At 63.0% G+C, this 57671-nt stretch carries 47 protein-coding genes (1 of these 47 only partly in view); 25 read left to right on the forward strand and 22 right to left on the reverse strand.

Annotation, left to right across the window (positions count from 1 at the left end):
* Positions 1–1234 carry the 5' portion of a cell envelope integrity protein CreD gene (gene creD, locus H3221_RS12550; protein WP_196474753.1) on the reverse strand. 110 nt of this gene lie to the left of the window's left edge, so 1234 of the gene's 1344 nt are visible here — the first part of the coding sequence; its start codon is at positions 1232–1234; its stop codon lies off the left edge, out of view.
* A 179-nt stretch (positions 1235–1413) separates the two neighbouring features.
* Positions 1414–1992, reverse strand: coding sequence for a phage infection protein (locus tag H3221_RS12555; protein WP_224490584.1), 579 nt, complete (start codon positions 1990–1992; stop codon positions 1414–1416).
* A 246-nt stretch (positions 1993–2238) separates the two neighbouring features.
* On the opposite strand from H3221_RS12555, the gene H3221_RS12560 reads away from it, so the two are divergent.
* Positions 2239–3870, forward strand: a complete 1632-nt coding sequence (locus tag H3221_RS12560; protein WP_196474755.1) for a VRR-NUC domain-containing protein — start codon at positions 2239–2241, stop codon at positions 3868–3870.
* Positions 3867–6155, forward strand: coding sequence for an ATP-dependent DNA helicase (locus tag H3221_RS12565; protein ID WP_196474756.1), 2289 nt, complete (start codon positions 3867–3869; stop codon positions 6153–6155). The genes H3221_RS12560 and H3221_RS12565 overlap by 4 nt, the downstream gene beginning before the upstream one ends.
* Before the next feature lie 286 nt (positions 6156–6441).
* Here H3221_RS12565 and creC read toward each other — a convergent pair whose 3' ends face one another.
* The 6 genes from creC to H3221_RS12595 all read right to left on the reverse strand — a co-directional run bounded on the left by creC (position 6442) and on the right by H3221_RS12595 (position 13498).
* Positions 6442–7863, reverse strand: coding sequence for a two-component system sensor histidine kinase CreC (gene creC / locus H3221_RS12570; RefSeq protein WP_196474757.1), 1422 nt, complete (start codon positions 7861–7863; stop codon positions 6442–6444).
* Positions 7864–7866: 3 nt separating this feature from the next.
* Positions 7867–8547, reverse strand: coding sequence for a two-component system response regulator CreB (gene creB, locus H3221_RS12575; protein WP_196474758.1), 681 nt, complete (start codon positions 8545–8547; stop codon positions 7867–7869).
* Between the two features lie 283 nt (positions 8548–8830).
* Positions 8831–9271, reverse strand: coding sequence for a CBS domain-containing protein (locus tag H3221_RS12580; protein WP_196474759.1), 441 nt, complete (start codon positions 9269–9271; stop codon positions 8831–8833).
* Between the two features lie 58 nt (positions 9272–9329).
* Positions 9330–11360 (reverse strand): methyl-accepting chemotaxis protein, encoded by a 2031-nt coding sequence (locus H3221_RS12585; RefSeq protein ID WP_196474760.1) that lies wholly within the window; start codon positions 11358–11360, stop codon positions 9330–9332.
* Positions 11361–11665: 305 nt separating this feature from the next.
* Positions 11666–12175, reverse strand: coding sequence for a retropepsin-like aspartic peptidase RloA2 (gene rloA2 / locus H3221_RS12590; protein WP_196474761.1), 510 nt, complete (start codon positions 12173–12175; stop codon positions 11666–11668).
* Between the two features lie 81 nt (positions 12176–12256).
* Complete coding sequence (locus tag H3221_RS12595) at positions 12257–13498, reverse strand: HD-GYP domain-containing protein (protein ID WP_196474762.1); 1242 nt, start codon at positions 13496–13498, stop codon at positions 12257–12259.
* Between the two features lie 185 nt (positions 13499–13683).
* Between H3221_RS12595 and H3221_RS12600 the strand changes: the two genes are divergently transcribed.
* The 7 genes from H3221_RS12600 to H3221_RS12630 all read left to right on the forward strand — a co-directional run bounded on the left by H3221_RS12600 (position 13684) and on the right by H3221_RS12630 (position 21433).
* On the forward strand, positions 13684–14577 hold the full coding sequence (locus tag H3221_RS12600; RefSeq protein WP_196474763.1) for an acyltransferase: 894 nt from the start codon (positions 13684–13686) through the stop codon (positions 14575–14577).
* Between the two features lie 283 nt (positions 14578–14860).
* A complete protein-coding gene (locus H3221_RS12605) occupies positions 14861–15769 on the forward strand; it encodes a glutamate/aspartate ABC transporter substrate-binding protein (RefSeq protein WP_196474764.1) in 909 nt (302 codons plus the stop codon).
* A gap of 241 nt (positions 15770–16010) precedes the next feature.
* Positions 16011–16757, forward strand: coding sequence for an amino acid ABC transporter permease (locus H3221_RS12610; RefSeq protein ID WP_196474765.1), 747 nt, complete (start codon positions 16011–16013; stop codon positions 16755–16757).
* Complete coding sequence (locus H3221_RS12615; protein ID WP_192982646.1) at positions 16754–17422, forward strand: amino acid ABC transporter permease; 669 nt, start codon at positions 16754–16756, stop codon at positions 17420–17422. Before H3221_RS12610 ends, H3221_RS12615 begins: the two co-directional genes overlap by 4 nt.
* Positions 17419–18153 (forward strand): amino acid ABC transporter ATP-binding protein, encoded by a 735-nt coding sequence (locus H3221_RS12620; protein WP_143511333.1) that lies wholly within the window; start codon positions 17419–17421, stop codon positions 18151–18153. The genes H3221_RS12615 and H3221_RS12620 overlap by 4 nt, the downstream gene beginning before the upstream one ends.
* Before the next feature lie 95 nt (positions 18154–18248).
* Positions 18249–20117 (forward strand): sensor histidine kinase, encoded by a 1869-nt coding sequence (locus H3221_RS12625; protein WP_397428037.1) that lies wholly within the window; start codon positions 18249–18251, stop codon positions 20115–20117.
* On the forward strand, positions 20114–21433 hold the full coding sequence (locus tag H3221_RS12630; RefSeq protein ID WP_196474767.1) for a two-component response regulator AauR: 1320 nt from the start codon (positions 20114–20116) through the stop codon (positions 21431–21433). The genes H3221_RS12625 and H3221_RS12630 overlap by 4 nt, the downstream gene beginning before the upstream one ends.
* A gap of 163 nt (positions 21434–21596) precedes the next feature.
* Here H3221_RS12630 and fdhA read toward each other — a convergent pair whose 3' ends face one another.
* From fdhA to H3221_RS12670, 8 genes are all read right to left on the reverse strand, one after another.
* Complete coding sequence (gene fdhA / locus H3221_RS12635; RefSeq protein WP_074679877.1) at positions 21597–22796, reverse strand: formaldehyde dehydrogenase, glutathione-independent; 1200 nt, start codon at positions 22794–22796, stop codon at positions 21597–21599.
* A 262-nt stretch (positions 22797–23058) separates the two neighbouring features.
* Positions 23059–23922, reverse strand: a complete 864-nt coding sequence (gene purU / locus H3221_RS12640; protein WP_196474768.1) for a formyltetrahydrofolate deformylase — start codon at positions 23920–23922, stop codon at positions 23059–23061.
* Positions 23923–24231: 309 nt separating this feature from the next.
* A complete protein-coding gene (locus H3221_RS12645) occupies positions 24232–24861 on the reverse strand; it encodes a sarcosine oxidase subunit gamma (protein WP_196474769.1) in 630 nt (209 codons plus the stop codon).
* Entirely contained in the window at positions 24854–27877 is a 3024-nt protein-coding gene (locus H3221_RS12650; RefSeq protein ID WP_196474770.1) for a sarcosine oxidase subunit alpha, read from the reverse strand. Before H3221_RS12650 ends, H3221_RS12645 begins: the two co-directional genes overlap by 8 nt.
* A complete protein-coding gene (locus H3221_RS12655; RefSeq protein ID WP_160020022.1) occupies positions 27874–28200 on the reverse strand; it encodes a sarcosine oxidase subunit delta in 327 nt (108 codons plus the stop codon). The genes H3221_RS12650 and H3221_RS12655 overlap by 4 nt, the downstream gene beginning before the upstream one ends.
* A 317-nt stretch (positions 28201–28517) precedes the next feature.
* Positions 28518–29768, reverse strand: coding sequence for a sarcosine oxidase subunit beta family protein (locus tag H3221_RS12660; RefSeq protein ID WP_021490391.1), 1251 nt, complete (start codon positions 29766–29768; stop codon positions 28518–28520).
* Positions 29769–29834: 66 nt separating this feature from the next.
* A complete protein-coding gene (glyA, locus tag H3221_RS12665; RefSeq protein WP_108233424.1) occupies positions 29835–31088 on the reverse strand; it encodes a serine hydroxymethyltransferase in 1254 nt (417 codons plus the stop codon).
* A 683-nt stretch (positions 31089–31771) separates the two neighbouring features.
* Entirely contained in the window at positions 31772–32071 is a 300-nt protein-coding gene (locus tag H3221_RS12670) for a hypothetical protein (protein WP_196474771.1), read from the reverse strand.
* A gap of 236 nt (positions 32072–32307) precedes the next feature.
* On the opposite strand from H3221_RS12670, the gene H3221_RS12675 reads away from it, so the two are divergent.
* The gene (locus H3221_RS12675) at positions 32308–33348 is read left to right on the forward strand and encodes a threonine aldolase family protein (protein WP_196474772.1); all 1041 of its coding nucleotides are present in this window, start codon (positions 32308–32310) and stop codon (positions 33346–33348) included.
* A 153-nt stretch (positions 33349–33501) separates the two neighbouring features.
* On the opposite strand, the gene gbcB is transcribed toward H3221_RS12675, so the two are convergent.
* Positions 33502–34605, reverse strand: a complete 1104-nt coding sequence (gene gbcB / locus H3221_RS12680; protein WP_196474773.1) for a glycine-betaine demethylase subunit GbcB — start codon at positions 34603–34605, stop codon at positions 33502–33504.
* A 313-nt stretch (positions 34606–34918) separates the two neighbouring features.
* Here gbcB and gbcA point away from each other — a divergent pair, with 313 nt between their 5' ends.
* Positions 34919–36211: a glycine-betaine demethylase subunit GbcA gene (gene gbcA / locus H3221_RS12685; RefSeq protein ID WP_196474774.1), complete on the forward strand. Its 1293-nt coding sequence runs from the start codon at positions 34919–34921 to the stop codon at positions 36209–36211.
* 258 nt (positions 36212–36469) lie between these two features.
* Here the strand turns inward: gbcA and typA are convergent, their stop codons facing one another.
* Together typA and thiI are read right to left on the reverse strand one after the other, a co-directional pair.
* On the reverse strand, positions 36470–38293 hold the full coding sequence (typA, locus tag H3221_RS12690; protein ID WP_106733301.1) for a translational GTPase TypA: 1824 nt from the start codon (positions 38291–38293) through the stop codon (positions 36470–36472).
* A gap of 129 nt (positions 38294–38422) precedes the next feature.
* Positions 38423–39877 carry a tRNA uracil 4-sulfurtransferase ThiI gene (gene thiI / locus H3221_RS12695; protein WP_196474775.1) on the reverse strand — a complete coding sequence of 485 codons (1455 nt, stop codon included), beginning with the start codon at positions 39875–39877 and terminating at the stop codon, positions 38423–38425.
* A gap of 328 nt (positions 39878–40205) precedes the next feature.
* Between thiI and glnA the strand changes: the two genes are divergently transcribed.
* The 5 genes from glnA (at position 40206) to ntrC (ending at position 45864) form a co-directional block, all read left to right on the forward strand.
* Positions 40206–41612, forward strand: coding sequence for a glutamate--ammonia ligase (glnA, locus tag H3221_RS12700; protein WP_196474776.1), 1407 nt, complete (start codon positions 40206–40208; stop codon positions 41610–41612).
* A 281-nt stretch (positions 41613–41893) separates the two neighbouring features.
* Positions 41894–42460 (forward strand): DUF4124 domain-containing protein, encoded by a 567-nt coding sequence (locus H3221_RS12705; RefSeq protein ID WP_196474777.1) that lies wholly within the window; start codon positions 41894–41896, stop codon positions 42458–42460.
* A gap of 5 nt (positions 42461–42465) precedes the next feature.
* Entirely contained in the window at positions 42466–43083 is a 618-nt protein-coding gene (locus H3221_RS12710; RefSeq protein ID WP_196474786.1) for a DUF4124 domain-containing protein, read from the forward strand.
* Positions 43084–43345: 262 nt separating this feature from the next.
* On the forward strand, positions 43346–44434 hold the full coding sequence (gene glnL / locus H3221_RS12715; protein WP_017675830.1) for a nitrogen regulation protein NR(II): 1089 nt from the start codon (positions 43346–43348) through the stop codon (positions 44432–44434).
* Positions 44431–45864 carry a nitrogen regulation protein NR(I) gene (gene ntrC / locus H3221_RS12720; protein WP_196474778.1) on the forward strand — a complete coding sequence of 478 codons (1434 nt, stop codon included), beginning with the start codon at positions 44431–44433 and terminating at the stop codon, positions 45862–45864. The genes glnL and ntrC overlap by 4 nt, the downstream gene beginning before the upstream one ends.
* Before the next feature lie 152 nt (positions 45865–46016).
* On the opposite strand, the gene H3221_RS12725 is transcribed toward ntrC, so the two are convergent.
* Positions 46017–46415: an NINE protein gene (locus H3221_RS12725; RefSeq protein WP_021490398.1), complete on the reverse strand. Its 399-nt coding sequence runs from the start codon at positions 46413–46415 to the stop codon at positions 46017–46019.
* 147 nt (positions 46416–46562) lie between these two features.
* Here H3221_RS12725 and H3221_RS12730 point away from each other — a divergent pair, with 147 nt between their 5' ends.
* Complete coding sequence (locus tag H3221_RS12730; RefSeq protein ID WP_224490585.1) at positions 46563–47774, forward strand: putative DNA modification/repair radical SAM protein; 1212 nt, start codon at positions 46563–46565, stop codon at positions 47772–47774.
* Positions 47774–48661 carry a TIGR03915 family putative DNA repair protein gene (locus H3221_RS12735; protein ID WP_196477002.1) on the forward strand — a complete coding sequence of 296 codons (888 nt, stop codon included), beginning with the start codon at positions 47774–47776 and terminating at the stop codon, positions 48659–48661. The genes H3221_RS12730 and H3221_RS12735 overlap by 1 nt, the downstream gene beginning before the upstream one ends.
* Here the strand turns inward: H3221_RS12735 and H3221_RS12740 are convergent.
* Complete coding sequence (locus H3221_RS12740) at positions 48627–49772, reverse strand: PilT/PilU family type 4a pilus ATPase (protein WP_196477003.1); 1146 nt, start codon at positions 49770–49772, stop codon at positions 48627–48629. The two genes, H3221_RS12735 and H3221_RS12740, sit on opposite strands and share 35 nt — an antisense overlap.
* 115 nt (positions 49773–49887) lie before the next feature.
* Positions 49888–50922 (reverse strand): type IV pilus twitching motility protein PilT, encoded by a 1035-nt coding sequence (locus tag H3221_RS12745; RefSeq protein WP_045735678.1) that lies wholly within the window; start codon positions 50920–50922, stop codon positions 49888–49890.
* Between the two features lie 217 nt (positions 50923–51139).
* Here H3221_RS12745 and H3221_RS12750 point away from each other — a divergent pair, with 217 nt between their 5' ends.
* From H3221_RS12750 to metW, 7 genes are all read left to right on the forward strand, one after another.
* Positions 51140–51832, forward strand: a complete 693-nt coding sequence (locus H3221_RS12750; RefSeq protein WP_196477004.1) for a YggS family pyridoxal phosphate-dependent enzyme — start codon at positions 51140–51142, stop codon at positions 51830–51832.
* A 17-nt stretch (positions 51833–51849) separates the two neighbouring features.
* The gene (gene proC / locus H3221_RS12755; protein ID WP_196477005.1) at positions 51850–52668 is read left to right on the forward strand and encodes a pyrroline-5-carboxylate reductase; all 819 of its coding nucleotides are present in this window, start codon (positions 51850–51852) and stop codon (positions 52666–52668) included.
* An 11-nt stretch (positions 52669–52679) separates the two neighbouring features.
* Positions 52680–53273, forward strand: coding sequence for a YggT family protein (locus H3221_RS12760; protein WP_196477006.1), 594 nt, complete (start codon positions 52680–52682; stop codon positions 53271–53273).
* A gap of 80 nt (positions 53274–53353) precedes the next feature.
* A complete protein-coding gene (locus tag H3221_RS12765; RefSeq protein WP_224490587.1) occupies positions 53354–53659 on the forward strand; it encodes a DUF167 domain-containing protein in 306 nt (101 codons plus the stop codon).
* Between the two features lie 181 nt (positions 53660–53840).
* Positions 53841–55817, forward strand: a complete 1977-nt coding sequence (locus tag H3221_RS12770) for a dynamin-like GTPase family protein (RefSeq protein WP_196477008.1) — start codon at positions 53841–53843, stop codon at positions 55815–55817.
* A gap of 84 nt (positions 55818–55901) precedes the next feature.
* Positions 55902–57041: a homoserine O-succinyltransferase MetX gene (gene metX / locus H3221_RS12775; protein WP_196477009.1), complete on the forward strand. Its 1140-nt coding sequence runs from the start codon at positions 55902–55904 to the stop codon at positions 57039–57041.
* Between the two features lie 2 nt (positions 57042–57043).
* A complete protein-coding gene (gene metW, locus H3221_RS12780; RefSeq protein WP_196477010.1) occupies positions 57044–57664 on the forward strand; it encodes a methionine biosynthesis protein MetW in 621 nt (206 codons plus the stop codon).
* The last annotated feature ends 7 nt before the right edge of the window (positions 57665–57671 follow it).

The following is a 57671-nucleotide window of genomic DNA, read 5'->3' on the forward strand; positions in this document are numbered from 1 at the left end:
AGTCCTCGGCGTTGAGCAGGCCGTAGAGCATGGCGTACAGGGCTGCCAGCAAGGCGCCGAAACCCATGCCACGCCGCCAGCTGTGCAATACGAAGCTGACGTAGAAGCCGATCAGGCCGACGCAGGCGCTGGCGGACAGGCCGTAGGCCAGGGCGAACTCCAGATGCTCGGAGAGCGAGAGCAGCAGCAGGTAAAACAGCGCCAGCGACAGGCCGACCAGGGCGTACTGCACCGGGTGCACGGCCAGGCGCTTGAGTACCTCGAAGAGGAAGAAAGTGGCGAAGGTCAGGGCGATGAACAGCAGCGCATATTTGATCGCACGGTCGGTCTTCAGGTACTGATCCACCGGGTCGACGAAACTCACCCCGAAGTTGCGGCCGAAGAGCCCCTGGCAACGATCACCGCCTACGCAGTCGCGCAATGCTTCTTCCAGGTTGGTGGCGAAGAAACTGGTCTGCCACTCGGCGGTAAAGCCTGCTGCGCTGATCTCGCGGCTGCTCGGCAGATACTCACCGACGAAGCTCGGATGCGGCCAGTCGGAGCTCAGCTTGACCCGACTGTCGCGCCCGACCGGCACCACCGAGAGCTGCTCGGTGCCTTGCAGCTTGAGGTCGAAGGCGAACTCGAGGGTTTGCCCACCCTGCGCATCCAGCGCCGGGATCGGTGCATGCACGCCGGCACCGAAATTATCGTCAGCACTGCCCGGCGCGAAGCTCAGGGTCTGGCCATTGAGGCGCAGTTGCAGGTCGTTGCTGATGCCGCGGATATCGCTGATACCGACCGAGAGGAAGGGTTTCTCGAAACGGTAGAAGCCCAGGTCGTCGCCCAGCCCCATACGTGCCGGCAAGCGGAATTGGCCGCTGACCTGACTGTCGCTGCGGTACAGGCGCGCCTCGTAGATGCCACGGGCACGCAGTTCGGTGCCAACCGTGCCTTCGAGCACGAAGCGCTCCGGCAGGAAGTACAGGCGACCACGCCGCTGACGCTCTTCGCTGTAGCGTTCGCCAGTTTTCTCATTGGTCTTCCACTCGTGGGTGGTCTTGATATAGGGCAGCACCAGGATCGGCCCGGTGATCTGCTGGCGGTAGCTGGAACTGCGCGCGATATCCTGCAGCACCTCATGGCGCAGGCCTTGGCGCTCGTCGACCAGGCCATCGATCATCAGCAGGGGGATCATCAGCAGCAGAATCAGCAGGGCGATGGCGCCCAGCTTGAAGCCCAGGGAACGGCTCATGGTACGGCTCTCCGTAGCGAGTGAAGGTACGGCAGAGTCTGGTCAACGGCGGTGGGAGGCGTATGGGGCGAGCGTGGAGATTGTGTGGAGAATGGGTGAAAGAGAAAGGGCGCCGATTCAGGGCGCCCTTTCTAACTGCAATGCGGCATAAGACTGCTCCCGCGTGATGGATATCCGGATCAGCTGATACGGCTGGCACCTACGCGGTCGGCACCATCTTCGGCGACGCGGTTCAGGCCTACGCGGTCAGCACCACCTTCGGCTACGCGGTTCAGGCCTACGCGGTCGGCGCCACCTTCGGCTACGCGGTTCAGGCCTACGCGGTCGGCGCCACCTTCGGCTACACGGTTCAGGCCTACGCGGTCGGCGCCACCTTCGGCTACACGGTTCAGGCCTACGCGGTCGGCGCCACCTTCGGCTACACGGTTCAGGCCTACGCGGTCAGCACCACCTTCAGCTACGCGGTTCAGGCCTACGCGGTCAGCACCACCTTCGGCTACACGGTTCAGGCCCACGCGGTCAGCACCACCTTCGGCTACACGGTTCGGGCCAACACGATCAGCACCATCTTCGGCTACGCGGAAACGCTCCAGAGTGCGCTCTGCGCCGCCTTCGGCTACACGATTCACACCGACGCGATCTGCGCCATCTTCAGCGACTACAGGGGCTGCGGACTGTTGAGCGTTGATCTGCGGCAGGGCGAAAGCACTGGCGGACAGGGCGGCGATAACGAAGCTGGCGAGGATTTGCTTTTTCATGTTCGTTCTCCTGAGAGGGGGGATTAACTGGCTACGGTTGCCATGTTACGCACGCCCCAGAACGGCAAAAGGCACATCTCGGGATAGTGACAATCGACGCCATCGATACCTGAAAAAGCGCTTATCGATCAGACAGATAGTTGCCACGAACAGTAGCCCAGCGCCGTCCTCGTCTTCAGTCTATTCGGCACGGCAGCGGGTGAACGGCACTGGCATCTGTATAAAAAACCAGTAAAACTTCGCACCATGCTCAGCCTCGACGCTCCCGAACTCTATTACCTGGCCAACTTCCGCAAGGCCCTCGCCTGGCTCGATACCCATCACCGCGACCTGATGGATGACGCCGAGCGCGCCTTCGTAGCGGATTTCCCCCAGTTGTCATTGCCCGCCCAGGCGCTGCTGGTGCGCCTGGTGATGCGCAAAGGCGTGCACTTTCGCGTCAGCAAACTGCGTTATGCCGAGATCGGCGACATCCCCAGCGCTGCCGCTCCCCTGCTGGAACTGGGCTGGCTGATCGACTGCGCCGCGCTGAGCGTCGACGAGATGGGCGCCTTGCTGCTCAAGGACGAACTGGCCGCGCATTTCGCCAGCGATCTGCCGCGCGGCAACCTGAAGAAAAGCGAAGTGCTCGACCATCTGCGCGAGCTACACACAGAGCCGTGCAGCCTGGCCGACTGGTGCCCGCAGTTGGACGAGCGCCTGCTGAGCCTGGCCATCGGCCCACTGTGCGACCGCCTGCGCCTGATGTTCTTCGGCAACCTGGCGCAGGACTGGTCGGAATTCGTGCTCGCCGACCTGGGAATATTCCGTTACGAACAGGTGCCGATCACACCGGGGTCACGCGGTTTTCGCAGCCGCCAGGACGTGGACGACTACCTGCACCTGCGCGCCTGCCGCGAAGCCTTCGAAGCCGGCCTGACAGTCAACGAGGTGCTGCAGCTGCTCGGTGATTTCAGCAGCGACAGCGTCCACATCGGCGAACGCCATCAGCGCCTGCTGCTGCAACTGGCGCAGCATCTGGAGCGCGCGGGCGAACTGGAATCGGCGCTGGCGCTGTACCGTGACACCCATGCGATCGGTTCGCGGCAACGGCAGATCCGCGTGCTGGAACGCCTGGGCCAGGATGCCGAAGCGCTGACCCTGGCCGAACAGGTGATCGCAACGCCGCACAATGCCGAAGAAGCGCAGCTGGCAGAACGCGCACGCACGCGTCTGCGCAAACGCCTCAGCCTGCCGCCAGCGGCCAGGGCGGCGAAACTCCATGAAGATCGCCTCGACCTGCGTCTGCCACGCGCCGCCAGCGTCGAGCGGGCCGTGGCCATGCACCTGGCCGAGCCGGATGCGCCCGTGCATTACGTGGAAAACACGCTGATCTGCGGGCTGTTCGGCCTGCTGTGCTGGGAGGCGATCTTCGCCCCGCTGCCCGGCGCCTTCTTCCACCCCTTCCACACCGGCCCGGTGGATCTGCACCGCGCCGACTTCCACACGCGGCGCAGCGAGCTGTTCGCCGCCTGCCTGGCACGCCTGGACGATGGTAGCTACATAAAGGCCATACGCCGAACTCACACCGAGAAATTCGGCATCCAGTCGCCCTTCGTGTTCTGGGAACTGCTCGACGCCGAACGCCTGGAACAGGCGCTGGCCTGCCTGCCGCCTGCGCACCTGGGCGCCTGGTTCCGTCGCCTGTTGGCCGATATCCGCGAGAACCGCGCCGGCATGCCTGACCTGATCCAGTTCTGGCCCAGTGAGGGCCGCTACCGGATGATCGAGGTGAAAGGCCCTGGCGACCGCCTCCAAGACAATCAGAAACGCTGGCTGGCCTTCTGCGCCGAACACGGCATGCCGGTCAGCGTCTGCTACGTGGAGTGGAGCGATTGAGCCTGCGCATCGCCGTGCGCGAGCTGTGCGAGTTCACCGCCAAGGAAGGTGACCTCGACCTGCGCTTCACCCCCTCACCCACCGCCGCCGAAGGCATGGCCGGGCACGCCACGGTGGTGGCGAGGCGCGGTCCGGATTACGTGGCCGAGCTGCCGCTGATCGGCGAGTTCGAGGGGCTCACGGTCAGTGGCCGCGCCGACGGCTTCGACCCCGAGTTTCGCCTGCTGGAAGAGATCAAGACCCACCGCGGCGACATCTCGCGCATCCCGGCCAACCATCGCCTGTTGCACTGGGCGCAGGTCAAGGTCTACGGCTGGCTGCTGTGCCAGGAGCTGGGCTTCGAGGAGCTGGATCTGGCGGTGGTCTACTTCAACGTCATGACCCAGCAGGAAACGGTGTTCCGCGAGCGCCACAGCGCCGCATCGCTGGGCGAGTTCTTCGCCCTGCACTGCCGCCGCTACATCCACTGGGCGCGCCAGGAACAGGCCCACCAGCAGGCGCGTAACGAAGCCCTGGAGCGCTTGAACTTCCCCTACGGCGAATTTCGCCATGGCCAACGGCAACTGGCCGAAGCCGTGTACCGCGCCGCGCGCGACGGCCACTACCTGCTGGCGCAGGCCACCACCGGCATCGGCAAGACCCTCGGCACCCTGTTCCCGCAGCTCAAGGCCATGCCCGGCCAGCAGCTCGACCGCCTGTTCTTCCTCAGCGCCAAGACGCCCGGCCGGCGCCTGGCACTGGATGCCCTGCAACGCCTGCGCGAGCCGGACACACCCCTGCGCGTGCTGGAACATGTGGCCCGTGACAAGGCTTGCGAGCACCCGAGCAAGGCCTGCCATGGCGACTCCTGCCCACTGGCCAAGGGTTTCTATGACCGCCTGCCGGCAGCGCGCAGCGCGGCGCTGAAGGAACGCTGGCTGGACCAGCAGGCGGTGCGCAACATCGCCATCGCCCAGGGCGTATGCCCCTACTACCTGAGCCAGGAGCTGTGCCGCTGGAGCGACGTGGTGGTGTGCGACTACAACTACTACTTCGACCTCGGCGCCCTGCTGCACAGCCTCACCCTGATCAACCAATGGCGCGTCTGCCTGCTGGTGGACGAAGCGCATAACCTGGTGGAACGCGGGCGCGGCATGTACAGCGCCGAGCTGGATCAGGCGCGCTTCAAGGCCCTGTGCCGCGACGCGCCGAAGCGCCTGAAAAGCGTGCTCGAACGAGTCGACCGCCACTGGGATCAACTACACCGCGAGCAAGAAGTGCCCTATCAGGTCTACCCGCTGGCGCCGGACTTGCTGCTCGCTGCGCTGGGCAAGGCGGTCAGCGCTATCACCGACCTGCTCACCGACCAGCCGGAAGGCAATGCCGGCGAACTGCTCAGCTTCTATCTCGACGCCATGCTGTTCTGCCGCCTGGCGGAAAGCTTCGGCCCGCACTCGCTGTTCGACATCAACCGCATCGAGGCCGGAAACGGCCGCAGCTACTCCACACTGTGCATCCGCAACATCCTGCCGGCGCCCTTCCTCGGCCCGCGCTTCGAGGACGCCCACAGCGCCACACTGTTCTCCGCCACCCTCAGCCCCAGCCACTATTACCTCGACCTGCTCGGCCTGCCCGAAGAGACCCAGTGCCTGGACGTCGCCTCGCCGTTCAGCGCCGAGCAACTGCACGTGCAGGTGGTACGCAACCTGTCCACCCGCTACCAGCACCGCGACGCCTCGCTGGCACCGATCTGCCAATTGATGGCGCGCCAGTACGCCGAACGTCCCGGCAACTACCTGGCCTTCTTCAGCAGCTATCAGTACCTGGAGCAGGTGCTCCAGCAGCTGCGCCGCGATCACCCGCAGATCCCGCTATGGACACAATCGCGGCAGATGGATGAGGCGGCGCGCCAGGGCTTTATCGAACGCTTCCAGATCGGCGGGCGCGGCATCGGCTTCGCCGTGCTTGGCGGTGTGTTCGGCGAGGGCGTCGACCTGCCCGGCGAACGCCTGATCGGCGCCTTCGTCGCCACCCTCGGCCTGGCCCAACTCAACCCGATCAATGAAGAAATCCGCCAGCGCATGGACGCCCTGTTCGGCAATGGCTACGACTACACCTACCTCTACCCCGGCCTGCAGAAAGTGGTGCAGGCCGCTGGCCGGGTGATCCGCACGCCGGAAGACCGGGGCGTGCTCTACCTGATCGACGACCGCTTCGCCCGCCCCGAAGTGCGCCGCCTGCTACCGACCTGGTGGCAGGTGGAGCTGCTGCGCTTGCCCGTCACGCTGCCCTTGCTGGAAAGCTGAAAACGCGCGGTGCGCGCGGCGCACCCTACGGGAATGGCGGCGCTTTTGCAGCAAGTAGCCCGGACAACCACTCCCAACGGTGGATGAAAAAGCGCCATCCACCCTACGGGGGAATCATGGCGTAGGGTGGACAACGCGAAGCTTGTCCACCTAGCCTGGGTAGAGCACAGCGAAAGCCGGGAACTCACAGATGATGGGTTTCGCGTTGCTCTACCCATCCTACGCGAGCCCAATGCCCGTCGCGGCTGAGGCCTCTTCCACGAGGCGCCGGTGCGCGCGGCGCCCCCTACGCGGGCAATGTCAGGCTCACTTCCACACCGCCGTCGACATTGCCGATGTGCAACTCGCCGCCATGCAACTCGGCCACTTCCTGCACGAAGTTCAGGCCCAGGCCGGTGCTCTTGCGGCCGCCGTGGGGGCGCGGCAGGGAGTAGAAGCGTTCGGTCAGACGCGTCAGGGCGTAGCCGGGGATGGCTTCGCCCTGGTTGAACAGGCGCAGCACGATGCGCCCGCCCTGGCGTTCGGCAGCGATACGGATCAGCCCGCCGGACGGGGTGAAGTCCAGGGCGTTATCCAGAAGATTGGCCAGCGCCTGGCGCAGCAGGAAGCGCTCGCCGCGCAGGCTGAGGCCTGCTGGCACAACCTGTTCGATCTGTAGACGAGCAGCGGTGATGCGCGCCTGTTGAGCCTGCAGCAGTTCCTCCACCAATGGTGCCAAAGGCACCGGCACGCGCTCCTCCAGACCCTGGCGTTGCTCCACCTGCGCCAGGTGCAGCAGGCGTTCGATAAGGTTCTGCAGGCGCGCGCTTTCCTGCTGGATATTGGCCACGAAACGCTGGCGCTGCTCGGCCGGCATGTCGCCGTCGAGCAGTTCGGCGGCGCCACGGATGGCCGCCAGCGGGCTTTTCAGCTCGTGGGTCAGGGTGTGCACGTAGCGCTCGACGTAGGCCTTGCCCTCCAGCTCGGTGCGCATGCGCTCCACCGCCTTGGCCAACTGACCCAGTTCGCCGCCACGCACAGTGGGCATCTCGGCGCGTTGGCCCTCGCTGACGGCCTGGGCGTAGCGGGTGAGCTTGCCCAACGCGGCGCTGAGCCACCAGGAGAGCAATGCACCAATCAGCAGGCCGAGGGCGATCAACCCGGCACCGAGCCAACCCAGGCGCGTTTGCGAGCGCTCGATATAGGGCTGCAGGGTACGGTTGGGTTTGGCCACCGAGACCACGCCGATGATCTGCTCGCCATCCCTGATCGGCGCGGCGACGTACATCACCGAGGAGTCAGGATCGTCCGGGTCTTCACGGGTCGAGCGCGCGCCGTACTGGCCGCGCAGAGTCAGCAGCACATCGTTCCAGCGCGAATAATCCTGGCCGACCGCCAAGCCGGTGGAGTCGAGCAGGACGATGCCCTTGTCGTCGGTGACGTAAATACGGTGGTTGACCTCGGCCTTGGTCAGCCCCCAGATGCTGGCCTGCGGCTGGCGCCGGCCATAGGCTTCCAGCGCCTCGTGCAGAGGGCCCTGGCCGAGGGTGCCGGCCTTGACCTCGTCGCGCAATATCTCGGCCAGCAGGTTGGCGGTATCGACCAGCGTCTCCTCGGTACTCTGGCGTACGCCGGGGCGAATCTCGTCCATCACCGTGCTCAGCACGAACCAGCCAGCCAGGCCAACGAAGAGGAAGTAGACAAGGAAGATGCGCACGCCAAGTGGCATGACTCAGGCCTCCGGCTCGAAACTGTAGCCCAGACCGCGATGAGTCTGGATCGGCTCTTCGCTCGGGGCGACGGCGCGCAGTTTGGCGCGTACGCTCTTGATGTGGCTGTCGATGTTGCGCTCGTAGCCGGCCTCGCTGGCGACGCCAAGCCCATCGAGCAACTGCTCGCGCGAATAGACCCGGCGCGGCTGACCGAGCAGGGTGCGCAGCAGGCGAAATTCGTGACGGGTCAGGCTCAGGGCCTGGCCGTGGTAGTGAATGCGAAAGGCGGCATCATCGATCCGGAAAACGCTCGGCGCGCTGGCTGCTGGCGTTTCACGCGGTGCCACGCGTTTGAGGATGGCCTTGACCCTGGCAGCGACTTCGCGCGGGCTGAAAGGCTTGACCACGTAGTCGTCGGCGCCGATTTCCAGGCCGACCACACGGTCGATCTCCTCGCTGCGGGCAGTGAGGAAGATCACCGGCAGCTCGGAGAAACGGCGCAGGCGCTTGCACACCTCGAAGCCGCTGATATCGGGTAGGCCGACATCGAGAATGGCCAGGTCGAAGGCACCGCTTTCCAATAGCGTCAGCGCCTCGCCGCCCAGGCTCGACCACTGCGTGGCGAAACCTTCTGCCTGCAGGGCATAGACCAGCGTATCGGCAATCGCGGCTTCGTCTTCGACTATGAGTATCTGCGGCATCGGGCGTCCTGCACCTGTGGGGCGACGGCGGCAGACTGCCGGGGGTTGGATCATGCGTCAAGCGGGCGATCGTGTAGAACGAGGCTGCCCGTCAGGGGTGATTGGCGGGTTACACCCGCCCTACGCGACAGCGCCGCTGCGACTGCATGGATGCAGGAGGTAGAACGAAGCAGGATGCCAGAGTCGAAAGCGTCTCCCACGAGGCTTGACGCTCGCCCGTAGCCCGGATGCAATCCGGGGAACGGACGGCACGATTTCGCCGGATTGCATCCGGACTGCTCGCTTACGGAATTTCGCCGCGAATGTACTGCTCCAGCTGACGGATCAGGTCGGCCTGTTCGGCAATGGTTTCCTTGACCAGGTCACCGATGGACAGCAGGCCGATCAGTTCACCCTCGGCCAGCACCGGCAGGTGACGCAGGCGGCGCTCGGTCATCAGTTCCATGCAGTACTGCACGCTGTCACGCGGACCGACGCTGATGACGTCGCTGGTCATGATTTCACTGATCTTGGTGTTGAGCAGCGAACGCTCGGCCAGCGCTACCTTGCGCACGTAGTCACGCTCGCTGACTATGCCTACCAGGCGCCCGCCGGAGAGCACCACCAGTGCCCCGACACCCTTTTCGGCCAGCACCCGCAAACCGTCGAGCAGCGAATCCTCACGGTCGACGCTGTAAACGTAGGCATGGGCTTTACTGCGAAGAACTTCTGCGGCGGTTTTCATGCTGACGACTCCTTTTGTTGTTATCCGTTTTTAGCAGAGTTGGCCGCCGCGGTCAGCCTCACTGGAGGCTGAATCGTCCAGTATTCTGCGCCAGCCCTTCACTGCCTCTGCGCAGTTGCTCGGCGGCGCTGCTCACGGCCTGGGCGCCATCGAGCAGTTGTCCGGCGGCCTGATCGACCTGCTGGATATTGCCACTGACTTCATCGGCGGTGGCCGCCTGCTGCTCGGCAGCCGTGGCGATCTGCGCCAGACGGTCGCTGACGCGCTGCACCGAGTCGACGATGTTCTGCAGTTCATCGCCCATGGCCAGCACACTGCCGATATCGCCGTCGGCCTGGCTGCAGGCTTCTTCCATGAGGGTGACCGACTGACCAACCACGCGCTGCAGGTTGTCCACGGTCTGGGCGATTTCCTGGGTCGAGTCCTGGGTGCGTCTGGACAGCGAGCGCACTTCGTCGGCAACCACAGCGAAGCCTCGACCGGCCTCGCCCGCGCGCGCCGCCTCGATAGCGGCATTGAGCGCCAGCAGGTTGGTCTGCTCGGCAATGCCCTTGATCACCTCGACCACACGGTTGATCTGCTGGGTCTGATCGCGCAGTTGCTGCAACGCTGCGGCGCTGTCACCGAGACGGCTGCTGAGATGGCGCATGCTGGCGCTGGTGCGCTCACTGCGCTGGTTGCTGCTCAGCGCCACTTCACGGGTCTGCTGCGCTTCCACTGCGGCCTGCTCGCAGCTTTGCGCCACGCTCTGTGCGGTGGCGGCCATCTGCGTTGCCGCGGTGGCGATCTGACTCATCTGCGCCTGCTGCTGCTCGACGGCATCCAGTGCGTCACGCGCCTGGCCACCGAGCAGTTGCACCGTGCTGTCCAGTTGCTGGCTTTCGCGGTTGACGCCTTGCAGCGAGTCGCGCATCTGTTCGACTGCGGTATTCAGCGCCTGGGCGATGGCGGCCAGGTCGTCACGACCGTTGACCTCCATGCGCACGCGCAGGTCGCCATCACGCAGACTACGCGCGGCCTCGATGATGTTGCTGGTGCTGATGCGGATCGAGGCGTTCAGGCACATCAGCACGTACATCGCCAGCAGGGTCAGCACGCTGAAGGCGCCGATCACCTCGATCATCGATTGCAGCGCCTGCTGACGGTAATGACCGAGGCTGGCGGTGAACTGCTGATAGAGCGCTTGCTGCAAGCCCTGCAGCTGGGTCTCCAGCGTTTCGACACGCTGCACGAACTGCTCGGGCGTGAGCGCCATGGGGCTGGCCTCGAACATGTCGCGGTCAATCTGGGTGAGGAAGTCGTCGAACGCCTTGAGCGAGGCGCCAAAGGGCGCGCTCAGCTGGCGCATGGCCTGCGGCGCCTCGCGCGACAGGGTAATCTGCGCCTTGACCAGTTGCGCCCGTTGCTCGTCCAGGCTGCGGCGCAGATCGCGGATCAGCACCCGGCTCTGCAGGGTGAAATGCTGGGAGACCACAGCGCCATGGCCCTGAGCGGCAAAGGTGCCGAGCTGCTCGAGCAGACGCGGCATGATGTAGGTGATCTGCTCCATCATCAGGTAGGTGTCGAGGCGTGGATCGAGAATCAGGGTACTGTCCGTCGCCACCTGCTCACGCAAGGCGATCAGCGACAAAAGTGCCTTCTGGTAGCGTTCCAGCGCATCGGGCAGGGCAACCTTGGTCAGCCCTGCTGCTCGCAAACCATCGCGTTCGCCCTGTAGGGCCTGGAAATGCTGGCGCGCCTGATCGCTGATCAGGTCGCTCTGCAGCGGTTCGGCGGCCTGCTGCAAAGCTTCATCGAGCTTTGCCTCGCGCTGCTGCAGCAGACCCTGCGCGGCATTCTCGGTGCCCTTCCAACGCGCGAGCAGGGTGCGCTGGGCAATCAGCTCATGCTGCACCTGCGCCATGCGTTCCAATGCTTGCGCGCCTTCCACCTCGAAATCAATGGACTGCAGGCGTGACTGGTAGTCACTGCTGATGATCCACAGCGCGTAACCGAGCGGAAGCGCGAACAACAGGAACACCAGCTGAAACTTGTGGGCAAAACTGAAACGCTGCAGAAGCCGTACACCCGGCTTGAGTACTCCCGTCATAGCGACACCTCAACGACCTAAAGGGCCTACAGGCCTGGCAAAGAATTGCATGTAGCAAAAAGCAGGCCCGACGCTAACGCCGATCAGATGAGGTTCCCAACGTCACCGTTCGCAGGGGCCCGCCCCGGGGCGAAGCTTCACGAGTTCGCTCCGTCTGGGTTCGCGACGGGGCGCCGCTCATGCATGTGCGGTGCATCAAGGTTCAACCGAGTGGCGCTAGGTCCAACACGGAAGTCGTTACCGGGCACTCTCGACGAGTGTAATGGCCAATGACTATCAGCCTTTTCCGAAATGCGACAATTAACTCAGCATTGGGGACGATCGCGGGTGTAGCGCTCGGCCGGGTCCACGGCTGCACCAAGATCGCGCATGGCGCTGGCTCCGATCAGCAACGGATAGCTGAAGGTGCTGCGATCCGTCAGGTTGACCTCGATGGTGCGCTCTTCTTCGCCCAGGCAGATCGGCATCTCGATCACCGGGCGCTGCGAGTAGGCGACCTCCTTGATCTCGGCGTCACTCTCTTCGGCGCGCTTCTTGATCTCGGCGATGCGCACCAATGGGTGTTCGTAAATCGTATCTTCAGCGCCATCGACAGCCAGGCGGAAGCGTACCCAGTCTTCGCCATCGCGCTTGAAAGGTTCGATGTCCTTGGCCGACAGCGAGGCAGTCATCGCGCCGGTGTCCATCTTGGCCTTGAGGGTCTGGCCCAGAGCAGGGAGCTTGATCAGTTCGTAGCGACCATAAAGGTCGGGTTGCTGGCTGGCCATGGTCGGCAGGCTGACTGCAGCGGCCAGCAGAAACAGGGCGTATTTCAAGGTCGGCACTCCTGAGCAGGGAAATTCCCACTATCCGACTCGCTCACCCCCGCTGCGTTCCCGCAAGAGCATGACAAAGCATTACCGCCGAGCTCGCTGCTGAGGTATACCACTCCAGAGCTCGTCCAGATGCTCGAAGCCCCAGGCCGCCGCTGACTCGCGCCCGACGATGCGATCCTGAGCAGCCGGTTTGCTCAGGTCGATCACCACTGGCGGTATCTGAACTTTCGATTTGGCCAGGAAGAAGGCTTTGACCTTCGGCACCAGCAGCGATTTGGCATTCTGTTCCAACACGACTGCAAGCCGGCCGCTTTCCAGACGCACCAGCGAGCCGACGGGGTATATGCCTACGGTCTTGACGAAGGCCTGGAATACCACCTCATCGAAGTGGCCCTTCCACTCGGCCATCTTGCGGATCGACTCGGCCGGATCCCAGCCCGGTTTATAGGGTCGATTGGAGGTAATGGCGTCGTAGACGTCACAGACTGCCCCCATCCTGGCGAACAGGCTGATCTGGTCGCCTTGCAGGCCATGCGGATAGCCACTGCCGTCGACCTTTTCATGGTGATGAAGACAAACATCCAGCACCAGTGCGCTGACCTGCTTGCCTGCCCGAAGAATCTCGCCGCCGGCCTCGGGATGGCGACGCACCGCCGAAAACTCCACATCGCTGAGCTTACCGGGCTTATTCAACACATTCTGATCGACGGCCATCTTGCCCACATCATGCAGCAGTCCAGCCAAGCCGGCCTCGCGCACCGCCCCCTCCTTCAGGCCAAGTTGCCGCGCGAGGGCGATCATCAATGCACAGACCGCAACCGAGTGCATGTAGGTGTATTCATCCGCATGCTTGAGCCGCGCCAGGCTGATCAGTGCGCTGGGGTGACGCATCACCGAATCGGAAATTTCTTCTACCAGCGACTCGGCCTCTCCAAAATCAAGCGCCTTGCCCATGCGCGCATCACCGAACATGCTCAGCACTGCCTGCTTGGAGCGCGCGCAGAGCTTGGCGGCGCGCTCCAGCTCGGCATCCATGGAAACGGCGGTGGGATTACGCAGGCGCTCAACCGCCGCCATCAAGGTGGCCTCGACCTCCTCCTGGGCTTCGGCCACGCTACTGGCATGAGCGCCCGCTTCGACATCTACCCCCTTGCTGACATCGATCCACAGTTCACCGATGCTGCTGGCCCGGATGCGCTGCAAATCCTGCGGCGAACTGAGGACAAATTTCGACTTCCAGAACGGATGATCCATCCATGATCCGCAAAACTCCTGGATGTACATGCCGATACGTAGATCGGCTATCGCAATGCGTTTCAACATCGAAATAATCCAGAGCAAATTGGCGGGAGGGTTCGAGCAGGAGAGTGGCCGCGAACGATCCCTTACATTCCACATCGACCAGCATAAGGCCTCCACGCGGAATGGCCATAGGCCACTAGTCGTGATTTTGAGACAAATTCGCCAGGTGCTTATGATGGCCGCTTCGCGCCCGCCAAGGAGTTGATATGCGTCCCCTGCTGACCGGCCTACTCAATATAGCTCTGCTGCTCGCCAACACCCTGATCCTGATCGGCCCGTTGCTGCTGATCGCCCTGGCCAAGTTCGCCTTGCCCGGGCAAAGCGCCCGCGACACCTGTTCGCGCGGGGTGATGTGGGTGGCCGAATTCTGGGCGGAGAACTGCAAACGCATCTTCGCCCTGCTGACACCGACGCACTGGGACATTCGCGGCAATGCGCAGCTGCGCAGAGACCGCTCCTACCTGGTGATCAGCAATCACCAATCCTGGGTCGACATTCCCGCCCTGGTGCAGGCGTTCAACCGCAGAACGCCCTACTTCAAGTTCTTCCTCAAGCAGCAACTGATCTGGGTGCCCTTCCTCGGCCTGGCCTTCTGGGCGCTCGATTACCCCTTCATGAAGCGCTACTCCAAGGCATTTCTGGACAAGAACCCGCATATGAAGGGCAAGGATCTGGAGATCACCAAGGCCGCTTGCGAGAAGTTCAAGCGCCTGCCGGTGACCGTGGTCAACTACCTGGAAGGCACCCGCTTCACGCCGGCCAAGCAGGCCCAGCAGCAGTCGCCCTACCGCTACCTGCTCAAGCCCAAGGCAGGCGGCGTGGCGTTCGTCCTCGCCACCCTCGGCGAGCAGATCGATGCTGTGCTGGATGTGACGCTGGTGTATCCCGGCCCGCAGGTTCCGGGCTTCTGGGCCTTGCTCAGCGGCCAGGTGCCGAAGGTGATCATCGATATCCAGACCCTCGAACTGGACCCGGCGCTGTACCAGGGCGATTACGAGAACGACGCCGAATTCCGCCAGTACCTGCAGGAGTGGGTGAGCCAGCTGTGGCGGGACAAGGATGCCCGTATCGAGCGCCTGCGCGAGCACGTCACATCGTAGGGTGCGCCGTACGCACCGGTCTTCCAAAGCCATTGGTGCGCGCGATCTCAGCAGCCCCTCGACGCCCTGTTGTTCGGCTTTCCGAACGAGCCACCTCGACTTATTCGCCAAGCCGAACGCATTACCTCATCGAATAAAAATAAAAACCTTTAAATTCAAAGATTTACTTTATCAACAGGCACTGGCACATATCCTGCTCCGTCCTCCTCAGGAATGCGATAGACCTTCCCTGAGCAAAGTGGCGTACCGCGCCATCACAACAACAACATCGAGGACTCGATTCATGCGTACCTTCCACCGTGTACTGAGCGTGGCCATTGCCGCCGCCATCCTTTCCACCCCGGTGACCGCTGCGGAACTGACCGGCACCCTGAAGAAAATCAAGGACAGCGGCACCATCACCCTGGGCCACCGCGACTCGTCCATTCCCTTCTCCTACTTCGGCGACAACTCGCGCCAGCCGATCGGCTACTCCCATGACCTGCAACTGAAGGTGGTCGAGGCGATCAAGCAGGAACTGGGCATGCCGGACCTGAAGGTACGCTACAACCTGGTCACTTCGCAGACCCGCATCCCGCTGGTGCAGAACGGCACCGTCGACCTGGAGTGCGGCTCCACCACCAACAACATCGAACGTCAGCAGCAGGTCGACTTCTCCGTCGGCATCTTCGAGGTGGGCACCCGCCTGCTGGCCAAGAAGACCAGCGGCATCAACGATTTCGAAGACCTCAAGAGCAAGAACGTGGTGACCACCGCCGGTACCACGTCCGAGCGCCTGATCAAGTCGATGAATGCCGAGAAGAAGATGGGCATGAACGTGATTTCCGCCAAGGATCACGGCGAGTCCTTCCTGATGCTCGAATCCAACCGCGCCGTCGCCTTCATGATGGACGACGCCCTGCTCGCCGGCGAGATGGCCAAGGCCAAGAAGCCGGACGACTGGGCCGTGGTCGGCACCCCGCAATCGTTCGAGATCTACGGCTGCATGGTGCGTAAGGGTGACGCGGGCTTCAAGCAAGTGGTCGACAAGGCCATCAGCGCTACCTTCGCCTCCGGCGAGATCAACGACATCTACGCCAAATGGTTCCTCCAGCCGGTGCCGCCGAAAGGTCTGAACCTGAATTTCCCCATGAGCGACGAGCTGAAGAAGCTGATCGCCAACCCGACCGACAAGTCTGCAGAACAGATCTGACGGTGATGCGCCGCCATGCTCACAAGGCGTGACGGCGCGGGGACTCCGGGGAAGCCAGCGGCTTCCCCAACCTAATTCCTGACGAAGCCGAGACCGTCCGCCTGTGTGGATACGGGCAGCTGTTGTCCGCCCTCACGCTTCGTCGTCATGGCCGTACCCGGGATCTCGCACGCCAGAGCCTGCGTTCAACGCAGCAGGGCCGACGCGCAGCAGATCCTGTCCTCACAAGAGGGAACCCGTAATGAATTACAACTGGGACTGGGGCATCTACTTCAAGTCCACCGGCATCGGCAGCGAGACCTACCTGGACTGGTTCATCACCGGCCTGGGCTGGACCATCGCCATCGCCCTGGCTGGCTGGATCATCGCCCTGGCGCTGGGCTCGCTGCTCGGCGTGATGCGTACCCTGCCGAACCGCTGGCTGTCTGGCCTGGCCACCGCCTACGTGGAAATCTTCCGCAACGTGCCGCTGCTGGTGCAGCTGTTCCTCTGGTACTTCCTGGTGCCGGACCTGCTGCCCGAACCGCTGGAGCTGTGGTTCAAGCAGGATCTCAACCCGGCCACCTCGGCCTACCTCTCGGTGGTGGTGTGCCTCGGCCTGTTCACCGCCGCGCGGGTCTGCGAACAGGTACGCACCGGTATCGAGGCGCTGCCCAAGGGCCAGACCGCCGCAGCCTACGCCATGGGCTTTCGCCTGCCGCAGATCTACCGCAACGTGCTGCTGCCGCAGGCCTACCGCATCATCATTCCGCCGCTCACCAGCGAGTTTCTCAACATCTTCAAGAACTCCTCGGTGGCGTCGCTGATCGGCCTGATGGAGCTGTTGGCACAGACCAAGCAGACCGCCGAATTCAGCGCCAACCTGTTCGAAGCCTTCACCCTGGCCACGCTGATCTACTTCACCCTGAACATGAGTCTGATGATGATCATGCGCGTGATCGAGAAGAAAGTTGCCGTGCCTGGCCTGATCTCCGTAGGGGGTAAATGATGGATTTCAGCGAAATCATCCCCGCCCTGCCAGGCCTGTGGGATGGCATGGCGATGACCCTGCAGCTGATGGCTCTGGGCATCATTGGCGGGGTGGCACTGGGCACTCTGCTGGCCCTGATGCGCCTGTCGCACAACAAGCTGCTGGCTAATATCGCTGCCACCTACGTCAACTACTTCCGCTCGATCCCGCTGCTGCTGGTGATCACCTGGTTCTACTTCGCGGTGCCGTTCATCCTGCGCTGGATCACCGGCGAAGACACACCGATAGGTGCGTTCAGCTCGTGCCTGGTGGCCTTCGTGATGTTCGAGGCGGCCTACTTCTGCGAGATCGTGCGTGCCGGTATCCAGGCCATTCCCAAGGGCCAGATGGGTGCCTCCCAGGCGCTCGGCATGAGCTACGGCCAGAGCATGCGCCTGATCATCCTGCCGCAGGCCTTCCGCAAGATGACGCCGCTGCTGCTGCAGCAGAGCATCATCCTCTTTCAGGACACCTCGCTGGTGTACACCGTGGGCCTGATGGACTTCCTCAACGCCGCCCGCTCGCGTGGCGACATCATTGGCCAGCCCCATGAGTTCCTGATCTTCGCCGGCCTGGTCTACTTCACCATCAGCTTCGCCGCCTCGCGCCTGGTCAAGCTTCTGCAAAAAAGGTTAGCCGTATGATTTCCATCCAGAACGTCAACAAGTGGTACGGGGACTTCCAGGTGCTGACCGATTGCAGCACAGAGGTGAAGAAGGGCGAAGTGGTTGTGGTGTGCGGGCCGTCCGGCTCGGGCAAATCGACCCTGATCAAGTGCGTCAACGCGCTGGAGCCGTTCCAGAAGGGTGACATCAACGTCGACGGCACCTCCATCGCCGACAAGAAGACCAACCTGCCAAAGCTGCGCTCGCGCGTCGGCATGGTGTTCCAGCATTTCGAGCTGTTCCCGCACCTGACCATCACCGAGAACCTGACCATCGCGCAGATCAAGGTGCTCGGCCGCAGCAAGGAGGAAGCCACCAAGAAGGGGCTGGCCCTGCTCGATCGTGTCGGCCTGTCCGCCCATGCGCACAAGCATCCTGGTCAGCTCTCCGGTGGCCAGCAACAGCGCGTGGCCATTGCCCGTGCCCTGGCCATGGACCCGGTGGTGATGCTGTTCGACGAGCCGACCTCGGCGCTCGACCCCGAGATGGTCAACGAAGTGCTCGACGTGATGGTGCAGTTGGCTCAGGAAGGCATGACCATGATGTGCGTGACCCACGAAATGGGTTTCGCACGCAAGGTCGCCGACCGGGTGATCTTCATGGACGCCGGGCAGATCGTCGAGGATTGCCCCAAGGAGGAATTCTTCGGCGACATCAACGCCCGCTCCGAGCGCGCCCAGCAATTCCTGGCGAAAATCCTCCAGCATTGAGCCGTAGGGTGCGCCGTGCGCACCAATGCCCCCGTACCAAAGCCGGTGCGGGGGCCATACCTTACGCTTCGGTAGCTGGCCAGTCCGGGACGACTATGATGCAATGCCTGCCCGCCCCTCCTCGCGCCGATCTGATCGTGAAACCGCGCCTGCTCCGCCACCTGTCGCTGATTCTGCTGTTCCTGCTGCTGGTGCTCGGCTGCGGCTACGCCGCCTATCACATCAGCGACCGTGCCGGCATTCGCGCGCTGGCCGAAGACGGCGAGCGCCAGCTGGAACTCAACGCCCGCGCGGTGGAAAGCGAAATCACCAAATACACCTACCTGCCCAGCCTGCTGGAACTGGAAGGCAACGTCTCGCGCCTGCTGCTGGCACCCACGGCCTACCGCCGCCATCACGTCAATGTATACCTGCAGGGCCTCAATGAACGCAGCGGCAGCCTGGCCATCTACGTGCTCGACCCGGACGGCCGGGTGATCGCCACCAGTAACTGGGACGAGGCCGACAGCTACCTCGGTGAGGACCTGTCATTCCGTGCCTACTACCAGGACGCCATCAAGGGCCGCCCCGGCCGCTTCTACGGCATCGGCAGCACAACCGGTGAGCCTGGTTACTACCTGGCCCATGGCCTGCGCGAGGGCAATCGCATCATCGGCGTGGCGGTGGTCAAGGTGCGCCTCGACGCTCTCGAGGAGCGCTGGCAACGCGCGCTGCTGGAAGCCTACGTCAGCGACGAGAACGGCATCATCATCCTCGCCAGTGATCCGATGGTGCGCCTGAAGTCCGTACACCCGCTCGACGAAACCACCAAGGAGCGCCTGGCGCGCAGCCTGCAGTACCACTGGGCCGCGCTGGAAGAACTGCAGCTGTTCAACCGCTCGCCGCTGGACGAGGGCATCGAACAGGTCAGCTTCGCCACCGCCGGCACGCCCGCCAACTACCTGCTGCAGACGCGTCGCCTGGAAGATACGCCGTGGCACCTGACCCTGCTCAGCCCACTGCAGGAGCAACGCAGCGCGGCCATGAGCCATGGCATGCTGGCGGCCGTGGCGGCAGCCCTGCTGGCCTTTCTGCTGATCGCCTGGAACGAGCGGCGCAAGGTCATCGCCACGCGTCTGGCTGCTCGTGAGGCATTGCAGGCAGCCAACGACGAACTGGAACGCAAGATCACCGAACGCACCGCCGACCTGCAGGCCAGTAATGAACGCCTGCAAGCCGAGGTGCGTGAACGCCAGCAGGCCGAGACCACCCTGCGCCAGGCCCAGGACGAACTGGTGCAGGCCGGCAAGCTGGCGGTGATCGGGCAGATGTCCACCAGCATCGCCCACGAACTGAACCAGCCGCTGGCAGCGCTGCGCACCCTGTCCGCCAATGCGGTGCGCTTTCTCCAGCGCGGCGCGCTGGATGTCGCCAGCAGCAACCTGCAGAACATCGCCGAGCTGGTCGATCGCATGGGCAAGATCACCGGCAGCCTGCGCGCCTTTGCCCGTCGTACCGGCGACCAGGGCGAGGCTTCGCTGCAGCAGGCAGTGGACGCCGCGCTGCTGCTGTTGCACCCGCGCCTGCAGCGCACCCGTGTACAGATCCACCACGCGTTCACCGAGACGCGCCTGAACATCGAGCAGATTCGCCTGGAGCAGATTCTGGTCAACCTGATCAGCAACGCCCTCGATGCCCTGCAGCCACAGACCGACCGGCAGATCTGGCTGAGCGGCGCCAGCGAGGCCGGGCATTATCAGTTGGAAGTGCGCGACAATGGCCCCGGCATCACTCCGGAAGCCCGCGCGCACCTGTTCGAGCCCTTCTTCACCACCAAACCCGGCGAGCTGGGCCTGGGCCTCGGCTTGACTCTTTCCGCCAGCCTCGCCGCCGCTGCCGGCGGCAGCCTCAGCGTGCGCCACCCCGAAGAGGGCGGCACCGCCTTCGTCCTCAGCCTGCCCTACCCGCGAGAGTCACAAGCATGAGCGACCGCCTGACCGTCCTGATCGTCGAAGACGATCCCCATGTGCTGCTCGGCTGCCAGCAGGCTCTGGCGCTGGAGGACATCCCCAGCATCGGCGTCAGCAGCGCCGAAGAAGCGCTGGCGCAGGTCGACGCGGACTTCGCCGGCATCGTCGTCAGTGACATCCGCCTGCCCGGTATCGATGGCCTGGAACTGCTCACCCGCCTCAAGCAGCGTGACCCGAGCCTGCCGGTGGTGCTGATCACCGGCCACGGCGACATCGGTATGGCGGTCAGCGCGATGCGCGACGGCGCCTATGACTTCGTGGAAAAACCTTTCTCCCCCGAGCGCCTGGTAGACGTCGCCCGCCGCGCCCTGGAGCAGCGCAGCCTGGCCCGCGAGGTCAGCGCCCTGCGCCGCCAGTTGGCCGGGCGCCAGGCGCTGGAGCAACGCATCATCGGCCGCTCGCCAGCCATGCAGCAGTTGCGCGAACTGATCGCCAACGTCGCGGACACCAACGCCAACGTGCTGATCGAGGGCGAGACCGGCACCGGCAAGGAGCTGATCGCCCGCTGCCTGCACGACTTCAGCCGACGCCAGCACAAGCAGTTCGTCGCACTCAATTGCGGCGGGCTGCCGGAAAGCCTGTTCGAGAGCGAGATTTTCGGTCACGAGGCGCATGCCTTCACCGGCGCCGGCAAGCGCCGCATCGGCAAGATCGAGCACGCCGACGGCGGCAGCCTGTTCCTCGATGAGATCGAGAGCATGCCGATCAACCTGCAGATCAAGCTGCTGCGCGTGCTTCAGGAGCACAGCCTGGAGCGGCTTGGCTCGAACCAGTCGATCAGGGTCGACTGTCGGGTGATCGCCGCAACCAAGGCGGATCTCGGCGAGCTGGGCAAGCGCGGCGAGTTTCGCAGCGACCTGTATTACCGCCTCAACGTGGTGACCCTGGAGCTGCCACCGCTGCGTGAACGCCGCGAGGATATCGCCCTGCTGTTCGAACACTTCCTGCAACTGGCGGCGCTGCGCTTCGACCGCGGCGTGCCGGAGCTGGATCGACACACCCTGGCGGCGCTGACCGCCCACGACTGGCCCGGCAACGTGCGTGAACTGCGCAACGTTGCCGAGCGCTTCGCCCTCGGCCTGCCCGTGTTCAAGAAAAGCGGCCTGGCCGACAGCAACGCGCTGGGCTTCAACGAAGCCGTGGAAGCCTTCGAGCGCAACCTGCTGGCCGGCGCGCTGGAGCGCCACGCCGGCAACCTCAGCCAGGCGGCACAGGCACTCGGCCTGGCCAAGACCACGCTGTTCGACAAGGTGAAGAAGTACGGGCTGTAACCACCGCTGCCGCGGTAGGAGCGACTTCAGCCGCGAAAAAGGTGAACCCGGAACGGCCTCATGCAAAACAAAAAGGGAGCCCGCAGGCTCCCGAAAGAAGACGCCAACAACTGCGCCTTTGCCGTGAAAAGTAGCGGCCTGGGACTAAGCCCAGGTCAGGACGTCACGCCGCACTGAAGCTCTTGTGCGGATCGATGACGAATTTCTTCGGCACGCCGGCATCGAACTCGCCGTAGCCACGCGGCGCATCGTCCAGGCTGATGACCTGCACACCAACCACTTCGGCGATGTTGATGCGATCCCACATGATCGCCTGCATCAGCGCGCGGTTGTACTTCATCACCGGCGTTTGACCGGTGTGGAAGCTGTGCGACTTGGCCCAACCGAGACCGAAGCGGATGCTCAAGCTACCGATCTTCGCCGCGGCGTCCACCGCGCCCGGATCTTCGGTCACGTAGAGGCCGGGAATGCCGATCTTGCCAGCCACGCGCACGACCCCCATCAGCGAGTTGAGCACCGTGGCCGGCGCCTCCTGCTGAGCGCCCGCATGGCCATGGCCACGCGCTTCGAAGCCCACGGCATCGACCGCACAATCCACTTCAGGCTCGCCCAGCAGATCGGCGATCTGCTCATGCAACGGCGTGTCCTTGGACAGGTCGGCGATTTCGAAGCCCTGAGCCTTGGCATGGGCCAGGCGTGTTGGGTTGACGTCACCGACGATCACCACCGCAGCCCCCAGCAAGCGCGCCGAGGCGGCAGCGGCTAACCCGACGGGGCCGGCACCGGCGATGTACACCGTACTGCCCGGTCCGACACCGGCAGTGACCGCACCGTGATAGCCGGTGGGCAGGATGTCGGACAGGCAGGTCAGGTCGCGGATCTTCTCCATGGCCTTGTCGCGATCCGGCAACTTGAGCAGGTTGAAATCGGCGTAGGGCACCAGCACGTATTCGGCCTGGCCACCGGTCCAGTCGCCCATGTCGACGTAACCGTAGGCGCCGCCGGCACGCGCCGGGTTGACGGTCAGGCAGACGCCGGTGTGCTGCTCCTTGCAGGAGCGGCAACGACCGCAGGCGACGTTGAAGGGCACCGACACCAGATCACCGATCTGCAAACGCTCGACGTCGCGCCCCTTCTCGATCACCTCGCCGGTGATCTCGTGGCCCAGTACCAGGCCGACCTGCGCGGTGGTACGGCCACGCACCATGTGCTGGTCGGAGCCGCAGATATTGGTGGAAACGACTTTGAGGATGACCCCGTGCTCGATCTTCTTGCCGCGCGGGTCCTGCATTTTCGGGTAGTCGATCTTCTGTACTTCGACCTTGCCCGTACCGAGATAAACCACACCACGATTACCAGACATGCGTAACTCTCCTTTCTTGTTGTGGACACAAGGCGCGACCGACTGGCCGCGCGGCCTTGCACTGGAGCTTGTTGCATCTGTTGCCGGTCACCGCCGGTAAAGCCTGGCAGGGCGGTTCCCGCAGAGTGCGCTGTGCGACGATCCGCTTCAGCTCACCAATGGCGTTCTTCGTTGCGACTGGTGGGCTAAAGCCCACCCTACGAATAGCGTCGTTACCGTAGGGTCGGCTTTAGCTCACCAAATATTCGGGTTGGCGATGCGTTCAGGCGTTGAGCACCACCGTACGGTTGGCGTTGAGGAACACGCGGCGGTCGATGTGATAACCGACGGCGCGGGCCAGGGTCAGGCATTCGATATCGCGGCCCTTGGCGATGAGGTCTTCCGGGTAATGCGCGTGATCAACCGCCTCCACGCCCTGGGCGATGATCGGCCCCTCGTCGAGGTCGTTGTTGATGTAGTGCGCCGTGGCGCCGACCAGCTTGACGCCCTTCTGGTAGGCCTGGTGGTAGGGTTTGGCGCCCTTGAAACCCGGCAGCAGCGAGTGGTGAATGTTGATCGCCCAGCCATCCAGCCTGCGACACAACTCGGGCGAGAGCACCTGCATGTAGCGGGCGAGCACCACCAGCTCCGCACCGGTGTCTTCGATCACCTGCAGCACCTTGCGTTCCTGCGCCGGCTTGTCGGCAGGATCGAGCGGGAAATGGTGATAGGGAATGCCGTGCCAGCGTGCCAGCGGTTCGAGATCTGGGTGGTTGGACACCACCGCCACCACGTCCATGGCCAACTGGCCGATGCGCTGGCGATAGAGCAGATCATTGAGGCAGTGGTCGGCCTTGGACACCATCAGCACCACCTTGGCCCGATAGCCAGGCGGGGTCAGCTCGACCTGCATGTCGAAAGGCGCCAGACGCTCGGCTAAACCGGCGCGAAAGGCAGCCTCGTCGAAATCCTGCGGCTGGCGGAACTCGACGCGAATGAAGAAGCGCGACGACAGGCGATCATCGAAGCTGTGATGCTCGGTGACGTAGCAGCGCTGCTCGAAGAGAAAGCGCGTCACCGCGTCCACGGTGCCGAGCACGCTCGGACAATGGGCGGTGAGAATCCAGGTGTCAGGGGTGCGACTCATAACAAACTCCTATGATTTTCACCCCTCTCCCTTGGGAGAGGGGCCGGGGGTGAGGGCTATCCGCCCCAACGCGGTCTGCCCTCTCCCCTCACCCCAACCCTCGGCTTTGGCATCCTGCGTCGCCCTGCCTCCTGCATCCATGCAGTCGTCTCCCGGAGGGAAAGGGGGCCGTTCGTGGCAGCATCTAATCCTGCCGTCAGTCCCGCGGTGGACGAAAAAAAGCGCCGTCCACCCTACGAAAAAACTCCATTGCTGTTCACCCCTCTCCCGGTGGGAGAGGGGCTGTCAGCGTATACGTCAGGTTCAGCTTCAGGCCTCGACCGCCAACCCGTACTCGGCGCTGGCATCCTGCAGCCACAGCCAGAAGTAGTCGGCGAAGCTGCGGCGGATCACCAGCTCCCAGGTCTCCTCGCCGGTGTGGCGAATCACCAACTGCGACTTGGCGAACACAGTGCCTACCGCCTTGCCGACCGGGAAGTTGCTCGGATGCACGTCGTAGCTGGTGGACTTCATCAGCAGTTCGCGCACCTTGGGCCCGGACAGCTCCAGCAGGGTCTGCCCGCCACTGACGTTGACCACCGAGACATGCTGGCCTTCAAGGGCCGCACGCAGTTTGCGCTCGACCTCGAACTCGCTGCCGCCAGGCACGATCAGCAGCCACTCGTCCGGGCCCAGCCACTGCAGCGAGGTGTCGCCGTCGGCCACCAGCGTCAGCGCCACCGGCAGCTCCAGGCCCAGGGCCTTGTGCACACCGCCGGAGAAGGTGGCGTCGCGGGCGTCGCCACGGATCACCAGATGCCCACGCAGTTTCTTCTCGCGCACGGTGATCCCAGCGTTCTTGCGGCCCTTGCCGACCAGCTCATGCAGACCGGCGTGGTGCAGTGGCGATTGCCCGGCGATGTCGGCGGGGCGTTGTTGGTAGACGTTGACGTTAGACATTCTGGCGATCCCCTTTCGGGTCATAGAACACGGAGCTGCAGATTTCGGCTTCGATCAGGCTGCCATCGGCCAACGGCGCGAACACGCGCTCGCCCATGCGTTTGAGGCCGCCCTTGACCACCGCCATGGCGAAGCTGTAGCCCATGGCCGCACTCATGTAGCTGGAAGTGACGTGACCGACCATCTGCATCGGGATCGACTGTTTCGGGTCGAATACCAGTTGCGCGCCCTCCGGCAGCACTTTATTCGGATCGACCGGTTTCAGCCCGACCAGCTGCTTGCGGTCTTCGCGCAGGCAGTCGTCACGGTTCATGCCGCGCTTGCCGATCCAGGAGAAAGGTTTGGTGCGGCCAACGCACCAGCCCATGTTGAGATCGTCCGGGGTTACCGAGGCGTCGGTGTCCTGACCGACGATGATGAAGCCCTTCTCCGCACGCAACACGTGCATGGTCTCGGTGCCGTAAGGGGTCAGGTCGAATTCCTTGCCCGCCTCGATGATCTGCTCCCACACGCCCAGGGCGTAGTCGGCCTGCACGTTCACCTCGTAACTCAGCTCGCCGGTGAAGGAGATGCGGAACACCCGCGCCGGCACGCCGCCGACCAGACCTTCCTTCCAGCTCATGAAGGGGAAGGCGTCCTTGTCCAGGTCGATGTCGGTGACCTTGGCCAGCAGCTTGCGGCTGTTGGGGCCGGACAGGGTCATGGTCGCCCAGTGGTCGGTGACCGAGGTGAAGTAGACCTTCAGCTCCGGCCATTCGGTCTGGTGGTAGATTTCCAGCCATTCCATCACCCGTGCCGCGCCACCGGTGGTGGTGGTCATGACGAAATGGTTGTCCGCCAGACAGGCGGTAACGCCGTCGTCGAAGACCATGCCGTCTTCTTTGCACATCAGACCGTAGCGCGCCTTGCCCACGTCCAGCTTGGTCCAGGCGTTGGTGTAGACGCGATTGAGAAACTCACGCGCGTCCGGGCCCTGGATGTCGATCTTGCCCAGGGTGGAGGCATCGAGGATGCCCACGCTGTTACGCACAGCAACGCATTCACGGGCCACAGCGGCGTGCAGGTCCTCGCCATTTTTCGGGAAGTACCAAGGGCGCTTCCACTGGCCGACGTCCTCGAACTCGGCGCCGTTCTTCACGTGCCATGCCTGCATCGCGGTGTAGCGCTTGGCATCGAACAGTTCGCCACAATGACGGCCGGCCACGGCGCCGAAGGTCACCGGGGTGTAGTTCGGGCGGAACATGGTGGTGCCCATCTGCACGATGCTGATGCCCATCGAACGCGCGGCGATGGCCAGGCCGTTGATGTTGCCCAGCTTGCCCTGGTCGGTACCGAAGCCCAGCGCGGTGTAGCGCTTGACGTGCTCGACCGACTCGAAGCCCTCGCGAGTGGCCAGCTCGATACCGGCGGCGGTGACGTCGTTCTGCAGGTCGACGAACTGCTTGGGCGCACGCGCCGTGGACTTGTCGTGCGGCACCTGGAACAGCGCCAGCATCGGTTCTTCCTGGCGCACCTCGGCCTGTGGCAGGCTGCCGCTGACGGCCTTGTAGCCAGTTTCGGCAGCCGCCTTGGCGCCTGCTTCGAAACCATTGGCGAGTACGTCGCCGAGGGCAAAAACGCCGTTCACCGCACCGGCGTCGATGCGCTGCTGGATGCCGTTGCCCGGCCCCGGCACGAAGCCGAGGATGTCTTCGCGCCACTCGGGACGACCGCCCAGGTGCGAGGCCAGGTGCACCACCGGGCTGTAGCCGCCGGAGCTGACGATCAGGTCGCAGTCCAGCACTTCGCCGGGGCTGGTGACCTTGTGCGCCTTGGCGTCGATGGCGCAGATACGCGCACCGGTCACCCGCTTGCTACCGCGTGCCTCGACCACTGCGCTGCCGGTGAGGATGCGTACACCACGGGCACGCGCTTCTTCGACCCAGCTGCCACGCGGGTTGCTGCGCGCATCGGCCACCGCCACCACCTTGCGCCCGGCATCGAGCCAGTCGAGCACCACGCGGTAGGCGTAATCGTTGTTGGTCGACAGCACCAGTTCCTGCCCTGGCGCTACGCCGTAACGACGCACGTAGGTGGACACGGCGCCGGCCAGCATATTGCCGGGCACATCGTTATTGGCGTACACCAGTGGCCGCTCATGGGCACCACTGGCCAGCACCACGCGCCCCGCACGCACGCGGTGCATGCGCTGACGGGCCTGCCCCATCGGCGCGACTTCACCGAGGTGGTCGGTCAGACGCTGGTGGATGGTGAGGAAGTTATGGTCGTGGTAGCCATTGACCGTGGCGCGAGGCAGCAGGGTCGCTTCCGGCATTGCCTGCAGCTCGGCGATGGCCTGCGCCACCCAGTCGGCGGCGGGCTTGCCGTCGAGGGTTTCGCGGGTGTCGAGCAGGCTGCCGCCGAACTCTTCCTGTTCATCGGCAAGAATCACCCGCGCGCCGCTACGACCGGCAGCCAGCGCGGCGGCGAGACCGGCAGGGCCGGCGCCGACGATCAGCACATCGCAGTGCTGGTTGAGCTGGTCGTAGATGTCCGGATCGACCTCGGTGGGCGAGCGGCCTAAACCTGCCGCTTTGCGGATGTACTTCTCGTAGGTCATCCACAGGTTCTGCGGATACATGAAGGTCTTGTAGTAGAACCCGGGCGGCATCATGCCGCCGCCGACCTTGCCGAGGATACCCATCAGGTCGGTATTGACGCTCGGCCAGCCGTTGGTGCTGTTGGCCACCAGACCGTTGTACAGCGCCTGCTGGGTCGCGCGTACGTTGGGAATCTGCGCCGCCTCGGTGGAGCCGATCTGCAGCACGGCGTTGGGCTCTTCGCTACCTGCGGCAACGATGCCGCGTGGGCGCGAATACTTGAAGCTGCGCCCGACGATGTCGACGCCGTTGGCCAGCAGCGCGGCGGCCAGGCTGTCGCCGGCGTAGCCCTGGTAGGTCTGGCCGTTGAAAGTGAAGCTCAGCGCCTGGCTGCGGTCGATACGACCACCCTTGGCAAGACGATTGACCTGGCTCATGCCGTTACTCCTTCTGCCACGGCTTGCTTGTCGGTGGCCCCGGTTGCGGTGACCGAAGGCTTCTCGCCGACCTTGTAGGTCTCGAGGATCTCGTAGGTCACGGTGTGGCGGGTGACGTTGAAATACTTGCGGCAACCGGCCGCGTGCACCCACAGCTCGTGGTGGATACCGCGCGGGTTGTCACGGAAGAACATGTATTCGCCCCACTCTGCATCCGTGCAGGCATCAGGATCGAGAGGGCGGGCGATGTGCGCCTGGCCCTTGGCATGGAATTCCTCTTCGGAGCGCAGTTCGCCACAGTAAGGGCAGAAGATGTGCAGCATGCTCGGTACCTCCAGAAAATCTTCAAACCCGCTCGTATAACCATGCGGGACAAGCTTGTCTCCCATCTCCCCCTGGGAGAGGGGCCGGGGTGAGGGAGTGAGGGGACCGCGATCAGTCGAATCACCCTCTCCCGCCCTTCGGGCACCCTCTCCCGCAAGCGGGAGAGGACGTTTTGTTCTCCCCTCTCCCACTTGTGGGAGAGGGGTCGGGGGAGAGGGCTGCGGTGTTGGCCGAACCGCCCTCTCCCGGCCCTGCGGGCCACCCTCTCCCGCAAGCGGGAGAGGGGCATCGGATGTCATCCCTACGGGATGAATGTTTAATGGGCCACGGCGGCAGCACCGTGCTCATCGATCAGTGCGCCGGTATGGAAACGATCGATGGAGAACGGCTTGGCCAGCGGGTGCATTTCGCCCTTGGCCAGGCTGGCGGCGAACACGTGACCCGAACCCGGCGTGGCCTTGAAGCCACCGGTCCCCCAACCGCAGTTGAAGAACAGGTTGTCCACCGGGGTTTTGGAGATGATCGGGCAGGCATCGGGGCTGGTATCGACGATGCCGCCCCACTGACGGTTCATGCGCACCCGCGAGAGCACCGGGAACATCTCGACGATGGCCTGCAGGGTGTGTTCGATGGTGCCGTAGGAGCCACGCTGGCCGTAGCCGTTGTAGCCGTCGATGCCGGCACCGATGACCAGGTCGCCCTTGTCCGACTGACTGATGTAACCGTGCACGGCGTTGGACATGATCACGCTGTCGATGATCGGCTTGATCGGCTCGGATACCAGCGCTTGCAGCGGGTGGGACTCCAGCGGCAGGCGGAAGCCAGCGAGCCCCGCCATATGCCCGGAATTACCGGCAGTGACCACACCGACGCGCTTGGCACCGATGAAACCCTTGTTGGTCTCGACACCGATCACCGCACCGTTCTGCTTGCGGAAACCGGTCACCTCGGTGTTCTGAATCAGGTCGACGCCCAGGGCATCGGCGGCACGCGCGTAACCCCAGGCCACGGCGTCATGACGGGCGACGCCGCCGCGACGCTGCACGGTGGAGCCCATCACCGGATAACGGGTGTTCTTGCTGCAGTCGAGGTAGGGAATTTCCTCGGCCACCTGCTTGGCATCCAGCAGTTCGCCATCCACGCCGTTGAGGCGGTTGGCGCTGACGCGGCGCTCGGCGTCACGCATGTCCTGCAGGGTGTGGCAGAGGTTGTAGACGCCACGCTGGGAGAACATGACGTTGTAGTTGATGTCCTGCGACAGCCCTTCCCACAGCTTCATCGCGTGTTCGTAGAGCTGCGCGGACTCGTCCCACAGGTAGTTGGAACGCACGATGGTGGTGTTGCGCGCGGTGTTGCCGCCGCCGAGCCAGCCCTTCTCGACCACGGCGACGTTCTTCACGCCGAATTCCTTGGCCAGGTAATAGGCCGTGGCCAGGCCGTGGCCGCCACCACCGACGATGACCACGTCGTACACCGGCTTGGGCGTCGGATTGCGCCACATGCGCTGCCAGTTCTCATGATGGCTGAACGAGTGCTTGAACAGGCCGAAGCCGGAATAACGTTGCATGGGCATGCTCCAGGGTTCTACTCCCCTCTCAGCGTTGCGCGAGAGGGGCCGAGAGAAAGGGTTGGCTTAGCGATACACCGGATAATCCGCGCATAGCCCGGCCACCAGCTTGGCCACCTGCGCCTCGACATCGGCATCGCCGAGGTGATCGAGGATGTCGCAGATCCAGCCGGCCAGCGCCTGACACTGGGCGACCTTGAAGCCACGGGTGGTCACGGCCGGCGTGCCGATACGGATGCCGGAAGTGACGAACGGCGACTGCGGATCGTTGGGCACGGCGTTCTTGTTCACTGTGATGCCGGCACGGCCAAGGGCCGCATCGGCCTCCTTGCCGGTCAGGCCCTGCTTGATCAGGCTGAGCAGGAACAGGTGGTTGTCGGTGCCGCCAGACACCACTTCGTAACCGCGCTCGATGAACACCCTGGCCATGGCCTGGGCGTTGTCGATCACCTGCTGCTGGTAGGCCTTGAACTCCGGCTCCATGGCTTCCTTGAAGCACACCGCCTTGGCCGCAATCACGTGCATCAGCGGGCCGCCCTGGGCGCCCGGGAACACCGCAGAGTTGAGCTTCTTCTCGATCTCTTCGTTGGCCTTGGCCAGGATCAGGCCGCCGCGCGGGCCACGCAGGGTCTTGTGCGTGGTGGTGGTGACCACGTCGGCAAAGGGGATCGGATTCGGGTACAGGCCGGCCGCGACCAAGCCGGCAACGTGAGCCATGTCGACGAACAGCAGCGCCCCGACCTTGTCAGCGATGGCACGGAAACGTGGGAAGTCGAGGGTCTTGGAGTAGGCGGAGAAGCCGGCGACGATGATCTTCGGCTTGTGCTCCACGGCCAGGCGCTCGACCTCGTCGTAGTCGATCAGCCCGGTAGCGGTGTCCAGGCCGTACTGCACGGCGTTGTAGAGTTTGCCCGAGGACGACACCTTGGCGCCGTGGGTCAGATGGCCGCCGTGGGCCAGGCTCATGCCGAGGATGGTGTCGCCTGCATTGAGCAGCGCCAGATACACGGCGCTGTTAGCCGAGGAGCCGGAGTGCGGCTGGACGTTGGCGTAGTCGGCGCCGAACAGCGCCTTGGCGCGGTCGATGGCCAGCTGCTCGACCTTGTCGACGTACTCGCAACCGCCGTAGTAGCGCTTGCCCGGATAACCTTCGGCGTACTTGTTGGTCAGGCCGCTGCCCTGCGCTTCCATCACCCGCTGACTGCAGTAGTTCTCCGAGGCGATCAGCTCGATGTGCTCTTCCTGCCGGCGTTCTTCCTGATCGATCGCCGCGAGCAACTCGTCGTCGTAACCCTGAATCTGATCCTGCTTGCTGAACATCTCGACTCTCCTGCAGCGCCTATGGGCGGCGGTCTTGGACGGGCGGGCCAGCAAGGCCCTGTGCAGCGATGGTAGGGCCGCCCCTGCCCCCTCAAATGCCTGCCAACGCCGCGAGAGCATTCGTTTGCGACATGGCCTTGTCGCAATCAGGCGCGTCGCGGGTTTGCACACAAATCATGGGGATCAAGCTGTGGATAAACCGTGCATACCGCGCCTCGCCCCAGCAGTTGCAAGGGTTTCTTGGCTGCGGTCATTTCCTGATCGATATCAAGCAGTTAACAATACCAACCATGCACAGAAGCCGTGGACTAGCCTGTGGCAAAGCTGTCAGCAGATGGTTGCGGGCCTTGCCAGCGCTGGACACGAGGGCGCTGTTCGATATCCATACATCCACGCCGGCTCCCTGATTTATCCACCAGCGACATGGGCGAGAGACGAGGATCGATTGGGGATATGCACAGAAGATGTGGATGAAACTGTGCATAGGCTGTTCGACGAAGGCGCGCGCCCAGAAGCACCGCGGCCTGCCGGGATACGGCTAAAAATCGAACAGGATCAAGGAGGTAGCCCAGGCTTGTGCACAAATACTGTGGGCGGCGCTGTGCATGGCCTGTGGAAACATGGCGCCAGGCCAGAGTTCATGGGGCTCCGGCACCAGCGCCTGCTATTTGCTCAACGACGCCTTACGGCTTGAGCTTGCCAGCACAGCTGCTGGAGGCATTCACCAGACGCTGCTGCATGGCAGGGTCAGGCGGTGACTGGCGGCTGATTTTCTGCAATTCAGCTTCACTGAATTCCTGGCTGACCTTGGTAGCAGCGCAGTCGCAATAAGCGCGCAATTGTGGCTCCTCGTAGCCTGCCGGTGCGCCTGCGATGCACTGCTGAACGAACTCGGTCTTGGCGTTATCCGACCACTCGGCAGCGGAAACGGGGAGCGCCACGGCCAGCGGCAGGGCAAGGGCGAGCAGGTGACGATAAGTCATGGGAAACTCCTTCTCTTGATTGCGGAGGGCGGATCGACTGCCGCCCTCTGGTATGTGTGAGCTCCGCAGCAAGCCCCGAGTTCCATCTCCGAGCCGAACGGCTGGCCACGAACCGACCCGGCAGTACGCTTCAGCGCAACAACTCGTCGCCGCGGCGGACGCCTGACCGACGGTCGCAGGGTAAAGTGAGCGCTTTGTCGGCAGATCCGCCGGCAGGTTTTAGAAGGAAAGCGCCAATGCCCGACAATGCCCAGCAATTCGCCAGCGACAACTACTCCGGCATCTGTCCCGAAGCCTGGGCCGCCATGGCCGAAGCCAACCAGGGCCACCAGCGCGCCTATGGCGATGACGAATGGACGGCGCGCGCCGCCGATCACTTCCGCCGCCTGTTCGAGACCGACTGCGAAGTGTTCTTCGCCTTCAACGGCACCGCCGCCAACTCCCTGGCCCTGGCCTCGCTATGCCAGAGCTACCACAGCGTCATCTGCTCGGAAACCGCCCACGTCGAGACCGACGAATGCGGCGCACCGGAGTTCTTCTCCAACGGCTCCAAACTGCTGCTGGCCAAGACCGACAACGGCAAGCTGACGCCGCAAGCCATCCGCGAAATCGCCCTCAAGCGCCAGGACATCCACTACCCGAAACCGCGCGTGGTCACCCTCACCCAGGCCACCGAGGTCGGCACCGTGTACCGCCCGGAAGAAGTCCGCGCCATCAGCCAGGTCTGCAAGGAGCTGAATCTCAACCTGCACATGGACGGCGCGCGCTTCTCCAACGCCTGCGCCTTTCTTGGCTGCAGCCCGGCGGAGCTGACCTGGAAGGCTGGCGTCGATGTGCTGTGCTTCGGCGGCACCAAGAACGGCATGGCGGTAGGTGAAGCCATCGTCTTCTTCAACAAGGATCTGGCCGAAGACTTCGACTATCGCTGCAAGCAGGCCGGCCAGTTGGCATCGAAGATGCGCTACCTCTCCGCGCCCTGGGTCGGCATCCTGCAGGACGATGCCTGGCTCAAGTACGCCAATCACGCCAACCGCTGCGCGCAGTTGCTGGCCACGCTGGTCGAGGACGTGCCCGGTGTCAGTCTGATGTTCCCGGTGGAAGCCAACGGCGTGTTCCTGCAACTGTCGGAGCCGGCCATCGCCGCCCTCACCGCCCGCGGCTGGCGCTTCTACACCTTCATCGGCGCCGGCGGCGCACGCTTCATGTGCAGCTGGGATACCGAAGAAGCCCGCGTGCGTCAGCTAGCCGCCGATATCCGTGAAGTGATGAGCGCCTGAGCGACGCCATGACACCCCCGTGGGAGGGGCTTGAGCCGCCATCGTAGCCCGGATGCAATCCGGAGAAATCGATCAATCGCCCCGGATTTCATCCGAGCTACAGCCCCGTAGGGTGCGCTGCGCGCACCAGCGCCCTCCGATCTAACGTGACGATCAATAGTCGATCGCCACATCCCCTTTCGGCACGCTGCAGCACGACAGGATGTAGCCCTCGGCCACATCCTCGTCGGTGATGCCACCGTTGTGCTCCATCTCCACTTCGCCCGCCGTCTTCATCACCTTGCAGGTACCGCAGATGCCCATGCCGCAGGCCTTGGGAATATGCAGACCAAGCTTGGCGGCAGCAGCGTGCACGGTTTCACCGGGCACCACGCGAATGCTCTTGCCGGTGCTGATGAATTCCACCTGGTGCAGGTCGGCCAGCGGTACATCCGGCGCGTCGGCCGCTTCGGCCGCCAACTCCTTGACCTCGGCGCGAATCTCCGGCGGCGTCGGGCCGAAGGCCTCCTCGTGATAGCGACTCATGTCGTAGCCGTTACCTTGCAGCAGGTGCTTGATCGCGCCCATATAAGGAGTAGGGCCGCAGCAGAAGATCTCGCGATCAAGATAATCCGGGGCGATCAGCTCCAGCATCGGCTTGTTCAGGTAACCGCGGTAACCGGCCCAGGACTCCCCCAACCCATGCTTCTCGCAGATGATGTGCAGGCTGAAATTGTTGATGCGCGCGGCCATGTGCTCCAGCTCACGCTGGTAGATGATGTCCTTGGGCGAGCGCGCACTGTGCACGAAGACCATATCGACATTGGCGTTGGTGTCATAGAACCAGCGCGCCATCGACATCACCGGGGTGATGCCGACACCGCCGGAAAGAAACAGCACCTTGTCAGTGGGGAAATCGATGGCATTGAACAGCCCCACCGGCCCATGCACGGGCACCTCGTCGCCTTCCTTGAGGTTGTCATGCAGCCAGTTCGACACCTTGCCGCCCGGCACACGTTTGATGGTAATGGAGAAGCTGTAAGGCACCGAAGGTGAGCTGGAGATGGTGTAGGAACGCATGATCGGCTGGCCGTCGATCTCCAACTCCAGGGTGACGAACTGCCCCGGCTTGAAGAAGAACAATACCGGCTGATCGGCCATGAAGCAGAAAGTGCGCACGTCCCAGGTTTCCTGGATCACCTTGACGCAACGCACCAGATGGCGACCGTTGGTCCAGGTCTGCGTCGTAACCGGATTGAGGAAGGCGTTGGTGCTCATGAACGGCTCTCCACGCGGCCGGATATCGGCCTATATGCGGCGGATTGTGCGAAAGGCTGCTGGTCCTCATTTATCTACCAGCGACATCCGCATGCTTATCGCGACCTGCCCGATAGCGCGGGGCCTGGCGCGTCGGAAACAAATCCGGCCATGTCGCCCATGGATAAGGTTTTACCTGTTGCCGGCTCCACACTCCGCTCACCAAGCATGCACGCCCATTGCAGGCGGCAGCGATTGATCGAGACCTTGCGGCACATACCGTATCAGCCACTACTTCCGGCAGGCGCGAGGCGCCCGCCAATGAGGAGCCACCATGGACTGCACCCAAAACCTGAGCCTGGGCGACCCGCTGGAGCCTGCCCGCAAGGCCACCGCGCAGATGCTGCATGAGCGCGACCACAGCTTCTCGCTGCCGCAACCCTTCTACAACGACGAGCGCCTGTTTCAGGTCGACATGCAGGAGATCTTCCACAAGGAGTGGCTGATCGCCGGCATGACCTGCGAAATCCCGGCCAAGGGTAACTTCCTCACCCTGCAGATCGGTGACAACCCGATCCTGGTCATACGCGGCGCCGAAGGGCAGATCCACGCCTTCCATAACGTCTGCCGTCATCGCGGCTCGCGTCTGTGCGTCTCGGACAAGGGCAAGGTCGCCAAGCTCGTGTGTCCCTACCACCAATGGACCTACGAGCTGGACGGTCGCCTGCTGTTCGCCGGCAGCGAAATGGGCGCCGACTTCGACCTCAAGGACTACAGCCTGAAACCGGTGCAGTGCAAGACCGCCGGCGGCTACATCTTCATCTCGCTGGCGGAAAACCCGCCGGCCATCGACGAGTTCCTCGCCACCCTGGCGCACTACATGGAACCCTACGACATGGAGAACACCAAGGTGGCCGTGCAGACCACCCTGATGGAAAAGGCCAACTGGAAACTGGTGCTCGAGAACAACCGCGAGTGCTACCACTGCAATGGCTCGCACCCGGAACTGCTCAACACCCTGCTGGAATGGGATGACGTCACCGACCCGCGCGCCAGCCAGGCGTTCAAGGATCAGGTCGCCGAATGCACCACCCGCTGGGACAAGGACAACATCCCCTACGCCCACGCCAGCTTCGGCCTGCGCAACCGTATCGTGCGCATGCCCCTGCTCAAGGGCACCGTGTCCATGACCATGGATGGCAAGCAGGGCTGCAAGAAACTGATGGGCCGCATCACCGACCCGGACCTGGGCTCCATGCGCATCCTGCACCTGCCACATTCGTGGAACCACTGCATGGGCGACCACATGATCGTCTTCACCGTGTGGCCGATCAGCGCGCAGCAAACCATGGTCACCACCAAGTGGCTGGTGCACAAGGACGCCGTGGAAGGTGTCGACTACGACGTCGCCCGCCTGCGTCAGGTGTGGGACGCCACCAACGACCAGGATCGCCGCCTGGCCGAGGAAAACCAGCGCGGCATCAACTCCACGGCCTACCAGCCGGGCCCGTACTCCAAGACCTACGAGTTCGGCGTCATCAACTTCGTCGACTGGTACAGCGAGCGCATGCTCAACAACCTCGGCGACACCCCGGCGCAATCGCTGCGCCAGGTAGCGGGCGAGTGATGACGCTCAGCCTGCTGGTGGTGATCGGGCTGGCAGCCTATGGCCTGCTGGCCTGTCGGCCAAACAGCTGCTGAGCAGGCAAAACCCGGCCGCCACAATACCGGCATCGGAGCATGTCACCGGATTGCATACCGGCTACTTCTGACAACGGAGCCGTTGAGCGTGCAGGTGCGCACCTACGGATGCCGCCATGCAAAAAGCCCCGCCAGATCGCTCTGGCGGGGCTTTTCATTTACAGCAGAGGCTAGTCGCTAAGCGTCAGGCCTTGTTGGCTTTCTTGGCAGCGCGGGTGCGCTCGCCTTCGTCGAGGATCTTCTTGCGCAGACGGATCGACTTCGGCGTCACTTCGCACAATTCATCGTCCTGGATGAACTCCAGAGCCTGCTCCAGGGTGAAGCGAACCGGCGGTACCAGGGCGATGGTTTCGTCCTTGCCCGAAGCACGCATGTTGTCGAGCTTCTTGCCCTTGGTCGGGTTGACGCCCAGGTCGTTGTCGCGGCTGTTCAGGCCGACGATCTGACCGTTGTAGATTTCCTGGCCGTGCTCGACGAACAGCTTGCCGCGCGCCTGCAGGGTTTCCAGGGAGTAGGTCAGCGCCTTGCCGGTGTCGATCGACACCAGTACGCCGTTCTGACGGCCCGACATGCTGCCCGGCTTGACGGTGTCATAGCGGTCGAAGATCGAGGTCAGGATGCCGGCGCCGTTGGTCAGGGTCAGGAACTGGTTACGGAAACCGATCAGACCGCGAGCCGGGATGTTGTACTCCAGACGCACGCGACCTTTGCCGTCCGGCGACATGTTGGTCAGGTCGCCCTTACGCAGGCCCATTTCTTCCATGACCTTGCCCTGGGATTCTTCAGGGATGTCGATGGTGACGTTCTCGAACGGCTCCTGCTTGACGCCGTTGACTTCACGGATGATCACTTCCGGACGGCCAACGCCCATTTCGAAACCTTCGCGACGCATGGTTTCGATCAGTACCGAGAGGTGCAGCTCACCACGACCGGAGACCTTGAACTTGTCGGCGCTGTCGCCTTCTTCAACGCGCAGGGCCACGTTGTACAGCAGCTCCTTGTCCAGACGCTCCTTGATGTTGCGGCTGGTGACGAACTTGCCTTCTTTACCGCAGAACGGCGAGTCGTTGACCTGGAAGGTCATCGAGACGGTCGGCTCGTCAACGGTCAGCGGCTTCATCGCTTCGACGTGGTTGATGTCGCACAGAGTGTCGGAGATGAACAGCTGATCCATACCGCTGACGCAGACGATGTCACCGGCGGTGGCTTCTTCGACGTCTACGCGGTGCAGGCCGTGGTGACCCATCAGCTTGAGGACACGACCGTTACGCTTCTTGCCATCGACGTCGATGGCAATGACCGGGGTGTTCGGCTTGACCTTGCCACGGGCAATACGGCCAACGCCGATGATGCCGAGGAAGCTGTTGTAGTCCAGCGCGGAGATCTGCATCTGGAACGGGCCGTCGAGGTCGACGTTCGGTGCCGGTACGTGGTCGACGATAGCCTGATACAGCGGGGTCAGGTCTTCAGCCATGTCAGCGTGGTCGAGACCGGCGATGCCGTTCAGGGCGCTGGCGTAAACGACCTGGAAGTCGAGCTGCTCATCGGTGGCGCCGAGGTTGTCGAACAGGTCGAAAATCTGGTCCATGACCCAATCCGGACGCGCGCCCGGACGGTCGATCTTGTTGATCACGACGATCGGCTTGAGGCCGGCTTCGAAGGCCTTCTTGGTCACGAAGCGGGTTTGCGGCATCGGGCCGTCCTGGGCGTCAACGACCAGCAGCACGGAGTCGACCATGGACATCACGCGCTCGACTTCACCACCGAAGTCGGCGTGGCCGGGGGTGTCGACGATGTTGATGCGGTAGTCGTTCCACTTGATGGCGGTGTTCTTGGCCAGAATGGTGATGCCGCGCTCTTTTTCCTGGTCATTGCTGTCCATCACGCGCTCGTCGTTGAGCTCGTTGCGTTCCAGGGTGCCGGACTGACGCAGCAGGGCGTCGACGAGGGTGGTTTTGCCATGGTCGACGTGGGCGATGATGGCGATGTTGCGCAGATTTTCGATCACTGTGTGTATCTCGATCAGAGGATTCGGTGTGTCGCCCAGCCTGGACGACGAATATGAAGAAAAGGGGATCAGCGAGCTGAACGGTCGGGAGGGCGATGGCGGATACTTCCGCCATTAAGCCCCGGCGTTCTATGCCGGACGATAAACGCGCACATTGGCATGTCCCTCGCTCAGCAGATGGTGGGCGTGCAGGCGACTCATGACGCCCTTGTCGCAATACAGCAGGTACTGGCGGTTCTCATCCAGTTCCTTGAATTTGTTGTTCAGCGCATAGAATGGCAGCGCCTGCACTTCGATGCCCGGCACGTCCAGCGGCTCGTCTTCGGCGGCGTCGGGATGACGGATGTCGATGACGATCTGTCCGGCCAGCGCTTCACGCACCTCCTCGACTTGCACGTCCTTGCCCAACTCGTCGATCACGCGGTCGATGGGCAACTGGGTAGCACGTTCGAGGGCGCGTTCGAGGATGGCCATGTCGAACTGGGCCTCCTCGTGCTCGATGCGGTAACCACGGGCCTTGGTGGTCGGGTTGACCGAGATCACGCCGCAATACTCGGGCATGTTCTTGGCGAACTCGGCGGTGCCAATGCGCGTGGCGGTGTCGATGATGTCCTGCTTGTGGCTGGCGATCAGCGGGCGCATGACCAACATGTCGGTAGCCGAATCGATCACTGCAAGATTGGTCAGGGTCTGGCTGGAGACCTGACTGATCGCCTCGCCGGTGACCAGCGCCTCGATCTGCAGGTTCTCGGCGATACGGGTGGCAGCACGCAACATCATGCGCTTGAGGATAACGCCCATCTGGCTGTTGTCGACCTTGCCGAGAATCTCACCGACCACTTCCTCGAACGGCACACTGATGAACAGCACGCGCTGCGAGCGGCCGAACTTCTGCCATATATAGTGCGCCACTTCCATCACGCCCAACTCGTGGGCACGCCCGCCGAGATTGAAGAAGCAGAAGTGGCTGACCAGGCCGCGACGCATCATCTGGTAGGCCGCCACGGTGGAGTCGAAACCGCCACTCATCAGCACCAGGGTCTGCTCCAGCGAACCCAGCGGGTAACCACCGAGACCTTCGTGGCGGTTGTGCACCACGAACAGGCGCTGGTCGCGAATCTCCATGCGCACTTCGACTTCCGGCTTTTTCAGGTCGATGCCAGCCGCATCGCACTCACGGCGCAGGCGCGAACCGACATGCCGCTCGACATCGATGGAAGAAAATGCGTGCTTGCCGCCGCGCTTGCAACGCACCGCAAAAATCTTGCCCGGCAATTGCTCGGCGTAATGACGCTTGCAGTGCTCGGTGATCTCGTCCAGATCGCCCAGCGGGTATTCATTGACTTCGAGGAACAGACCGATGCCCGGCATGTTGCGCAGGCGCTCGGTCATCTCGGCGAGCAACTTGGGATCGTCCAAGTCGGTTTCGACTTCGAGGTTGTCCCAGACACCGGTCACCCGCAGTTCGGGGTCAAGATCGCGCAGCACGGAGCGAATGTTCTTCCCCAACTGGCGGATGAACTGCTTGCGCACCGGGCGGCTCTTGATGGTGATTTCCGGGAAAACTTTGACGATGAGCTTCATGAATAGGCCGCCCGCTTGGGGGACGAAAAAACAGGGGCGCGGATTATAGCGGAAATTGTTCAAGCTTTGACCAAAAATACTGCACCACTCACGCAGCGCACCAAAATAGATCTTTCGCCAAATTAAAGGCCCTTAAATGGTGCAAATATTTATGGTGAATTAGCGCGCAGACAGCGCGGTGCCTGAGTTTCGTGGCTTCTGCCCAATAAAGGGCACTGGCATGCAATTTGCTCCCTTGTGAGGCAGGTCGCCCTGGAGGACTATCCCGCCGGGCTTCACCGCATCTTCAAGGCTTATCGATAAGAGCCTTTTCCACCTGGAGGACAACATGTCTAAGGCTGTTCAACTGATCAAAGAACACGACGTGAAGTGGGTAGACCTGCGCTTCACCGACACCAAGGGCAAGCAGCACCACGTGACCATGCCGGCCCGTGACGCCCTGGACGAAGATTTCTTCGAGCACGGCAAGATGTTCGACGGCTCGTCCATCCATGGCTGGAAAGGCATCGAAGCCTCCGACATGATCCTGATGCCGGTAGACGATACCGCCGTTCTGGATCCGTTCACCGAAGAGCCGACCCTGATCCTGGTCTGCGACATCATCGAGCCGAGCACCATGCAAGGCTACGACCGCGACCCGCGCTCCATCGCCAAGCGCGCTGAAGAGTTCCTCAAAGGCACCGGCATCGGTGACACCGTATTCGTTGGCCCGGAGCCCGAGTTCTTCATCTTCGACGAAGTGAAGTTCAAGTCCGACATCTCCGGCTCGATGTTCAAGATTTACTCCGAGCAAGGCTCCTGGATGACCGACGGCGACGTCGAAGGCGGCAACAAGGGCCACCGTCCAGCAGTCAAAGGTGGTTACTTCCCAGTTCCGCCGTGCGACCACGACCACGAAATCCGTACTGCCATGTGTAATGCCATGGAAGAAATGGGCCTGGTGGTCGAAGTGCACCACCACGAAGTGGCGACTGCCGGTCAGAACGAAATCGGCGTGAAGTTCAACACCCTGGTTGCCAAGGCTGACGAAGTTCAGACCCTGAAGTACTGCGTGCACAACGTAGCCGACGCCTACGGCAAAACCGCTACCTTCATGCCGAAGCCCCTGTACGGCGACAACGGCTCGGGTATGCACGTGCACATGTCCATCTCCAAAGATGGCAAGAACACCTTCTCCGGCGAAGGCTATGCCGGCCTGTCCGATACCGCTCTGTATTTCATCGGCGGCATCATCAAGCACGGCAAGGCTCTGAACGGCTTCACCAACCCGTCGACCAACTCCTACAAGCGTCTGGTCCCAGGTTTCGAAGCTCCGGTAATGCTGGCCTACTCGGCGCGTAACCGCTCGGCCTCGATCCGTATTCCTTACGTTTCCAGCCCGAAAGCCCGCCGTATCGAAGCGCGCTTCCCGGACCCGGCTGCCAACCCGTACCTGGCCTTCGCAGCTCTGCTGATGGCCGGTATCGACGGTATCCAGAACAAGATCCACCCGGGCGATGCGGCCGACAAGAACCTGTACGATCTGCCGCCGGAAGAAGGCAAGCTGATCCCGCAAGTCTGCGGCAGCCTGAAAGAAGCCCTGGAAGAGCTGGACAAGGGCCGTGCGTTCCTGACCAAGGGTGGCGTATTCTCCGACGACTTCATCGATGCCTACATCGAGCTGAAATCCGAAGAAGAAATCAAGGTACGTACCTTCGTACACCCGCTGGAATACGACCTGTACTACAGCGTCTAAACCAGTCTCGCGCCGCCTGGTGCAGCGCGTTCGAAAGCCCCGCCCGGCTCTGCCTGGCGGGGCTTTTTCATTTTCCACCGGTAGGGTACGCCGCGCGCACCGAAAGCCCGAGACTATGCAGCAGATGCTGCGCACAGCTCAGTACTCCACGACGCCCTAAGTAATCCGCGCCCAGGGCCAGCGCCGATTTGTAGCCAAACATCACAGCCATAACGCCCTGCGCTTGCCAGGAACCGCCAGCAGTGCAAGGCTTAGCGCATCATCCGCGGAAGGATCGGCCCATGCGCCCGTTACTCGCCTGCCTGCTGCTTGCCCTGGCCTTGCCGGCCAGTGCGCAGATCTACAAATACATCGACGCCAACGGCAACACGGTCTTCACCAACCAGCCACCCGATGGCACGGCAGCCGAGAACGTCAACCTGCCACCAACCAATACGGTAGAGATGCAGACGCCCAGCATTCCCGCAGGCACCAACGGCGACACCTCAGCACAGAGTGCCGCACCCTATTCGACACTGAGCCTGACCGGTATCCCTGATGATGAAGCCATGCGCGCCAACAACGGCACCTTCGTCGTTGGAGTGAACATCCAGCCACGCCTGCAACCCGGCCACCAGCTCCGACTGATTCTCGATGGCAAGCCATACGGTCAGGCCGGCAACGTGCCGAGCCTGCAGCTGACCGATGTCGAGCGCGGCGAACACAGCCTGGCGGTGGCGGTCGTCGCTGGCGAACGCATCGTCCAGCAAAGCACCACCGAAACCTTCACCGTGCAGCGCATCAGCGTCAACAGCCCTGCCCGCCCACCTGTAACGCCACCGCGCCCGACTCCGAGACCTACGAACTGATCATGATGCGTACACTGCTGCTCTGCCTGTTGTTCATCAGCCAGGCAGCCTCGGCCCAGGTCTATACCTACGTCGATGCTGAAGGTAACCGCGTATTCACTGACAAGCCGCGCAGCAGCACTGCCGAACGGGTGATGCTGGCGCCGTCCAACAGCGCGGAAATGAGCCAACCCCACCCCACGGTGCGCATGGCCCCGCCACCTGCGGTAAGCAAACCGACCGTGCACTATCAGGTGCTGCGCATTCTCGTGCCGGAACCGGACGCCTCGATCCACAACGGTTCCGGCGACATGATCGTCACCCTCACCAGCGAGCCAGGCCTGCTGCCCGGCCACAGCTACCGGTTGCGGCTCGACGGCGAACCCCAGGGCGAGACAACCCGCAGCCCGGTATTCTCCCTACAGCACGTCGACCGTGGTACGCACCAACTGGTGGCAGAAATCATCGATTCCGCCGGACTCATCGTCGAGCGCACACCGGCGCAGCCCTTCCACATGCACCGCATGACCCTGGCACAGAAGCGCAAAATCAATCCTTGCAAGAAGGATGAATACGGCGTTCGCCCCGAATGTCCACTCAAAGACAAGCCCAAGGAAGAGGCCAGCATCCTTCCCTTCTTCTGAATTCGATTGCACCTTAATAGTGCAATCGAACGCACCACCTCCTAAGCTCTCCCTGTTTTGGGTCGTTTTTCTCAACCCAACCTCGCTACCACGCCACCAGACCTCGGGCGGATCGCACAAAAATTGCCGGAAGCCATTTTTGACCTCGCTTGCGACGGCCCAAATGGGGGCCACCAGGGATGGCAGGCCATAAAAAATGCGTCTTTTCGGGGCCTTGGTTTGCTTCTTGCATTTTCCTGCCCATTGCCGGAATGCGCTGCCTATGACCATCAACGACGCTCTGCACCGACTGCTACTCGACAACCTGACCACCGCCACCCTACTGCTCAACAGCCAGCTGTGCCTTGAGTACATGAACCCGGCGGCGGAAATGCTTCTGGCCGTCAGCGGCCAGCGCAGTCATGGTCAGTTCATCAGCGACCTGTTCACCGAATCGCCAGAGGCGCTGTCATCGCTGCGCCAGGCGGTGGAGCAGGCTCATCCGTTCAACAAGCGTGAAGCCGTGCTGACCTCGGTCACTGGCCAGACCCTGACCGTGGACTACGCCGTCACCCCGCTATTCAGCAAGGGCGAAACCCTGCTGCTGCTGGAAGTGCACCCGCGCGACCGACTGCTGCGTATCACCAAGGAAGAGGCGCAGCTGTCCAAGCAGGAGACCACCAAACTGCTGGTGCGCGGCCTCGCCCACGAAATCAAGAATCCGCTCGGCGGCATTCGTGGTGCAGCACAACTGCTGTCGCGCGAACTGCCCAACGAAGAGCTCAAGGACTACACCAACGTCATCATCGAAGAGGCCGACCGCCTGCGTAACCTGGTCGACCGCATGCTCGGCTCGAACAAGTTGCCGTCGCTGGCGATGACCAACGTGCACGAGGTGCTGGAGCGCGTCGCCAACCTGATCGAAGCGGAAAGCCAGGGCAGCATCACGTTGGTGCGCGACTACGACCCGAGCATTCCGGACCTGCTGATCGACCGCGAGCAGATGATCCAGGCCGTGCTCAATATCGTGCGCAATGCCATGCAGGCCATCGCCGGACAGAAGCACGACATGGGTCTCGGGCGCATCAGCCTGCGTACCCGCACCCTGCGCCAGTTCACCATCGGCCACACGCGCCACCGCCTGGTGGTCAAGGTCGAGATCATCGACAACGGCCCAGGCATCCCGCCTGAGCTGCAGGAAACCATCTTCTATCCCATGGTCAGCGGGCGTGCCGACGGCACCGGCCTGGGCCTGGCCATCACCCAGAACATCATCAGTCAGCACCAGGGTCTGATCGAGTGCGAGAGCTATCCCGGCCACACCGTATTCTCGATCTTCCTACCGCTGGAACAAGGAGCGCCCACGCCATGAGCCGCAGTGAAACCGTCTGGATTGTCGACGACGATCGTTCCATCCGCTGGGTGCTGGAAAAGGCCCTGCAACAGGAAGGCATGACCACCCAGAGTTTCGACAGTGCCGACGGTGTACTCGCCCGCCTGACCCGCCAGCAGCCGGACGTGATCATCTCCGATATCCGCATGCCCGGCGCCAGCGGCCTCGACCTGCTGGCCCGCATCCGCGAGCTGTACCCGCGCCTGCCGGTGATCATCATGACCGCGCACTCCGACCTGGACAGCGCGGTGGCCAGTTATCAGGGCGGCGCCTTCGAATACCTGCCCAAGCCGTTCGACGTCGACGAGGCCGTCTCGCTGGTCAAGCGCGCCTTCCAGCACGCTCAGGAACAACAAAGCCTGGCCGCGCCCGCAGCGCAGGCACGCACCCCGGAAATCATCGGCGAGGCGCCGGCGATGCAGGAGGTGTTCCGCGCTATCGGCCGCTTGAGCCACTCCAATATCACCGTGCTGATCAATGGTGAATCCGGCACCGGCAAGGAACTGGTGGCCCACGCCCTGCACCGCCACAGCCCACGCGCGGCAGCGCCGTTCATTGCGCTGAACATGGCGGCGATCCCCAAAGATCTGATGGAGTCCGAGCTGTTCGGCCACGAGAAAGGTGCCTTCACCGGCGCGGCCAACCAGCGTCGCGGCCGTTTCGAACAGGCTGATGGCGGCACCCTGTTCCTCGACGAAATCGGTGACATGCCGGCCGACACCCAGACCCGTCTGCTGCGCGTATTGGCCGATGGCGAGTTCTACCGTGTCGGCGGCCATACCCCGGTGAAAGTGGACGTACGCATCATCGCCGCCACCCACCAGAACCTGGAAACCCTGGTACAGGCCGGCAAGTTCCGTGAAGACCTGTTCCACCGCCTCAACGTCATCCGCATCCATATCCCACGTCTGGCTGATCGCCGCGAGGATATCCCGACCCTCGCTCACCACTTCCTCGCACGTGCTGCGCAGGAGCTGGCGGTGGAACCGAAGCTGCTCAAGAGCGAAACCGAGGATTACCTCAAGCACCTGCCCTGGCCGGGCAACGTGCGCCAGCTGGAGAACACCTGCCGCTGGATCACCGTCATGGCCTCGGGCCGTGAGGTCCATGTCGACGACCTGCCGCCGGAGCTGCTGACTCAGCCGCAGGACGTCGCCCCGGTGACCAACTGGGAGCAGGCGCTGCGTCTGTGGGCCGATCAGGCCCTGGCGCGTGGCCAGTCCAACCTGCTCGACAGCGCCGTGCCGGCTTTCGAGCGCATCATGATCGAGACCGCACTCAAGCACACCGCCGGCCGCCGCCGCGACGCCGCCCTGCTGCTGGGCTGGGGTCGCAATACCCTGACGCGCAAGATCAAGGAACTGGGCATGAAGGTCGACGGCGGGGATGACGACGACAGCGACGACTGATCCCGCCAGCATGACGAAAAAGGGCATCCCATGGGATGCCCTTTTTATGTTCAACCGGTGATCAGACCATTCAGCGGTGCGCACGGCGCACCCTACCCGCAGCGCGACGACCTTAGGGTGGGCCGCGCGCACCGCCAATTGTCGCCGCCCGATCAACCGCGCTGCGCGTTCTTGATCGAGATCTGCGTGTTCAGCGTCCAGAAGTCATAGAGCACACCGATCAGGAACAGGCCGCCGGTGAACAGGTAGATGATCCCGGTGATCCACTTGCCCTGATACATGCGGTGCACACCGAACACACCCAGGAAAGTCAGCAGGATCCACGCCACGTTGTAGTCCGTATCCCCCGCGGTAAAGCGCAGGTCGGCCTCGCGATCCATCGAGGGAATCAGGAACAGGTCGATGATCCAGCCGATGAAGAACAATCCCAGGGTGAAGAACCAGATGGTGCCGGTGACCGGCTTGCCGTAGTAGAAGCGATGGGAACCGAGAAAACCGAAAATCCACAGCAGATAGCCGATCAGCTTGCTGTGCGTATCCTGTCGTTGCATGACGAACTCCTTGTACGAGGTGCAGCTGTGACGCTGCGCGCCGAGTGAAGGTTTCATTTTCGCAGAAACGATGCAACACAACGAATGACTTGATAGCTGTACGACGCCCATATACTGTATAAAAAAACAGTATAGATATCGCCTGCCATGCAACTGATCGAAAAGCTCACCATCCTCGCCGACGCAGCCAAGTACGACGCTTCCTGCGCCAGCAGCGGCGCGCCAAAGCGCAGCTCCAAGGGCAAGGACGGCATCGGTTCGACCAACGGCATGGGCATCTGCCACAGCTACACGCCGGATGGTCGCTGCGTGGCGCTGCTCAAAGTCCTGCTGACCAATTTCTGCCTGTACGACTGCCAATACTGCATCAACCGACGCTCCAGCGACGTTCCGCGTGCGCGCTTCACCCCCGAAGAAGTGGTGACGCTGACCTTGGACTTCTACAAGCGCAACTGCATCAGCGGCCTGTTCCTCAGCTCCGGCATCATTCGCTCGGCCGACTACACCATGGAGCAGTTGATCCGCGTCGCCAAGCTGTTGCGCCAGGAGCACCAGTTTCGCGGTTACATTCACCTCAAGACCATCCCCGATGCCGCACCGGAGCTGATCGCCGAAGCCGGCCTGTACGCCGATCGCCTCAGCGTCAACATCGAACTGCCCACCGAGACCAGCCTGGTTCGCCTGGCGCCGGAAAAGAACGTCGGCAGCATCCACAAGGCCATGCAAAACATTCACCTCGGCGAACGCGAGGCCAAGGAAGAGCGCCGCGCGCCGCGCTTCGCCCCGGCCGGGCAAAGCACGCAGATGATCGTCGGCGCCGATGCCACCGATGACAGTACCATCCTGCACAACGCCCAGAGCCTGTATCACGACTATCGCCTGCGCCGCGTCTACTACTCGGCGTTCAGCCCGATTCCGCAGAGCCCGAAGACCGTGCCCTTCGAAGCGCCACCGCTGCTGCGCGAGCACCGCCTGTACCAGGCCGACTTCCTCATGCGCGGCTACGGCTTCAGCGCCACGGAGCTGCTGGACGGCCCGGGCAACCTGGAGCTGGACATCGACCCCAAGCTGGCCTGGGCGCTGGCCAATCGCGAGCAGTTTCCGGTGGACCTCAATCGCGCCGACGAGTCGCTGATCGCCCGCGTGCCTGGCATCGGCGTGCTCAGCGCGCGGCGCCTGGGTGCGCTGCGGCGGGAACGGCGCATCCGCTACGAGGATCTGACCCGCCTGCGCTGCGTACTGGAAAAGGCCAGGCCCTTCATCATCACCCAGGATTACCGGCCGCCACGTGCCGAACACGAGTCAGTGGTACTGCGCCAGCAACTGCGCGACACACCGGCACAGATGGCGTTGTGGTGATGCACAGCCTGCGCTTCGACGGCACCTTTGCCACCTGGCGCCAGGCCGCGCGCCGTGCACTGCTGCAAGGCTTGGCACCACATCAGTTGCAATGGCTGGACGAAGAAGCGGCGCCAGGCCTGTTCGACCAGCCCGCCGAACGTGCGCCTGAGCCAAACGGTCGCCTGCGCGTATCACCCGAACTGCTCGATTTGCTGGAAAGCGCCGCACAGTACCGTGGCGATGAGCGCTGGAGCCTGCTCTACCGCATACTCTGGCGCTTCGTGCAGGGCGAGCGCAGCGCCGTGCTGGCCGGCGACCCCGACGGCAGCGAGCTGCATCGTCGGCTCAAGGCCGTGCGCCGTGAGGCCCATCACTTGCACGCCTTCGTGCGCTTTCAGCCGAGCAAGGCTGCCGGCGCGCCGGACTTCGTCGCCTGGTTCGAACCGGCGCACGACATTCTCGCTTCGGCCAGCGGCCACTTCGCCGAGCGTCTGGGCAAACATAGCTGGCTGATCGCAACGTCGCGTGATGGCGTTTACTGGGATGGCCAGCGCCTGCAGCATGAGCGCCGCTGCCCAGCGCAGTGGCAAGCCTGGGCGCGGCAGCCCGAGGATGACGGTCAGGCCCTGTGGCGTGCGTACTACGGCAGCACCTTCAACCCGGCGCGGCTCAACCGCACGGTGATGCAGCAGCATCTGCCGCTGAGATTCTGGAAACACCTGCCGGAAGGCCCGCTGATTCCGCAACTGATGAGCGAGGCACGCGCCGGCGCGCAGCGCGATGGCCAGGCATTGGTGCTGGCAGGCAGGAAGGGCAAACGCATCGCCCGGATAAACGAAGGGGACGCATCGCGCCCCCCGTCTGATGACGTCAGCGGAAGCGACGCCCCGGATCTTCCTCACTGACCTCCAGCGCCAGGCCCTGGGCCATGCTGGTCAGGTGATCGCCGTCGGTTTCCGAACCGAGCTTGATCATCAGACGCAGGTCGTTGGCCGAGTCGGCGTAGAGCAACGCATCTTCGTAGGTGATCTCGCCCTGGGTGTAGAGGTTGTACAGCGCCTGATCGAAGGTCTGCATGCCCTGCTCGGTCGAGCGTTTCATCAGCCCCTTGAGTTCGTGCACCTCGCCCTTGCGAATCAGGTCAGCAGCCAATGGGGTGTTGATCAGCACCTCGATGACCGCGCGGCGGCCCTTGCCATCCGGGGTCGGCACCAGCTGCTGGGCGACGATGGCCTTGAGGTTGAGCGACAGATCCATCCACACCTGGTTCTGCCTGTCCGCCGGGAAGAAGTTGATGATGCGGTCCAGCGCCTGGTTAGCGTTGTTGGCGTGCAGGGTGGCCAGGCACAGGTGGCCGGTTTCGGCGAAGGCCACGGCATGATCCATGGTCTCGCGGGTCCGCACCTCACCGATGAGGATCACATCCGGCGCCTGACGCAGGGTGTTCTTCAGCGCCACTTCGAACGACTCGGTGTCGATGCCCACTTCACGCTGAGTGACGATGCAGCTCTGGTGCTGGTGGATGTACTCGATCGGGTCTTCGATGGAGATGATGTGACCGCTGCTGTTCTTGTTGCGGTAACCGATCATCGCCGCCAGCGAGGTGGACTTACCGGTACCGGTGGCACCGACGAACAGGACCAGGCCGCGCTTGGTCAGCGCCAGCTTCTTGAGGATTTCCGGCAGTTTGAGGTCGTCGAGGGTGGGGATATTGGTCTCGATCCGGCGCAGCACCATGCCCACCAGGTTGCGCTGGTAGAAGGCACTGACGCGGAAACGACCGATACCACGGGCACTGATGGCGAAGTTGCACTCATGGTTCTCGGCAAAATCACGGCGTTGCGCCTCGTTCATCACGCCCAGCACGGTCTCGCGAGTCTGCTCCGGCGACATGGCGTTCTTGGTCACCGGCATGATCTTGCCATTGACCTTCATCGACGGCGGCACGCCAGCGGTGATGAACAGGTCGGAGCCGCCTTTTTCGACCATCAGGCGCAGTAGTTTTTCGAATTCCATCGTCGTTCTCGCAGCTTCGTGAGCAATGCCGTGCGGCAGCCATCTGCCGAATCGTAGGAGCGAACTCTGTTCGCGAACAAAACTTCGCTCGCGATGCCCGCTCCTACACCAGTTCCTAGAAGTTTTCCGGGCTCTTGGCCTTCTCGCGCGCACTGTCGCGGCTGACCAGGCCTTTGGACACCAGCGTCTTCAGGCAGGCATCGAGGGTCTGCATGCCCAGCGCGCCACCGGTCTGGATAGACGAGTACATCTGCGCAACCTTGTCCTCACGGATCAGGTTACGAATGGCTGGGGTGCCAATCATGATTTCGTGAGCGGCAACACGACCGCCGCCGATTTTCTTCAGCAAGGTCTGCGAGATCACCGCCTGTAGCGATTCCGAGAGCATCGAACGGACCATCGACTTTTCCTCGGCCGGGAACACGTCGACCACGCGGTCGATGGTCTTGGCGGCGGAGGTGGTGTGCAGGGTGCCGAATACCAGGTGGCCGGTTTCTGCGGCGGTCAGCGCCAGACGGATGGTTTCCAGGTCGCGCATCTCGCCCACCAGGATGATGTCCGGGTCTTCACGCAACGCCGAGCGCAGGGCTTCGGAGAAGCCATGGGTGTCGCGGTGCACTTCACGCTGGTTGACCAGGCACTTCTTCGACTCGTGGACGAATTCGATGGGGTCTTCGATGGTGAGAATGTGGTGGTACTTGTTGCTGTTGAGGTAGTCGAGCATCGCCGCCAGGGTGGTCGACTTGCCCGAACCGGTAGGACCGGTGACCAGAACCAGGCCGCGCGGCACGTCAGTGATCTTGCGGAACACTTCGCCCATGCCCAGGTCTTCCATGGTCAGCACCTTGGACGGAATGGTACGGAACACCGCACCTGCGCCACGGTTCTGATTGAAGGCGTTGACCCGGAAACGCGCCACGCCCGGCACTTCGAAGGAGAAGTCGGTCTCGAGGAACTCTTCGAAGTCCTTGCGCTGCTTGTCATTCATGATGTCGTAGATCAGCGCGTGTACCTGCTTGTGATCCAGCGGCGGCAGGTTGATGCGGCGTACATCGCCGTCGACGCGGATCATCGGCGGCAGACCCGCCGAGAGGTGCAAATCCGACGCGCCTTGCTTGGCGCTGAAGGCGAGCAGCTCAGTGATATCCATGGGACTCCCCAATTACAAGCAAGCAGGTAGAATGCCGCGAACCCCGAGAAGGTGTTTACAAAGCAGCGAGCGAAGGTCAGGCAAGGCGAAGTCAGGTGAAAAGGCGCGGCGTACGAGTTGTACATGAACCTTCTGAGGGTGACTTCAACGCAGCATGGTCGAGCGCAGCAGTTTGTAGACGCCCTCTCTAGAGGTAGGGCTTTATAGAGCGCAATTAATGTCCACGATAGCAGAGAATATTGCAAAGGTCGGAGCGCGCATCCGTGAGGCGGCGCAAGCCTCGCAGCACAATTTGGCGGATATCGGCCTGCTCGCGGTGAGCAAGACCAAACCAGCAGCGGCCATTCGCGAAGCCTATGCAGCCGGTTTGCGCGACTTCGGCGAGAACTACCTGCAGGAAGCGCTGGGAAAACAGGTCGAATTGAACGATCTACCCTTGATCTGGCACTTCATCGGCCCCATTCAGTCGAACAAGACCCGGCCTATCGCCGAGCATTTCGACTGGGTACATTCGGTGGATCGACTGAAAATCGCCCAACGCCTGTCCGAGCAGCGCCCCGCGCACCTGCCGCCGCTGAATATCTGCCTGCAGGTCAATGTCAGCGCTGAGGACAGCAAATCCGGCTGCAGCCCAGAAACGCTGCCAGAGCTGGCCAAGGCCGTCGCCGCCCTGCCCAACCTGCGCCTGCGTGGGCTGATGGCAATTCCCGAACCTACTGACGATGTCGCCGCGCAGCATGCCGCCTTCGCCCACTTGCGCCAGTTGCGTGATGACCTGGCGCTGAACCTCGATACCCTGTCCATGGGCATGAGCCATGACCTGGAAGCCGCCATCGCCGAAGGCGCCACCTGGGTGCGCATCGGCACCGCCCTGTTCGGCGCCCGCGATTACGGCCAGCCCACCCATTGAATGAAGGAACTCCCGTAATGAGCAACCCGATCATCGCCTTCATCGGCGCCGGCAACATGGCCGCCAGCCTGATTGGCGGTTTGCGTGCGCAGGGCGTGGCAGCCAGCGCCATCCGCGCCAGCGAGCCCGGCAGCGAACAGCGCGCCCGCCTGCAGCAGGAGCATGGCATCGGCACCTTCGCGGATAACGGTGAAGCCATCAAAGGCGCCGACCTGATCGTGCTGGCGGTCAAGCCGCAGATCATGAAGGCGGTATGCCTGGATCTGGCTCCGCACCTCGCGCCGAATCAGGTGATCATCTCCATCGCCGCCGGCATCAGCTGTGCCAGCCTGGAAAGCTGGCTGGCCCAGCGTCCCGTCGTACGCTGCATGCCCAATACGCCGGCACTGCTGCGCCAGGGGGTTTCCGGCCTGTTCGCCAACCCACGCGTCAGCGCCGAGCAGAAAGCCCAGGCCGAGCAGGTACTGAGCGCCGTCGGTCTGGCCCTGTGGCTGGATAATGAAGCGCAAATCGACGCTGTCACTGCCGTATCCGGCAGCGGCCCGGCTTATTTCTTCCTGCTGATCGAAGCCATGACGACGGCTGGCGAGCAGCTTGGCCTGCCGCGCGAAACTGCTGCGCGCCTGAGCATCCAGACCGCGCTGGGTGCCGCGCGCATGGCCAGCGAGAGCGATGTCGAAGCCAGTGAACTGCGTCGCCGCGTCACCTCGCCGAACGGAACTACCGAAGCAGCAATCAACACCTTCCAGGCCGGCGGCTTCGAAGCGCTGGTACAACAGGCACTGAATGCCGCCGCCAATCGCTCGGCCGAACTGGCCGAACAACTGGGTCAATAAGGGAAGCAAACATGTCCGGACTCATCGAAGCCCTGATCTACATCATTCAGACCCTCGGCAGCCTGTATCTGCTGATCGTCCTGCTGCGTTTCATCCTGCAACTGGTACGCGCCGACTTCTACAACCCGCTGAGCCAGTTCATCGTCAAGGCCACGCAGCCGCTGGTGACGCCTCTGCGCCGAGTCATTCCGGGATTCGCCGGGCTGGATCTGGCCTCGCTGGTGCTGGCCATCCTGGTGCAGCTGCTGCTGATGGTCGTCACCCTGACGCTGATGGGCTACAACGTCGGCGGCTTCATCCTGCAGCTGCTGGTGTGGTCACTGATCGGCGTGACCTCGCTGTTTCTCAAGGTGTTCTTCTTCGCCCTGATCATCAGCGTGATCCTCTCCTGGGTCGCTCCAGGCAGCTACAACCCCGGTGCGCAGCTGGTCAATCAGATCTGCGAGCCGCTGCTGGCACCGTTTCGCAAGCTGCTGCCGAACCTCGGCGGCCTGGATATCTCGCCGATCTTCGCCTTCATCACCATCAACCTGATCGATCGCTTCGTGATTGGCGGCCTGGCCGCTTCCACCGGCCTGCCACCGATGCTCAGCCCCTTCCTCTAGCATGAGAGTCGCGCAGCGACACCTTCCTTGCTGACCTTCTCCCTCCGGGAGAAGGTGGCGCGCAGCGCCGGATGAGGGGTATGCCGATCAAGACCGCAAGTTTCTACCGCTGGGACGGCGAGGACCTGATCCTCGACTGTCACCTGCAACCCAAGGCGAGCAAGAATGAGTTCGCCGGGCTGCATGGTGATCGGCTGAAGATCCGCCTCACCGCCCCACCGATCGAGGGCAAGGCCAACGCGCATCTGCTGGCCTTTCTGGCCAAGGCTTTTGGCGTGGCCAAAAGCCAGGTTAACCTGGAAAGCGGCGAACTCAATCGACAAAAGCGCCTGCGCATTCGCTCTCCGAAAAACCTGCCGCCGATTCCCGGCCTACAGCGTGCCTGATGACCATTCAGCCACCAGACCCGACCACAAGGCGGGACTGTATTAGCAGCCAATTGACGGCCGCCCTGTACCTCGCATAATGCAGTTTATTTCCGCGATTGCCGTGCTTCCTGGCGGCAACGCCAACCGAACAGTCACGCAGCCCCAGCAAGTGGATGAACTTGCCGAGAGGAGAGCCAGGATGAGCATGGAACGTCTCAGCCAGCAGGTTGACGCTTACGTCGCCTGGAAACGCGAACTGATGCGCGAGATCACGCGTTATCGTAGCTGGCTGGAACATAACCGGCTCAACTCCGAGGCCGTTCAGGCCAAACTCGAACGCGCGCTGAAGATCCTGCGTACCGATCACATCACCCTGGCCTTCGTCGGCGAGTTCTCACGCGGCAAGACCGAGCTGATCAACAGCCTGTTCTTCTCCGAATACGGCCAGCGCATGCTGCCTTCGCATGCCGGGCGTACCACCATGTGCCCCACCGAGCTGTTCTTCGACCCGCGCTCGGAACGCCCCTACATTCGTCTGTTGCCCATCGAGACGCGCACGGCCTCGGCCAGCGTCGCACAGTTCAAACGCATCCCGCGGCACTGGGTGAACATCCCGCTGGATACCAGCGACCCGGCCAATATGGCCCTGGCTTTCAGCCAGGTGGCCAAAACCAAATCCATGCCGGTGGAACAGGCGATCCAGCTCGGCTTCCACCCGGACATGCTCGAAGGCACCGGCAAACGTGGCCAGGTACTGGTGCCGGCCTGGCGCCATGCGATGGTCAACTTCGACCACCCGCTGCTGCGTCAGGGCCTGCGCATTCTCGATACCCCCGGGCTCAACGCCCTCGGTAGCGAGCCGGAGCTGACCCTGTCGATGCTGCCCAATGCTCAGGCAATCATCTTCCTGCTGGCCGCCGACACCGGCGTCACCGCCAGCGACATGAGCATCTGGCAGCAGCACATCCGCCAGCTCGACGAAGACACCCAGACCAGCTTGTTCGCCGTACTGAACAAGATCGACGTTCTGTGGGACGACCTGGCAGGCGAGACTTTCGTGCAGAACGCCATTGGCCAGATCCAGAGCGCCACCGCCAAGCAGTTGGGCATCGCCAAGCAGGACGTACTGCCGCTGTCGGCCAAGCAGGCACTGTTGGCCAAGGTGCGCAGGGACGAAGAACTGCTGGCACGCAGCCAGATGGCTGGCCTGGAGAACCTGCTATGCGAGCGCATCGTCGCGCAGAAGGAGCGCCTGATCGAAGATAACGTGGTGCGTCAGGTGCTGGCGCTGCTCAATAACAGTCAGCACGTGCTCAGTCTGCGCCTGGAGAAAGTCAGCGAACAGCTGGCCCTGCTCGGAAGCCATCAGCAGGACAATGGCCAGTTGCTGTTCGAGCTGACCGCCAAGACCAAGGAAGATCACAGTCGGCATCACAAGCGCCTGCTCGGTCTGAAGACCAATCAACGCCTGCTGCAACGCCAGGGTCAGCTGCTGCGTCACGCCGCACGCGCCGAACGCCTGGAAGAACATCTGAGCGAGGTGCGCCGCAATCTCACCGGCAGCTGGACCACCCTGGGCATCAACCAGGCCATCCTGCATTTCTTCCGCGCCGTCGAACAGGACCTGCACAATCTGCAACACGAAGCCGACATGGCCAACAAGATGGTTGCAGCCATCTATCGCCGACACAACGAAGACAATCCGCTGGGTGGCGTGGACGCCCCGCAGTTCAAGATCCAACGCTACCTGCGTGAACTCAACAAACTGCAGGCCAAGGGTGACCAATTCCGGCTTCACGTGAAAACCCTGCTCACCGAGCAGCGCAGCCTGACCCGGCGCTTCTTCGCCACCCTGGCCCAGGAAGTGATTGGTCTGCACCAGCGCCTGCGCCTGGATGCCGAGCAATGGGCCGCCGATGCACTGATGCCACTGATGCAACACACCCTGGAACACAAGCAGATGCTGGAAAGCCACATGCTGCGCCTCAAGGCCCTGGCTCAGGAAACCCAGCAGACGCGCAAACGCAGCCTGCAACTGGCGCGCTACCGGGAAGAGTTGGAGCAGCAACTGGTCCAGGCCGGCGACATGCTGCGCGTGTTGCGGCGCCCGGCACCGGTGCAGCGCCAGGGCAAGGTGGTCAGCCTGCCAACAGCAGCACGCCCGCAAAGCCTGTAAAGCGGAGCGGGCGCCCGCTCGCTTGCCGCTCGGGTCGGCGCTCTTTAGACTGGCGCCCTCCTCCGATTTGTTAGCAGCGCCTCAATGCCCACTGCATTTCCCGAAGATTCCGTCGGTCTGGTCAGCCCCCGGGTGTTCCGTTTCAGCGAACCTCTGGCACTGGCCTGCGGGCGCAGCCTGGCCGAGTACGAACTGATCGTCGAAACCTATGGCGAACTGAACGCCGCGCGCAGCAATGCGGTGCTGATCTGCCACGCCCTGTCCGGCCACCATCACGCCGCCGGCTACCACAGCCCGGATGATCGCAAGCCCGGCTGGTGGGACAGCTGCATCGGCCCCGGCAAGCCTATCGACACCAACAAGTTCTTCGTCGTCAGCCTCAACAACCTGGGCGGCTGTAATGGTTCCACCGGCCCAAGCAGCGCCAACCCGGCCACCGGCAAGCCCTATGGCGCCGACTTCCCGGTGATGACGGTGGAAGACTGGGTGCACAGTCAGGCTCGCCTTGCCGATGTGCTCGGCATCGCCCAATGGGCGGCGGTGATCGGTGGCAGTCTCGGCGGCATGCAGGCCATGCAGTGGACCATCAGCTACCCCGAGCGCGTGCGTCACTGCCTGGCGATTGCCTCGGCGCCCAAGCTGTCGGCGCAGAACATCGCCTTCAACGAGGTGGCGCGCCAGGCGATTCTCACCGATCCGGAATTTCACGGTGGGCATTTTCAGGAACAGGGTGTGATCCCCAAGCGCGGGCTGATGCTGGCGCGCATGGTCGGCCACATCACCTACCTGTCCGATGACGCCATGGGCGAGAAATTCGGCCGTGGCCTGAAGAGCGAGAAGCTCAACTACGACTTCCACAGTGTCGAGTTCCAGGTGGAAAGCTATCTGCGCTATCAGGGCGAAGAGTTCTCCGGCCGTTTCGATGCCAACACCTACCTGCTGATGACCAAGGCGCTGGACTACTTCGACCCGGCCGCCGCCAACGACGGCGACCTGGCCTACACCCTGGCCGCCGCCAAAGCGGACTTCTGCGTGATGTCCTTCACCACCGACTGGCGCTTCTCCCCCGCCCGCTCGCGGGAGATCGTCGACGCCCTGACGGCGGCGAAGAAAAACGTCTGCTACCTGGAAATCGACGCACCGCAGGGCCATGACGCCTTCCTCATGCCGATCCCGCGTTACCTGCAGGCGTTCGACAGCTACATGAAGCGAATCGAGGTATGAGCATGCGAGCGGATCTGGACATCATCCAGGAATGGATCGCCCCGGGCAGCCGTGTGCTCGACCTGGGCTGTGGTGACGGCGAGTTGCTGGCCTGGCTGCGCGACAACAAGCAGGTGGCCGGCTATGGCCTGGAGATCGACCCGGACAAGATCGCCCTGTGCATTGAGCGCGGCGTCAACGTCATCGAGCAAAACCTCGACCTCGGCCTGGGCAACTTCGCCAGCAACAGCTTCGATGTAGTGGTCATGACCCAGTCGCTGCAGGCGCTGCATTACCCGGACAAGGTGCTGGCCGAGATGCTGCGTGTAGGCAGGACGTGCATCATCACCTTCCCCAATTTCGGCCACTGGCGCTGCCGCTGGTACCTGACGACGAAAGGTCGCATGCCAGTGTCGGACTTCTTGCCCTATACCTGGTACAACACCCCGAACATCCACTTCTGCACCTTCGAGGACTTCGAGCGTCTCTGTCACGCCCAAGGTGCCCGTGTGGAAGAACGCCTGGCAGTGGACCGTGACCACCGCCATGGCCTGGCAAGCCGCATCTGGCCCAACCTGCTGGGCGAGATCGGCATCTACCGCATCAGCGGCGCGGACCTGTCCGCCCAGCGCGTCGCGGTCTGAACGAGGA

It is taken from the genome of Pseudomonas chaetocerotis (genome assembly GCF_015712105.2).
GTDB lineage: Bacteria > Pseudomonadota > Gammaproteobacteria > Pseudomonadales > Pseudomonadaceae > Aquipseudomonas > Aquipseudomonas chaetocerotis.

Coding starts and splice junctions, on each gene's coding strand:
- H3221_RS12765 (WP_224490587.1), top strand. CDS start 53,354: ATGCCGATCAAGACCGCAAGTTTCTACCGCTGGGACGGCGAGGACCTG.
- H3221_RS12600 (WP_196474763.1), top strand. CDS start 13,684: ATGCGTCCCCTGCTGACCGGCCTACTCAATATAGCTCTGCTGCTCGCC.
- H3221_RS12735 (WP_196477002.1), top strand. CDS start 47,774: ATGCACAGCCTGCGCTTCGACGGCACCTTTGCCACCTGGCGCCAGGCC.
- H3221_RS12710 (WP_196474786.1), top strand. CDS start 42,466: ATGCGTACACTGCTGCTCTGCCTGTTGTTCATCAGCCAGGCAGCCTCG.
- thiI (WP_196474775.1), bottom strand. CDS start 39,877: ATGAAGCTCATCGTCAAAGTTTTCCCGGAAATCACCATCAAGAGCCGC.
- H3221_RS12595 (WP_196474762.1), bottom strand. CDS start 13,498: ATGTTGAAACGCATTGCGATAGCCGATCTACGTATCGGCATGTACATC.
- H3221_RS12655 (WP_160020022.1), bottom strand. CDS start 28,200: ATGCTGCACATCTTCTGCCCTTACTGTGGCGAACTGCGCTCCGAAGAG.
- H3221_RS12670 (WP_196474771.1), bottom strand. CDS start 32,071: ATGACTTATCGTCACCTGCTCGCCCTTGCCCTGCCGCTGGCCGTGGCG.
- H3221_RS12605 (WP_196474764.1), top strand. CDS start 14,861: ATGCGTACCTTCCACCGTGTACTGAGCGTGGCCATTGCCGCCGCCATC.
- H3221_RS12705 (WP_196474777.1), top strand. CDS start 41,894: ATGCGCCCGTTACTCGCCTGCCTGCTGCTTGCCCTGGCCTTGCCGGCC.
- H3221_RS12645 (WP_196474769.1), bottom strand. CDS start 24,861: ATGTCTAACGTCAACGTCTACCAACAACGCCCCGCCGACATCGCCGGG.
- metW (WP_196477010.1), top strand. CDS start 57,044: ATGCGAGCGGATCTGGACATCATCCAGGAATGGATCGCCCCGGGCAGC.
- H3221_RS12560 (WP_196474755.1), top strand. CDS start 2,239: ATGCTCAGCCTCGACGCTCCCGAACTCTATTACCTGGCCAACTTCCGC.
- creB (WP_196474758.1), bottom strand. CDS start 8,547: ATGCCGCAGATACTCATAGTCGAAGACGAAGCCGCGATTGCCGATACG.
- H3221_RS12725 (WP_021490398.1), bottom strand. CDS start 46,415: ATGCAACGACAGGATACGCACAGCAAGCTGATCGGCTATCTGCTGTGG.
- metX (WP_196477009.1), top strand. CDS start 55,902: ATGCCCACTGCATTTCCCGAAGATTCCGTCGGTCTGGTCAGCCCCCGG.
- glnL (WP_017675830.1), top strand. CDS start 43,346: ATGACCATCAACGACGCTCTGCACCGACTGCTACTCGACAACCTGACC.
- H3221_RS12745 (WP_045735678.1), bottom strand. CDS start 50,922: ATGGATATCACTGAGCTGCTCGCCTTCAGCGCCAAGCAAGGCGCGTCG.
- ntrC (WP_196474778.1), top strand. CDS start 44,431: ATGAGCCGCAGTGAAACCGTCTGGATTGTCGACGACGATCGTTCCATC.
- H3221_RS12650 (WP_196474770.1), bottom strand. CDS start 27,877: ATGAGCCAGGTCAATCGTCTTGCCAAGGGTGGTCGTATCGACCGCAGC.
- H3221_RS12730 (WP_224490585.1), top strand. CDS start 46,563: ATGCAACTGATCGAAAAGCTCACCATCCTCGCCGACGCAGCCAAGTAC.
- glyA (WP_108233424.1), bottom strand. CDS start 31,088: ATGTTCAGCAAGCAGGATCAGATTCAGGGTTACGACGACGAGTTGCTC.
- gbcB (WP_196474773.1), bottom strand. CDS start 34,605: ATGAGCACCAACGCCTTCCTCAATCCGGTTACGACGCAGACCTGGACC.
- H3221_RS12555 (WP_224490584.1), bottom strand. CDS start 1,992: ATGAAAAAGCAAATCCTCGCCAGCTTCGTTATCGCCGCCCTGTCCGCC.
- H3221_RS12675 (WP_196474772.1), top strand. CDS start 32,308: ATGCCCGACAATGCCCAGCAATTCGCCAGCGACAACTACTCCGGCATC.
- H3221_RS12660 (WP_021490391.1), bottom strand. CDS start 29,768: ATGCAACGTTATTCCGGCTTCGGCCTGTTCAAGCACTCGTTCAGCCAT.
- H3221_RS12585 (WP_196474760.1), bottom strand. CDS start 11,360: ATGACGGGAGTACTCAAGCCGGGTGTACGGCTTCTGCAGCGTTTCAGT.
- H3221_RS12620 (WP_143511333.1), top strand. CDS start 17,419: ATGATTTCCATCCAGAACGTCAACAAGTGGTACGGGGACTTCCAGGTG.
- proC (WP_196477005.1), top strand. CDS start 51,850: ATGAGCAACCCGATCATCGCCTTCATCGGCGCCGGCAACATGGCCGCC.
- H3221_RS12580 (WP_196474759.1), bottom strand. CDS start 9,271: ATGAAAACCGCCGCAGAAGTTCTTCGCAGTAAAGCCCATGCCTACGTT.
- glnA (WP_196474776.1), top strand. CDS start 40,206: ATGTCTAAGGCTGTTCAACTGATCAAAGAACACGACGTGAAGTGGGTA.
- purU (WP_196474768.1), bottom strand. CDS start 23,922: ATGAGTCGCACCCCTGACACCTGGATTCTCACCGCCCATTGTCCGAGC.
- gbcA (WP_196474774.1), top strand. CDS start 34,919: ATGGACTGCACCCAAAACCTGAGCCTGGGCGACCCGCTGGAGCCTGCC.
- H3221_RS12615 (WP_192982646.1), top strand. CDS start 16,754: ATGATGGATTTCAGCGAAATCATCCCCGCCCTGCCAGGCCTGTGGGAT.
- H3221_RS12610 (WP_196474765.1), top strand. CDS start 16,011: ATGAATTACAACTGGGACTGGGGCATCTACTTCAAGTCCACCGGCATC.
- H3221_RS12625 (WP_397428037.1), top strand. CDS start 18,249: ATGATGCAATGCCTGCCCGCCCCTCCTCGCGCCGATCTGATCGTGAAA.
- H3221_RS12760 (WP_196477006.1), top strand. CDS start 52,680: ATGTCCGGACTCATCGAAGCCCTGATCTACATCATTCAGACCCTCGGC.
- H3221_RS12770 (WP_196477008.1), top strand. CDS start 53,841: ATGAGCATGGAACGTCTCAGCCAGCAGGTTGACGCTTACGTCGCCTGG.
- fdhA (WP_074679877.1), bottom strand. CDS start 22,796: ATGTCTGGTAATCGTGGTGTGGTTTATCTCGGTACGGGCAAGGTCGAA.
- creC (WP_196474757.1), bottom strand. CDS start 7,863: ATGCCACTTGGCGTGCGCATCTTCCTTGTCTACTTCCTCTTCGTTGGC.
- H3221_RS12630 (WP_196474767.1), top strand. CDS start 20,114: ATGAGCGACCGCCTGACCGTCCTGATCGTCGAAGACGATCCCCATGTG.
- H3221_RS12740 (WP_196477003.1), bottom strand. CDS start 49,772: ATGGAATTCGAAAAACTACTGCGCCTGATGGTCGAAAAAGGCGGCTCC.
- H3221_RS12750 (WP_196477004.1), top strand. CDS start 51,140: ATGTCCACGATAGCAGAGAATATTGCAAAGGTCGGAGCGCGCATCCGT.